This is a genomic window from Shewanella litorisediminis, assembly GCF_016834455.1.
GTDB lineage: Bacteria > Pseudomonadota > Gammaproteobacteria > Enterobacterales > Shewanellaceae > Shewanella > Shewanella litorisediminis.
On record NZ_CP069213.1, the window covers coordinates 2908034 to 2965420 of the forward strand.

Here is a 57387-nt window from a genome sequence, read left to right on the forward strand (position 1 = left end):
TACCAGCATCACAGTGGTGCCTATGGTCGATATGAGCGCCCAGGCGAGATCAAAGGGCATGATAAAGAAACACAGCAAGGTGCCAAGATGAACCAGCCCCCCCAGCAGCAACAGCTGACCTGTGCTTATTTCAATCAGATTTTTCTGCCAGCGCAGGCGCCAGAGCAGCCCCATCACCGCGCTGAAAGCGATACCGGCGATACCGGCCAGCATGGCAGGGCCACCCATGCCGTAGCGATAGACGGCCATCATGGCTGAGGCAATCAGCGTTGGAATAGCACCGAAATAGAGACCGCAAACGCTGAGCAGCACGGCGCGGGTATCAAAGTAGATACCCTCGGCAAACTCATAGCGAGCCGACATAATGGTCATGCCGATGGCGCCAATCACCACCCCCAGCATGACGTGCCAAAACCACCGGATCCGCTGCTGTTTCAGCCAGGGGATGGCGTCATACAGGTACACCAGCGCCAAGAGCAGCGCGGCATTTTGGACCAGTGGAAAGAAAATGCCCTGGGTCATTGTCTGCGTGAATTCTCCCGGGTTTGAATACCTGAGACTTTCTCCATCATGCTCTTGTTACACAAAGGATAAAAGCCCCAGCGATGAGAGAATTGTAGCAGAGGGAATCAGTATGTCCCGAGCAATGGCCGGTAGAGTTTATTCAGGTAGGACGCTGCGGCCTCTTCCCAGGAAAAACGCGTATCCAATGCCGCTTTTGCGACCCGCTGCCAGTCTGACGTACCAGTGGTTTCAAGCAGGAAATCCAGCTTACTCAGCAAGGCCCGAGCCTGAGAATCTGTGTCATCTCCTTCGAAGCGCCAGCCATTTTCGCCGTCCTTCACCGTGTCCACCAGCCCACCCACGCTGGACACCAGACAGGGCTGACCGCTGCGCATGGCAAGCATCTGACTGATGCCGCAGGGTTCAAAGCTGCTGGGCATCAAAAAAAGATCCCCGCGCCGATAAACAAGTTCCGACAGTTTCACATCAAAATGATTGATAAAAATGAAATTATCGTGCCTTGCCGCCAGTTGCTGAAAGACTCTCGCTATCTGTTCATCACCATTACCGAGCATAAAAAAGCGTGCGGCGGGACTGAATAACGCGAGTCGCGCCAGTATGTGCTCCAGCACGCTTTTACCATTGAGACTGCGACAGAGCAGCGCGACCTTTTGCGAGGTCAGGCGCCCCACAAAGGTCAGTAAAAAGGCCTTTTCTTCCATTGGCTGCCACAATCGCTGCGCCGCGATAAAGTCTATCGCCCGCACGGTATCGCGATTGGCCTGGGCTGCCGTGAGGGTTCGGTGACACCCCAGCACCAGTTCCTGTATCGAGGGTCTCCTGTCCTCCTGATCATCGGGATAATCACAGCCATTGAGGATCCCCACCAGTTGCTGTTTCCCATCGCAGTGCTGCAAGTCCGCTTCCAGCCCCTCACCGCCCACAAAACCCGTGATGGGGTCTGATGGCCGGAGCACCTCACGGCAATAGTTGGGCGACACCAGATGCACCCTGTCACTCAGGCAAATGGCCGCCCGCAAAGGGTTAACGCAATTGGGATAACGGCGGTCGAGGATCGCTGCAGGATACTTTTCAAGCCAGGGATACCAGGCCGCGAGGGACGATGCCTCCTGAGCCAGGGGCCGGGTGCCCTGCAGCGCCAGATTATGGATACTGAGCACTGAAGGTATGGCCTTAAGCTGCCCGTAGCGCGGGTCGATACTGCGCAGCAGCGCAAAAAAGCCCTGATGCCAGTCGTGAAGATGCAGGACATGTGGCTTTGGAATTAACCCCTGCAAGAGCGCCTCGGCCACCGCTACACCAAAAAGCGCGAAGCGATCGGCGTCATCGGCGAAAGGACGGCCATCACCGCTGGCAACATAGATCTGACCCGGCGCCGTGTGCCACGCCGGATTGTCCAGCAGATAAATGCTTAAGCCATCATCCCGTGGGTCGGTTATCCGCTGCAGACTAATTTGCTCCATGCGATGACGAAAAGGCACGCTGAAGACGAGACGCTGCTCACCATCACCGGCATGGGCCTGCTGTCCAAGAAAGCCGTATCCCGGCATCACCACACTGGCCTGCACGCCGCAGGCCTTGAGCGCCGGCGGCAAACCCGCCAGCACGTCGGCCATGCCGCCAACTTTGGCTCCAGCGAGGGCGCCGTGTTCGGCGCACAGCATCAGTACCTGCAGGGGAGTTGCTGTCTGTACCGGGATAACTTCATCGGGTTTTTGCAACACGTCTACCACCTTATTCAAAGCCCACGGGCAAACCGAGCATCTCACGGGTGATAAGCACCGCCCCCTTGTCTGTCACCCTGAAACCTCTGGCCCTGTCGTGGTCGTGGTTATGGCCAATCACCATGCCTTCCGGGATAACGCAGCCGCGATCGATAATCACATTCCTGAGGCGGCAATTACGCAGCACCACCACATCGGGCAATATCACCGCCCCTTCCACCTCGGAATAAGAGCAAATCCGCACCTCATTGAAGAGCACACTGCGTTTGACCCTGGCGCCCGAGATGATACAGCCGCCGGAAACAATGGAGTCGGTTGCACAGCCCCGCCTGTCTTCATCGTCAAACACAAACTTGGCCGGCGGCAACTGCTCCTGATAAGTCCAGATGGGCCACTTGGCATCATAGAGATTCAGGTGTGGCTCAGGGGACAAGAGCTCCATATTGGCCTGCCAGAAGGCATCCAGGGTGCCCACATCCCGCCAGTAATCCTGACCGGCGCCAAGACCGCTCTTGAAGGCATAGGCAAACACCTTGTGCTCGCGGATGATGGACGGAATGATGTCTTTGCCGAAGTCGCGCTCAGAGGACGCGTTTTCGGCGTCTTTTCTCAGTTGGTCGAACAAAAACTCGGTGTTGAACACATAGTTACCCATGGATGCCAGACAGCGCTCAGGGTCGTGTGGCAGACAGGAAGGATTGGCGGGTTTTTCTTCAAATCCCACCACGCGCATATCTTCGGCCACTTCCATCACCCCAAAACTCCCAGCCGCTTCGGCAACCGGCACTTCCTGACAGCACACCGTCATATCGGCGCCCGACTGGGCGTGGGCCGCGAGCATGCCCGCATAATCCATGCGGTACACATGGTCACCGGAGAGGATCATCACATACCTTGGCAGCTCGTGGCGGATGATATCGATGTTTTGAAACACGGCATCTGCCGTGCCCTGATACCAGCTTTCCGAATAACGCTGTGATGCAGGCAGAATCTCCACCGACTCCCCCAGTTCACGTTTGAAATGGCCCCAGCCACGCATTACATGGCGAATAAGCGAGTGGGACTGATACTGGGTGACCACCCCTATCCGGCGGATGCCTGAATTGATGCAATTGGACAGGGGAAAGTCGATGACCCGGAACTTACCGCCGAAATAGAGCGCCGGTTTGGCGCGCCAGTCGGTCAGTTCAAACAGGCGCGAGCCACGACCTCCTGCGAGGATCAGGGCATAGGTTTCACGGGTCAGGTTACTGATGAAGCGAGGGCTGTGATTGGGCATTAAAGGCTCCTTGGCTGCGTCAAATTCAGGCACCGGTCCAAATCTCATCCCGGTAACGGGCTATGGTGGCGTCGGATGAAAAACGGCCACTGGCCGCGGTGTTACGGATACTGCAAAGGGCCCAGGCGTCCTTGTTGGCATAAAGTGCTGCCGCCTGATATTGGGCACTGAGGTAAGACTCAAAGTCGGCCGCGGTCATCCACTGATCCCATGGGCTTTCAATGGCTGCGATAATCGGGTCGAAGATGCCCTGCTCCTGCAAACTGAAATGCCCGCTGCGGATGAGCTCGAGTACCCCCTCCAAAGCAACCGAATGACGGATGTAGTCCTGTGGGCGATAGTGGGGCTTCAGGGCCGCCACCTCGTCGGCATTAAGGCCAAAGAGGAAGAAGTTATCCGCCCCAACGGCTTCAAGAATTTCAATATTGGCCCCATCCAGGGTGCCTATGGTGAGGGCGCCGTTCATCATGAACTTCATGTTGCCGGTGCCCGAGGCCTCCTTGCCCGCGGTGGAGATTTGCTCAGACAGGTCGGTGCCCGGTGCTATCACTTCCATGGCGCTGACGTTGTAGTTGGGCAAAAAGGCAAACCTCAGCCAGGGCGTTACATGGGGGTCACTGTTGACCATGTGAGCCACATTGCCCGCCAGCTTGATAATGAGTTTGGCCATGGCATAACCGGGCGCCGCCTTGCCGCCAATCAGCACGCAGCGGGGCACCATGCCGTGGGTGTCGCCACTTAAAATGCGCTGGTAGAGGTGAATCACATGCAGAATGTTCAGCAGCTGGCGCTTGTATTCGTGGATGCGTTTCACCTGCACATCGAACATCATGGCGGTGTCAAACTGCACATGGCATTCACGCTCAACCAGGGCCGCAAGCGCCTCTTTGTTGACCGACTTCACCTCCCGCCAGGCATGGATAAAGTCAGAATCTGAGGTAAAGGCATTGAGGCTTTCGAGGCGACTTAAGTCTTCGCGCCAGGCACTGCCAAGACGCCGGTCAATCAGGGCCGATAATCTGGGGTTGGCATTCATCAGCCAGCGTCTTGGGGTGACGCCATTGGTCTTGTTGTTGAACTTGTGTGGCCACAGGGCGTGGAAGTCTTTAAAGAGTCCACGGCGCAAAAGCTCGGTGTGCAGCGCCGCCACCCCGTTAACGGAGAAGCTCGCCACTATGGCCAGATACGCCATACGCACCCGAGGCTCGGCGCCTTCCTCGATGATGGACATACGCGCCAGCATTTCGCCGTCCCCGGGCCAGTGGTGGGCCACTTCATCCAGATAACGGGCGTTGATTTCATAAATAATTTCCAGCACCCGCGGCAGCATGTGCCCCAGCATGCGCACACTCCAGCACTCCAGGGCTTCGGGCAGCAGCGTGTGGTTGGTGTACGCCATGGTGTGGCAGGTGATGTGCCAGGCCTCGTCCCACTCCAGGCAATACACATCTATCAGGAGGCGCATCAGCTCGGGCACAGCAATGGCCGGATGGGTGTCGTTCAGCTGAATAACATTGTGGCGATGGAAATCGGCAACGTTATCGCCGAAGCTGGCACAGTGACGGCGCAGCAAGTCCTGCAGGCTGGCGGATGACAAAAAGTACTGCTGACGCAGCCTCAGCTCCTTGCCGTTTTCGCTGGCGTCGTTGGGATAGAGCACCATGGTGATCTGCTCCGCCAGATTTTTCCGGGCCACTGCCTCGGCATAGTCACCCTGATTGAATTCTTCCAAATCGAAGTCATCTGTGGCCTCGGCTTTCCACAGTCTCAGGGTATTGATGCGGCCATTGCGATAACCGGGCACCGGCATATCGTGGGGCACGGCCACCACGTCCTGGGTGCCGAGCCACTGCATATGGCGGCGGCCGTCCCTGTCCACATAGGACTGGGTATGGCCAAAGAAAGGCACCATCACCGCCTGTCCGTGCAGACGCACCTCCCAGGGGTTGCCCTCTTTCAGCCAGCGATCCGGCCGTTCTATTTGATAACCATCGACAATTTTCTGGGCAAACATGCCGTACTCGTAGCGGATGCCATATCCGGTGGCGGCAATGTCCATACTGGCGCAGGAGTCGAGAAAGCAGGCAGCAAGGCGCCCAAGGCCACCGTTACCCAGCCCGGCGTCGTGCTCTTCTGACTCGAGTTCCTCCAGGGTCACGCTGTAGGGCAGCAGCGCCTTGCGGGCATCGTCGCTTATCCCCAGACTCAAAAGCGCATTCCCCAGGGTTCTGCCCATCAGGAATTCCAGCGACAGATATGCCACCTGACGCTGCGGACCACTGGCGTCCCGTTTTCGGGTTTCACGCCAGCTGTCCAGCAGCTGCTCCTTAACACCGTGTGCCAGGGCATGAAACAAATCCTGATGGCGGGATTCTTCCCGGCACAGGTTGTATCTGAGCTGACGCTCCAGACAGGCCGGCAGCGCATCGCAGGGTTCACAGGGCTGGGGTCTGCAGCTATCCGTTTCGGTATCCGCCGCTTTCAGTCGTTTGGTCGCCATGGTGAGGTCTCCGTTATTGAGTGCCGGATTCGGCATCCCTGTGTCCGTGAAAAATCCAGATACTGACGCCGGGCAGCGTCAGGGTGCCGCCCGCCTCAATCCGCGCCGGCAAGTCGCTGTTTCCGCACAGGCTGTGCAACTGCTCCCACACGGCAAACCGGGGCAGGCTTATGTCCACCGCCGACTGGCTGGGGTTTATCAATATCAGTAAGAGTTCTGAGCCACGCAGCGGATGATGCTCGCCCAGCGCCGCGATAAGCGGGCCACAGCGATGCCAGTCGGTGCCAGCCATGGGCAGGCCGGACTCGTTGAACCAGGCCAGAAAAGGCCCCTTGCGGCCATCATCCGGGTTATTGCCATGGATATAGCGGGTGGCCGCAAGCAGCGGCAGTTGCCGCCGGATGCGAATAAGCCCCGCCACAAAGTCGATGAGTTCCCTGTCGGCACTTTCCCAGTCAATCCAGGTGAGGGCATTGTCCTGACAGTAGGCATTGTTATTGCCCTGCTGGGTCTGCCACAGCTCATCCCCGGCCCTCAGCATGGGTACCCCAAAGGAGAAAAACAGGGTAACGAGCATCGCCCTGGCCTTGTGCTTGCGGGCCGCCACCAGCTCACTCGCCTCGCCTTCCACGCCGAAGTTGTGGCTCAGGTTTTCCTGATGGCCATCCCGATTGTCTTCACCGTTGGCAAGGTTGTGGCGCTGCTGGTAACTCAGCAGGTCCCTCAGGGTAAAGCCGTCGTGGCTGGCAATAAAATTCAGGCTGGCCCAGGGGCCACGGTGGGAGGGCTCAAAGAGATCCGCCGAGCCATGAAAACGGCGGGCAAATTCACCGAGAATTTGCTCGTCGCCACGCCAGAGCCTGCGCATGGCATCACGGTACTTGTCATTCCACTCGGCAAAGGCGGCGGGGAATTCACCGAGACGATAACCGCCGGGGCCCACATCCCAGGGCTCGGCAATAAGCTTGAGCGCTTTGAGCACAGGGTCTTGCCCGAGCGCGGCAAAAAAACCGCAGTGGATATCAAAGCCATGGGGCATACGGCCAAGGCAGGCGGCCAAATCAAAGCGAAAGCCGTCGACTCCGCCCACCTCGGCCCAGTACCTCAGGGAGTCCATCACCAGCTCCAGCACCCTGGGCTGCCCCAAATCCAGGGTGTTTCCACAACCGGTATCATTGATGTAATGCCCGCTGTCGGTGAGGCGGTAATAGCAGGCGTTGTCCAGCCCCTTGAAGCTGTATACCGGCCCCATGGCATTGCCTTCGGCGCTGTGGTTGTAGACCACATCCAGAATGACCTCGATACCGGCGCCATGCAGGGCATCCACCATGGCCCTGAACTCGCGGATGTCGCCATAGGCATTGTGGGGCGCGAAAAAGCCGATGCTGTTGTAGCCCCAATAATTGGACAGGCCCTTGGCATGCAAAAAAGGCTCATCAAAAAACTGCTGGCAGGGCATCAGCTCCACCGCCGTTACCCCCAGCCGCTTGAGATAATGGATGACTTCAGGCGCAGCCAGCGCGGCAAAGCGCCCTTTGTGCTCAGGCGGCACACCGGGAAAGCCCATGGAAAAGCCCTTCACATGGAGCTCGTAAATCACGCTCTCTTCCATGGCATAGCCGGGCTTGGGATGCACAAAGGGCGGTAATGCAGCCAGGTCCACCACCCGGCACCTCGGCATCAGGGCGGCATTGTCTTCCCCATCGGACGAGGGGGCAAAATGCGGGTCCTGTGGACCGGCCGAGCCCTGCGCCGCCTGGGCGACCGCAAGCTTTGGCAACCCATCAATGGCCAGGGCGTAGGGATCCAGCAGCAGTTTAGCCGGGTCGAATCTGTGACCTGCCGCGGGGGCCCAGGGACCATCGGCGCGGAAGCCGTAGGTCTGCCCCTCGCCAATGCCATCCAGGGTCAGTGACCAAAAATCACCACGTCGCTTCATGGGATAGGAAAACTCCCGTCCCTCTTCATCGAAAAGGCACAGGAACACTGCGCTGGCATGGCGACTGAACACCCCGAAGTGCGCCTTGCTGACGCCATCTTCGCTAAATAGCCATACCCCGCATCGCCGGTGCAAATCGCTCATAGGCCGGGATCCTCAGCTTTGGTTTTTGCCGCCGCTTTGGACGGAGCTTTGGACACAGATCTGGCACCGGACTTGGTGCTGGCCCTGGATGTAGCGGGCGTTTTGTCAGTGGCAGAAGACTGTGTCTTGGCAGTGGACTTGGCCTTGGTGGCGGGCTTGGCCTTGGTGGCTGACTTGGCCTTGGTTGAGGCAGGGGCTTTTTTTACGGGCAGCGCGTTGTCGGCTGAAGGCGCAGACGAAGTCGCGGGCAATTTATCCCGGCTGAGCCCCAGCACCAGACAGCCCAGGGGCGGGATGGTGATCAGGGCGCTTTGTGGCTGGCCACCGGCGGGCTCGGGGGTGCACACAATCACACCGCCATTGCCCTGGTTACAGCCGCCGTAGCAGCTGGCATCGCTGTTGAGCAGCTCTCGCCAGTCGCCTTCACAGGGCAGCCCCAGGCGATAGCCAGACAGGGGCTGGGGTGTCATGTTCACCACAAATACCAAGGCTTCATCCCCCTCGCCCCGCACAAAGGCATAAATGCCCTGCTCGGCATTGTCGCAATCAAGCCAGCAAAAACGGGACAGGTCGTGATCCGTTTGCCCAAGCACAGTGTGACTCTGATAGAGGCGATTGAGATCGGACAGCCACAGACTCAGCCCCTGATGGGGCGCGTACTGCAACAGGTGCCAGTCGAGACTCTGGTCGTGATTCCACTCGGCCCGCTGGCCGAACTCAGCGCCCATAAACAGCAGTTTCTTACCGGGGAAACCCCACATGTATCCGTAATAGGCTCGCAGGGTGGCGAACTTCTGCCAGTCATCACCGGGGATTTTCGACAGCAGCGATGCCTTGCCATGGACCACCTCATCGTGGCTTAAGGACAGGATAAACTGCTCGCTGTGGGCATACATGATGCCGAAGGTCAGTTGATGATGGTGCCAGCGGCGATGAACCGGATCCTTGCCAAGGTAAGCCAGGGTGTCGTTCATCCAGCCCATGTTCCACTTAAAGCCAAACCCCAGGCCGCCCTCACTGACCGGGCGACATACGCCGTCCCAGGCGGTGGACTCTTCGGCAATCATGACGATACCGGGAAACTCGCCATACAGACGGCTGTTTATCAGCTTGATGCACTCGATGGCCTCATGGTTTTCACGGCCGCCGTCGGCATTGGGCAGCCACTCTCCCTCGGCGCGGCTGTAATCGAGATACAGCATGGAAGAAACCGCATCCAAACGCAGCCCATCGATATGGAAATCCCGCAGCCAAACGGTGGCAGCCGATAACAGGAAACTCTGCACCTCGGCGCGACCATAATTGAAAATCAGGGTGTCCCAGTCGGGATGGCGGCCACGGCGTGGATCCTGATGTTCAAAGAGGCAGGTGCCATCAAAGCGGGCAAGGCCGTGGGCATCGGCCGGAAAGTGGGCTATCACCCAATCCATCAAAACCCCGATACCGGCGCGGTGGCAGGTATCAATCAGGTATTTCAAATCGTCGCTGCTGCCAAATCGCTGTGTGGGCGCGAAGAGGCCCACCGGCTGATATCCCCAGGAGCCGTCGAAGGGAAACTCCGACAAGGGCATCAACTCTATGTGGGTAAAGCCCAGTGACTTCACATAGGGCACCAATTCATCGGCAAGCTCGCGGTACGTCAGCCAGGTGTCACCGCTCTCGCCTTTACGGCGCCATGAGCCCAGATGAAGCTCGTAAATGGATATGGCCTGGCGATGCCAGTCTTTGTCCCGTGCCTGCATCCAGTCCTGATCCTGCCAGACAAAGGATGACCGGGGAGCGACTCTGGATGCATTATTGGGCGCGGCCTCCATGGTTTTGGCGAAGGGATCTGACTTAATCAGCAGCTCGCCATCGGCGGTCAAAATTTCGAATTTATAGTGGGCATAGTCATGCACGCCGGGGATAAAGATGTCCCACACCCCGTTGGCAGGGTGAAAGCGCATCACATGAATACGGCCGTCCCAATGGTTGAAATCCCCCACCACAGACACCCGGGCAGCATTGGGCGCCCATACGCCAAAGAGCACCCCGGCCACACCCTCAACCTCTTTCGGATTGGCGCCCAAAAAGTCCTGGGCATACAGCTGACGCCCCTCACCGAACAGGTAGAGGTCGTAGTCGCTCAGCAGGCTCTCAAAGCCGTAGGGGTCGTACACATCTTCCACATGGCTTGGGTAGGCAACCCGCAGCAGGTAAGGAAAGGGCTTGACCCTGCGGCCCATCACCCCGGCAAACATGCCTTCCCGGGCTTCGGCGCTGAGACTGGCGACTTTTTTGCCATCTTTGGCACTGAGCACATCCACCGCCAGTGCCCCCGGCAGAAAACAGCGCACCACCAACTGGTTGTTGTCGGTGTGCATACCCAGCAGGGAGAAGGCATCCACATACTGACCACGCGCCAGTGCGCGGGCGGCATCTTCACTGATGAGAGTTGAGTCCTGGCTCTGGATGCTGGTCATGGGGTTCTCCAATTCTGGTTTGTTTTCATTTCAGTGAGTTGTTTTCACGTCAACGAGTTGTTTTAATTTCAAGGTGTTGGGTCAATGTTGACGCTCGCTGTCTTCTGCGTACGCCATGGCGTCACCTCGGGCAGGCTCGTTATGGCGCCCCGCGTGGGAGTGACTTCGGGCCACACGAATCGACTCCAGCCGCGCTCTGAACTCACGGTTTTGCCACAGGGTTTCCAGCGACTTGCTCATGCGGGCACGCCAGTTGGGATAGTCGAAACTGGTGCCGGGAATATTGATGGGTAAAGACTCAAGCGCCAGATCCCAAAGGCTGACGGAAAACAATCTGGCGCGGCTGCAAGGCAGCCAGCTAAGCAGGGCATCAAAAACGGCTTTGGCCTCGTGAAAACCTGCAGCGACAGTGCCTGTGGGGACTTGAGCCTCAGCCTCCTCTGGCCCGGAAAACAGCCCATCACAGGCTCCCCATCCAAGGGCCTCTGTCGGCAGACATCCGGCTTGCACCAGGTTTTGCAGCAATCCCCGGCACAGTGCGATTCGCTCCTCCCGCGCCCCGGTCAGGGAGGGGATAAGCCCAAGCTGCTTAAGCAAGCCAAGGTCAATGCCGCGCCACCACGCCATAAAGGGAGGCACATCCTGATTGCCAAGCTGCAACAGGGCGCCGACTCTGTGCTCACGTGGCGGCGAAAATCCCCCGCCCTCCCGGCAAAAGTAAAAGACGTCATTCCCCAGAATGCCCCGTTCCCGCAGTAAGCCCTTGAGCAGCGGTGGCACGGTGCCCAAATCTTCCCCTATCAGGACACATCGGTTCTTGTGGCTCTCAAGGCACAATACCGCCAGCATCAGCTCCTGGGGGTAGTAGAGATAGCAGCCGTTTTCATCGTCCTTGGGCCAGCACCACAATCGGGTCAAAGCCATCACATGGTCGATTCTCAGCGCGCCACAGCTTTGCATGTTGCTGCGATAAAGGGCCTTGAGGTGGCTTAGGGCCGAGTCCTTAAGCGCCACGGGGTCCATGGGGGGCATACCCCAATTTTGCCCCTGCCGGGCAAAAGGGTCAGGCGGCGCCCCGATATCGGCCCCCTGACAAAACACGCCGGAGCGGCTTACTTCACTGCCGATGGCAAGCGCCCCCACTGCCAAATCCCGCACCAAACCAAGGGACATACCCACCTGACGGCAGCGAAGCTGACACAGTGACAACTGCTCATCGGCAACAAACTGCAGCCAGGCGTGAAACTCGGCGCGTTGCAGCGCATCGGCAAGCAGGGGGTCGCTGTGCCATTCACTCTCAAGGGCGGATGCCCTTTGGCTGACGTCACGGCAAAAGTCCATCAGCGCCGCACCGCCCCCGGCCACAAAGCGCTCAAAGCGTACGCGTCGCCCGGTGAGTTCATCCAGCTGCCAAAAAGCCGCAAACAACTTTGCCAGCGCCCGATACTTCAGCAGGGCCAGCTTGGGGTAATCAATCAGGGTTGCCTGATTGAGAATAAGGCGTTCACGCAGCCAGTCACCGCCGTTGAATTCCTGCGCAAATTGACTGTATTCGGTCACCAAGTCGATGGCGATATAGAGCGGGTTGAGAAAGCGCCTGTCCCAGGGACTGTATGGGCTGGCAAGCTCCGGGTTGGCGATATCGGGGGCATGCAAGGGCGTCAGGGTAATAAAATCGCAACCGGCTTCTGCCGCAAGCTCAATCAGAGTCTGCAGGTCGCCCAAGTCGCCCATGCCCCACTGGCGCGGGCTTCTTAAGGTAAACAGGCTGATACCAAGCCCCCAGGGACGCTTGCCAGGGCTTTGAGTGCCGCCATAGGCCTGCTCGGGGATCATCAGCAAGGTTCCCTTGCCCTGCCCCAAAACAGGATGGGACAGCAGCAGTTGATACTCCCCCATACCCAGGGGCGGCAGGGTGTAACGGCAGCGAAGGTATCGGCCATCGGGCCTTTGATAATCACCGCTCGTTTCGGCATCTTTAGCCAAAAGCGTCAGCGTTCGGCGTTCCCCCTGCTCTGAAATCAGGGTTAACACCATGTCCAGCATCCGATTTTCAGGCAGCTGACACTCAAATGACGGTCGGGAGTCAAAACACCATTGCAGCGGCAACAGCAGCTGCGTCCATGGCGTGCTGTCGAGGGTCTCCACCCGGGCGGCTATGTCGGCCTCATCGGGTGATTGTTCAAGCCCCATCAGGGCACGCAACATTGCCAGCCGAGCGGATTCAGGTATGGCCTGTTCACGGCCATCGCAGTCGATAAACCTGTCTCCCACACCTTGCAGATAAAAGAGCTTTTCCAATCCCATCTGCCACTCTCCGTCCCGACCATACAGGTCACTGAGCAGACAGCATGCCAGTCGATTGCTTCACTTTGGTTTCAGCAAAATGAACTTATAAATTATCCACTTGGCGTCGATTTCAAAAACGCTCCGATGCATCGCAGCCCATTGATGTGCAACAAAAAGCACCAACAAGGTGCAACTTGCACAAAAGTTGTTCAGTCAGCTTGCTGGTAAAAGATACCCGGCAACGACATTTTCGCCGCAGACTGTTATCCGGTTACAACTTTTGAACTCATTTACCACTATGGGGATATGAAGGTGGAGAGAGATCACAATTTAGCCTCAAGCTGACTGATATCGTTAATGGCAGAAGAAATTCAATTTCAGCTCAACGAGGTAGATATTATGGCTGCTAAATTTTTTATCCCGTCTGTAAACGTACTCGGCCAGGGAGCCGTAGACGATGCGATAGGTGACATCGTCACCCTGGGTTTTAAAAAGGCCTTGATTGTCACAGATAAACCATTGGTACAAATAGGTATTGCCGGTGAACTGGTGGAAAAACTGGGTGAACGCGGTATTACCGCTGTCGTGTTCGATGGCGTACAGCCCAATCCCACCACAGGCAATGTGGACGCCGGACTTGCGCTGCTCAAAACCCACGCCTGTGACTTTGTAATTTCCCTCGGCGGCGGCTCGCCCCACGACTGCGCCAAGGGCATCGCCCTGGTCGCCACCAATGGCGGCAACATCAAGGACTACGAAGGTGTCGACAAGTCGGCCAAGCCGCAGCTGTCCCTGGTGGCCATCAACACCACCGCAGGTACCGCCAGTGAAATGACCCGCTTTTGCATCATCACCGATGAAGCCCGCCATATCAAAATGGCCATAGTCGACAAGCACACCACGCCTATTCTGTCGGTGAATGACCCTGAGCTGATGGTGAAAAAGCCTGCGGCTTTGACTGCTGCCACCGGGATGGATGCCCTGACCCACGCCGTTGAGGCCTATGTGTCTGTTGCAGCCAACCCCATCACAGATGCCTGCGCCATCAAGGCGATTGAGCTTATCCAGCAATATTTGGAGCGGGCGGTGAAACAGGGACAGGACATTCAGGCCCGCGAACAGATGGCCTATGCCCAGTTCCTTGCCGGTATGGCCTTTAACAACGCCAGTCTGGGGTATGTACATGCCATGGCCCACCAGCTCGGTGGCTTCTACGACCTGCCCCACGGGGTATGTAACGCTCTGCTGCTGCCCTACGTGCAGGAATACAACGCGACGGTGGCAGCAGCACGTTTGAAAGACGTCGCCAAAGCCATGGGCGTTGCCGTAGATACGCTTGACGACCAACAGGGTGCCAAGGCCGCCATTGATGCCATCAAGGCACTGTCCAGGGCGGTAAGCATCCCCGAGAATCTGACGGTACTTGGCGTAAAAGAAGCAGACATTCCCGTGCTCGCCGACAACGCCCTTAAAGATGCCTGCGGCTTTACCAACCCCAAACAGGCCACCCATGAGGAAATCTGTCAGATCTTCCGTAATGCGCTTTAAACTTCCCTGAAGGAAGACAAAGCCAGGCCCCCGGTGCTCCCCCGGGGGCCTTTTTGTTGGCATCCTGGCATTAACGCCGGCAGTATGTGTCAGAAATGGGGCTCGCCCTGTGAACCCTTTTGCTCAGCTTCTCGGCCTTCATCCGGCCATGTCAGAAGAACGCTATTTAAGGGGTAAGGGGCACCCTTATCGCATGAGTGAGCCTAAGCGAGGGATCTGACTCTCAAAATCAGACAAATCCCCTTATCAGAGACTGGTAGAGCACAATTCTTTAACAGGTTTCAGGTTACAGCCTGATACAAATGTCTTACAATCCGCTTGTTCGCTTATTCCCTGCAAAGAACAGGCAAACACAGGCCCGGCAATATGTCGGGCCATTTTTTATGTCGTGTTTTTGCCTTCTGGTCGGCGATAAAAGCAGCAAGTGGCCACAAACTGAGATCCCGCACCCTTTCTTAGCCGCTAATGCCGTGCTACAAAAAAGGAAAGTTACATTGTCGCTGCAGCTTCAAAGTGCGCCGAACAAGTAACCCCTCTTCAAGCGCAAATAAGGCAGGAAAGCTATGACAGCCATTACTCATGTTTACAACTACACAGTCCGCTGCCCCCACTATCAGGATCCCCAGCATGAAGTGAGCTGGAAGAACCACATCGAGCTGAATCACTCCAGTGAAATCGCGTTAAAACGCATCACCAAATGGCACAGCGAGTCCGGTGAGCTGGCGTTTGAAGACCAAGGGTTTGTGGTGCGTAAAGCCAGTGATGAAATGGCGTACTTTGCCGTGCAAAGCTCGAGGCTGAAAAACGATGGTCATGCCCTGGTGACCTTCAAGCTGTTTTTGGACGAATGCTGCGATCAAGCAGACCCCAAAGACATAGTCGAGCACCTGATAGGCGACTATCAGCAACGTTTGGAAAAACTCTGATTATCACGGGGCGCCGACCTGGGTTCGGCGCCCACCACCTTTCCCCCTCGCTGTTGCTATCCATATTCCCCAGCTTTCCCAGCCCACAGCTTCTGATTTCCTCATCCGCCACCAGGCAGGCGCCACCGTGCCTTGAGCCAGGCAAGACGGGCTGTTTTACCGACTCTGCAACTGAAAAATACCGGTAAAAAGGTAATGGATTTGTTATCGACTTTTGTCATTAAAGTGTGTCAGGATTGGCTTCAGCCGGTCTCCGCCGGATTTTACTCCCGGGCTGAAACCGGCCAAGCACAAGCACAAACTAAGCAAAAATAAAGTCCATAACGGACATCCGGCTCCCCGCCGGAAATAACAATTATAAAGTTCAGGATGTAAAAATATGACCTCTCAGAAACAGCCCAGCCTGGTGGATGCGCTTATCCCCGTGGCGGCACTGGTCACTATGCTCGCCGCCGCCGTCTACTTGTTCTCCTCCGACAGCTCCTCTGGGGCCAACCAAATCGCACTCATTCTCGCCGCCTGTATCGCCATGGTCGTGGGCATTAAAAACGGCTATTGCTGGAAAGATATCGAAGAGGGCATGGTCCGCAGTATCGGTGTTGCCACACCGGCACTGCTTATCCTGTTCAGCGTCGGCTCACTCATCGGTGCCTGGATCCTCTCAGGCACTGTGCCCGCCATGATTTATTACGGTATGCAGGTACTGAGCCCGGATTATTTTTACGCTGCCAGCTGCCTGCTGTGCGCCTTCGTGGCCTTGTCCATCGGCAGCTCCTGGACGGTAGCAGGTACCCTGGGTATCGCCCTTATCGGCATTGCACAGGCCGTGGGGCTCAGCGTTGAAATCACCGCCGGCGCCATCATCAGCGGCGCCTATTTCGGTGACAAGATGTCCCCCATGTCGGACACCACCAATCTGGCGCCCGCCGTGGCCGGCACGGATATTTTCAGCCATATCCGCCACATGACCTGGACCACGGTGCCCAGCATAGTGATTGCGCTGCTGATTTTTCTGTTTATCGGATTATCCGCCGACAGCAGTGGCATAGACACCAATCTGGACACCACCCTGACCTTGTTGTCAGATGAATTTCATATTGGCCCGCATCTGCTGCTGCCACTGGTGGTGGTGATTTATCTTGCTTACCGTAAGATGCCCGCCTTCCCCACGGTGATTTTGGGCACCCTCGCCGGGGTGCTGTGCGCCGCATTGTTTCAGTTTGATGGTGTGGTGAAGCTTGCCGATGACGCCAATCTCGGCGCCGCCATGGCACTGGTCAAGGGCTTGTGGATTGCCATGTTCAACGGTTACAGCGCCAGTACCGGCAATGAAATGCTCGATGGCCTCTTAAGCCGCGGTGGTATGTCAGGTATGGTCAATACCGTTTGGCTTATTCTTTCTGCCATGGCCTTTGGCGGCGTGATGGAGGCAACCGGCCTGCTCAACCGCCTGCTGCAAAGCATGTTATCCATGGTGAAAACCTCCTCCAGCCTGGTCATCACCACCCTGGGCTGTGCCATAGGGGCCAACGTCATCACCGCCGATCAGTTTATCGCCATCATCCTGCCCGGCCGTATGCTGAAACTGGAATACACCCGCCACAAGCTGGCTCCGGTAAACCTGTCCAGGGCGCTCGAAGACTCAGCCACAGTGACCAGTCCTCTGGTTCCCTGGAACACCTGCGGCGCCTTTATGGCAAGCACCCTGGGTGTGGCCACCATTGCCTATCTGCCCTTTGCCTTCTTTAATCTCATCTGCCCTGTGATGAGCGCAGGTTATGCCTACTTCCAGATAAAGCTGCTGCCCCTGGAAGAATTTGACCTGCCGGAAAGCGCTGACGAACTTAAAAGCGCGGAAGCCTGAAGCTTTGCAGGTATAAATCGACAGCATCAAAAAACGCCCTCTTGAGGGCGTTTTTATTTGGTTGTGTGAAGGGATAAGCGGCGCTTCAGGTCAGCTCAGAGAATCCATAAGACGGCCGTAATGATAAAAGGCCCACTGCCCCACGCGCCTGAGTGGCGCCAGGGGGAAACCCGGTAATGGCGTGCCATAAAGCGGCAGTGACGGCGCCGCCCTGCCACTTAACATGCCCGCAAGACGCCAGGCTGCCTGACTGCTGAAAGAGACCCCGGCACCGCAATAGCCCAGGCTGTAGCCTTCACCACGTCGGGTATACACATGGGGCATATCATCGAGGGATGCCGCCAGCCAGCCGTGCCAAGTGTGGCTCACGCCCACTGTCGCAAGGGATGGAAACGCCTTGTCCATGGCTTCCTTCAAACGTGCCGGGTACACAGGATTGTCCGCGTCACGGCCCCACACGGCGCCGCGCCCGCCAAAGAGCAAGCGGTTTTCCGGCAACAAGCGGTAATAGTATTTGAGGATGCGGGTGTCCATGGCCACTTGCCTGCTGTGTAGCCCCGCCTGAGACAGCGCCGCTTCAGACAGGGGCTTTGTCACTATCACGTTGCTCAAAATGGGCAAAAATCGCCCCTTGAGGGTCTCGGTCAAACCGGGCTGGGTATAGGCGTTACCGGCAAATACCAGGGCATTGGCATCTATCTGCCCCAGTGCAGTTTCCACCGTGAACCCCTTGGCGGTGCGCACGCTGCCAAGGACGGTACTTTGCTCAAAGATTTGCACGCCGGCATCCCCTGCCAGCCTGGCATAGCCCAGCAGCAACTTGAGCGGATTGAGGCCGAATCCGTCGGCAAGACGCAGCGCCCCATAAGACTGATGATGGTTAAGGTAGTCGCTTCTAAGCCTTGCCGGACTGATAAACTCGGCCCCCTGCCCCATATGGCGGGCAATAAAATCGGCGCCGGCCTGCAGGGTTTGCATGGCCTTGGGGCTGTGGGCAATTTTAAGATACCCCTTTTCCTGGGGATTGCAGTCAATCCTGCCATCCTGGATAAGCCCTTCAACCCGGGCCACCGCCTCTGAGAACTCCTGATAAATCCCCTTTGCCGTGTCCAAATCCCACCGTTTGGCCATTTGCCCATAGCTTAAGCGGCCCGAGCCCTTGAGTACAAAACCGCCGTTACGGGCGCTGGCCCCAAAACCGATGCGGTTGGCTTCGAGTAAGGTCACCTGCCTGCCGTATTCGGTGGCAAGATAGTAGGCGGTGAGAAGTCCGGTAAAACCGCCACCTATCACCACCACATCGGTCTGCTGATGCCCCCTGAGTGAAGGCGCCTCGGGTAACTGCTCAGTAGTATCCGACCAAAATGTAGGCGGCAAAGCTTGCTGCGCCGGATTGGCGCTGATTAATGGGTCGTACAATTAGGACTCCTGAAACACCAATAACATTTCACACGCCGTGCAGTGGCAATCGTTGCCACAGAGAGTGCAAAGGTAATCCGGGTTGTCGTGGGATTGATTCCAGCGGTCGGGGTGGGCCTTGATGAGCTTGCCACCGGCCTTGGTGAAATAACGCACCGCTGCGTTGTGGGGGCTTTCCTGCCACAGGTGGGCAATGCCGCCAAGCGCGCCCTGAGCCCTGACAGCATCGACGGCATATCGCAGCAAAACGCCGCCAAGCCCTTTGCCTCTGGCCTCGGGTGCCAGGGTGTTGGATTTGAAATAGCACACCCTGTCTGCGTCTAACCCCCAGAGTGCTGGCGAGCACCAGCGGTCGGGTTGCCATTGCCCGGCGGCAAGGGTAAGGCGAAAACCGAGCAGGCCGTTTTGGTCAAGCGCCACAAAGCTTGCGTTGATGCCGGCCTTCACCCCTGCGTGCCACAGGGATTGCAAATGGGGTAAATCGAGATAGCCGTCGCCGTGAACGGCTTCGCCCAAAGCCAATACAGCATCGAAATCCTCGGGCTGCATCTGGCGGATAACACATTGGGAGTGAAGGTTTGTCATGATCGGTTCGCTGCCGGGGCATCTTGTTATTGTTTTGTGAACGATAACACAGGAGCTTCCCGATGGGCACCGGTGACTTTTCAAGGAAAGCCGCCTGCTGCTATAGTGGGCGCCATCAACCAAGGAGCTACCATGAAAGCCTTACTCGTATTGACGGCAATTACCCTGCTGGGCGGCTGCGCAGAACTGAAAGACGCTGGCCGGACCGTTGGCCACACCACCAAAGAAGTGACCCGCGAAATAGGTCACGCCACCCGCGATGCCACCAAGGCCGTCGGCCATGCCTCCCGCGATGCAGTCAACTCAGTTAAAGAAGAGTTGAGCGAAGAAAAGAACTGATCAGGCCGCTGCTGCCCGCATCCCATGGGGTGCGGGGAGTCCCTTCTCATTCACGTGCACAAACACCAGCTTTTCCACCGTCACCACAGGCAACTGGGACACCTTGTTGCGCACCATGGCTCTCACCGCAATGGAGCTGTGGCCCACACTGATTAGTTCAAAGCCAAACTCCAACACATCACCGGCTCTTGCCGGGGTAATGAAATTGATTTCAGCGATGATTTTGGTCACATGTCTGTCGCTCTTCATCTGACAGGCAGCAAAGATTGCCGCCTCTTCATCGAGCCAGCTGAGCAGTTGGCCACCAAAGAGGGTGTTGGCGGGATTGAGGTGATCGGGTTTAACCAAACGACGGCTTAAGAATTTCATGGGGCGTCCTCCGTGATAGTGGGCCCCATGACTAAAGCAACCTCTAAGCCAAAATTTTAAACCTTATATTTCAACTAATTAAAAACATTAACTGATTTAAATCGCTGATTTCTGCACCAGGAACGCGCGTCATGCACATAAAAAGCGCAATCAGAGCGCGCTTTTCAGCGCCGCCACAAAGGCCAGGACAGCATCGCGACTGATGTCATTGTGGGTGACCAGACGCAAGTTTTTAGAAGGGCTGATAATAAAGCCCTGACTCGCCAACTCAGCGGCAATACGCTTGATGTCGATATGCTCGGCAACCCTGGCAAACACCATATTGGTCTGGATTGAGGCCGTGTTGACCTCAAAACCCTCTATCATCGACAGCTCACGGCCAAGGAGCGCGGCATTGTCGTGATCTTCGGTGAGCCGTTGCCACTGAGACTCCAGCGCTATGATGCCCGCAGCGGCCAAAATCCCGGCCTGGCGCATACCGCCCCCCAGCATCTTGCGCCAGCGGCGCGCCTTATGGATCAGTCTGTCATCCCCAAGCAACAAAGAGCCCACGGGCGCACACAACCCCTTGGACAGACACAGAGAGACAGAATCGAAATGCCCGGCAATCTCAGCCATTGGCTTATTCAGCGCCACCGCGGCATTGACCAGGCGGGCGCCATCCAGATGAATTTTAAGACCCCGGTTAAAGGCCAGTGCCTGAGCTTCGGCCAAATAGTCCATCGGCAGCACCTTGCCACCTATGGTGTTCTCAAGGCTAAGCAAGCGGGTACGGGCGTAATGCACATCATCGGGTTTGATGGCCGCTTCTATGTCGCCAAGGGCGATGGTGCCATCGGCCTGATTGAGCAGCGGCTGGGGCTGAATGCTGCCAAGCACGGCGGCGCCGCCGCCCTCAAACCGGTAGTTGTGGGCGTCCTGACCACAGATGTATTCATCACCGCGCTCACAGTGGCTCATCAGTGCCAGCAGGTTGGCCTGGGTACCTGAAGAGGTAAAAAGTGCGGCATCAAAACCCAGCATTTCCGCCGCCATGGCCTCGAGACGATTAACTGTGGGGTCGTCACCATACACATCGTCCCCCACCGGGGCCTGTGACATGGCCTGGCGCATTGCTGCGGTTGGCTGAGTGACTGTATCGCTTCTGAAATCTGCCTTCATGCTAATTCCCCGGGGTAGTAATACAACTGACTGGCCGATTATCCAGACCTTACCCCGTGAAGGCCAGCATCTTTGTGCCATTGCACGCTGACAGAGGCTTGAACAAGTCTTTTACACATAATTAAAACTAATGGATGTGGAAAGTTAATCTTGATTGAAAAGCCCTGTGGTTAGGGCAGAATGCGGCTTTTACCCAAGAGACGTCTTCCTTTGGAACAAACAGAATTTATTATGCTGCTGTGGCTTATCGGCGTATTGGCCGAGGCCATGACAGGCGCACTCGCCGCCGGACGCAAACAGATGGATCTCTTTGGGGTGGTGATAATTGGTCTGGTCACTGCCATTGGCGGCGGCACCCTGAGGGACATGCTCCTTGGCAACTATCCGCTTATCTGGATTGCCAACTGGCACTATCTGATTGCCATTGCCGCTGCGTCGCTGCTGACTGTGCTTATCGCCCCGCTGATGCGCTATCTTGGCCGTTTATTCCTCGCCATCGATGCACTGGGGCTGGCGGTGTTTTCCATTACCGGCGCCCAAAAAACCCTGATGCTGGGCTACAGCCCTGTGGTGGCGGTTGCCATGGGGGTGGTCACAGGCGTCTTTGGTGGTGTGCTCAGAGATATTCTGTGCAATGAAATCCCACTGATTTTCAGAAAAGAATTTTATGCGCTGGCATCCCTGCTCACCGCCAGCCTTTACGTGCTGCTGGCCCTGAGTGGTTTTGGCGGCTGGCCAAGCCTGCTGGGGTGTTTGCTGCTGGGATTTGGTCTGCGTATGTGCGCTATCCGTTACCACTGGTCGATGCCAACCTTTAACTACCAAAGCGATGCTCGCCACTGAATACGCCATAAAAAACGCCGGCATTGCCGGCGTTTTTTATTATTGCTGACTGATGTCTCTCAAGGCCGCAAGGGCCGCATCATAATCCGGATGCTGACTGACTTCGCCAACCAGCTCTTTGTATCTTAAGGTGCCCTCGGCATCCACGATAAAGATGCTGCGGGCGAGCAAGCCTCTGTCTTCTATCAGCAGGCCATACTCCTCGGCAAAATTACGCCAAACTGAGTCTGATAATACCTGAATATTTTCAACACCCTCTGTTTTGCAAAAACGCTTCTGTGCAAAAGGTAAATCTGTGCTCAGGGTCAGCATCACCACAGATTTGCCATCAAACTTACCCACTTCGTCATTGAAGCGCTTGGTCTGCAAGGCGCACACGCCTGTATCCAGGCTGGGAACGGCGCTGATGAGTACCGTTTTGCCCTTAAAGTCACTTAATGCTACCGGCTTGAATGACCCATCAACCACACGAAACCCCGGTGCAGTTTCACCCACCTGAGGTAAATTTCCGGACAGCATCACCTGCTTTCCCCCCATGGTGACGCTGTCTCTTTCCTGGGCTATCCCCTGAGCAGCAAACAGAACCAAGCCTATGCATAACGCCTTTTTAAACATTGTTTTTCTCCCTGTCATCAACCGATAGCTGAGTGTTGCAAAGTGTGGCCAATACCGCTAGCCCTGGCATAAAAAAAGCCGGCGATTGCCGGCTCTTTTCATTGCTGTGGCTTATTTGGCCGCAGGCAGTTCCTTCACATGGATATCCATCTGAGGATAAGGGATACCAATGTTATTGGCATCGAGGGCATTTTTGATTTGCTCGGTCAGCTCAAACTTGGCGGCCCAGAAATCAGCGCCTTTAACCCATGGACGCACAACAAAGTTGATGGAGGACGCGCCCAGTTCACTCAGGGCAACGGTGTAAGCCGGGTCCTTCAGTACGTATTGGTTGTTGTCCAGAATGTCGGTCAGGACTTTCTTGGTCAGCTTGATATCGGCGTCATAGGCCACACCAATCACCATGTCTACACGGCGCGTGTCCATGGCTGAGTAGTTGGTAATGGTGCCATTCATGATGGCAGAGTTAGGCGCAACGATAACCTTGTTGTCAGGCGTACGCAGCTTGGTGGAGAAAATGGTGATTTCATCCACGGTACCGGCAATGCCGGCCGCTTCGATGTAGTCACCCACACGGCATGGGCGGAACAGCACCATAAGTACGCCGGCGGCGAAGTTGGACAAAGAGCCCTGCAGCGCCAAACCGACTGCCAGACCGGCGGCACCGATAACGGCAACCAGAGAGGCCGTCTGTACGCCGATTTGCCCCAGGGTGGCAATAACGGTGAACACAAACACCACCGCCCACGCCAGGTTGGCCACAAAAGAGGTTACTGTAGGATCAACCTTGCGGTTACTCAGCATCTTGGTGGTTAACTTCTTGACTACATTCGAGAAGTATTTACCGATCAAGAAAATGAGAATGGCGAAAATGACTTTGAGACCGTAGGTCATGATCAGCTCGGGTGCCTGATCGACGAGTCCTTGGATATTATCCATGAAATTACTCCCTTAACTTAAAAACACTGTGCTATTCAACGAGTATCAAAATATCGACACGGCGGTTTTGCTGTCGGCCTATCTCGGTGTTATTGGGGGCAACAGGCATTGACTCCCCAAAGGATGCTGTCGTTATTCTCGCTTTAGGGATAGCAAAATCCATGGCGAGGCTAGCTGCAACATTGTCAGCGCGTTCGGCTGACAAGCGATAATTGGCCGCTTCTGAACCTATGTCGTCTGTGTGCCCCTGAAGCAGCAACGAGACAGTGTCTGACTCGATACTCTTTGCCAACCACGCCAGCTTGGCGGCAGCTTCAAAAGGCACGAAGGCCGATCCAAAATCAAAATAGATCGACAGGATTTCGCCTTGGTGACAACTGGATGGGTATGGATTCATCTGTGACGTCATCAGACACACAGGAGCAGGCGCACTGACCGGAATAATACACCCGTTGGCCCCCACTCTGCTGCCCGCCGGCGTACCGGGACAGGCATCCTTGAAATCAGGTACTCCATCTCCATCTTTGTCGCTTATCGCATGCAGCGGCAAACTTATCAGTCCAACCAGCACACCAACGCAAAGCCAAGGGTTCATAGTGAAATCCCGGGATGTGTTAATCATCGCCGGAGATTCCGGCATTCGGGGTTATGAACCCCAATCAACAACGAGAGATATTTTACTGCTTAATTTGCAAAGAAAAAGGATTTTGTTCGACGTCAACGAAAAGCCTAGCAGCGCCATCCAGGATTTCAATCAATTGACTGAGAATCTGTGGCAGCCAAAATCGGCATGGCCTGTGTATGCCACTGCTGCCAGAGTGCCAGACGGCAACGGGCAGGATCCTCATCGGCGGCGATGGCTCTCATACCGGCAAGCAAACGCGCCAGCAGCGCCTTGTCCTCATCGAGCCAGGAGTGATAAAGCGGGGTATAAAAACCGTGGCGGCCGCCAAGGTCGAGTTGGGTATCAAAGCCACGACGAATGCCGTTAAGACACAGGGCTCTGGCCTTGAAGTGACGACGCTCCTGATAGGGTAACCCCAGCTTTGCAGGTACCGCCGAGTACAGGAGAATAAGAGCCAGAGTGCCGGGAGGCGTTGCCTGCCAATGCTCCAACTCCCCCTGATTTGCCTGCTCGAGCAACATGGACCACTGTGCTTTGTAGCTCGCCGGAGCCTCGCCGGGTTGGTGAGGGTCGAGTTCGCCAGCATCGAGCGCCTGCTGTTCGGCTGTAAACCAAGAGGTCAGAAATGACTGCATATTCTTGTTATTCCCTGTGTAAAAGCCGCTGGCCGCGCAAACGTTTTGGCAAAGCCAAAGCTTATCAGCAGCACGCCTCGCAGGCTTCTCTACTTTGGTCGTAAGGACGACAGCCGGTTGTTGGTCATCTCCTGCTCAAACGAGCGCCGCCTGACTTCATCGTACACCCAGTAAAATACCAGGCCATAAAGCAGGAAGAACACCAAAAATCCCGTTTCAAGCAGCAACGCCTGCCATAGACTGATGTGCAGATACCAGGCTACTGCGGGTAAGGTGGCCAACATCAGGCCCAGTTCAAAGCCCAATATATGGCAGACTCTCACCACAGCGTTTTTTTGCAGCGCAAATCGTTGGCAAAGCCACTCGAAACGCTGATTGTAAACATAGCTCCAGCAAACGGCATAGAGGCTCAGAGCCGCCGTAACAATTGCCATGTCACCCGGATGCTGCCCGGCAATCAGGGTCGAGAGCGGCACCAACAAAAGCAGTGCCACACTCTCAAACAACAGCGCCTGAAACAGCCTTTCCCGGCGACTTTTTTTGATTGTTCTTCCCATGGCAAACCTCGTGACGAATAGAAACATTCACGGGATTATCCATCTGCTATTATGTGCAATAAAGTTAGCTGCCATCTCAGAATTCGATATGTTATCCAATGAACAACTATTGTGCTTTGTTAACACAGTGGAAGCCGGGTCCTTTTCCGCGGCCGCGAGAAAACTGGGCAAGGTGCAGTCTGCGGTGAGCCAGCAGGTAATCAATATGGAGATTGACTGCGGACACAGTCTGTTTGAGCGCAGCGGGCGCTACCCCACACTGACTGAAGCAGGACAGCGACTGCTACCTTATGCCCGCGCTGTGCTGGGTCAACAGCAGCGGCTTGAAAGACAACTGGCAATGCTCGACAACACCCTGCCCAGTCGACTGACGCTGGCGCACGACGAAGGCATTGAGATAGACAAGACCCTGTCGATATTGAAGTTACTGGCAGAGGAACTTCCCGGGCTCAGCATTGAGGTGCTTTCAGCTTCCAGCAGCGACATCATCAAGATGGTACAACAGGGGCGCGCCAGTGCCGGGCTGGTATTCAGCGAAACCCTCTACCCCGAGGGTGTGGATTTCGAATCCGTAGGCAGCGTGCATTTTGAGCCCGTGGTGGCAAGCCATCATCCGCTCGCAACAATGCGGCTGTCCCATGTGGATGAGCTCAAACTGCATCGGCAACTGGTGATAGGCTCAAGGACTGTGGGGCATTCTGTTTTCAGCGATCCCCATTCACCGGACGTATGGCATGCCGATAATTACCATGTGCTTCTGACCATGGTGCTGAATGGTTTTGGCTGGGCGCTGCTGCCAGGTCATCTGGTACGGGAAGGCATAGAGGCAGGCAACCTTGTACCTTTGCCACTGGACTTTGAGGCCCTTGGCTGGCACGGTAACGTCGATATCATCCAGCATCAGAGTTTATCGATGCAGCCCATAGGGCAAGAGATCCGTGCCCTGGTGCGGGATAAGCGTACGCAAATAGCGCGATGAAAAAACAACTCATAAAGAAGTAAAAAAGCGACCCTGGGTCGCTTTTTTACTGTGCTGAGCCTTACTTGGTGTCAGACTTTGGCGGGTAATTCATCATCACACCTGCCACGGCCTCACGCACCTTGGCTTCGCGCTCCTGGGGTGTATTGCTATCGCGGATAGTGTCGGCCACAGAGCCGCGCCACACCAGTTTACCGGTTTTAGTATCAATCAAATCAATGATAAGGGTACCCACTTCATACTCGCGAACTGTGGTTTGAGTCTGCACATTGCCACCCCATCCCCAACCGGGTCCCCAGTATGGGTTGTAGCCATAACTGGTATTGAAGGTATCTACGTTGATTTTCTTGTCGACCTTGGTGAGATAGTTCACCAGAAGATCGGCACCGGCCGCTTCTGATTTGCTGAATCCCTTTTGACCGAGCTCAGTCTCAATGGCGTCACGCACCCGCTGATCCATCAGGCCATCGAGGTGATAACCTGCTTCATCGCTTTTCTTTTCTACCCAGGCATAGGTTTTGTACTGGTTAAAGGTGACTCCGGGGTCAAAGTCCCAGCTGGTTTTCATACTGGAACAGGCACTGAGGGCCAACAAGGCCGCCGCAACAACAATCTTTTTCATAAAGGGTCTCTCCGAAGCAAAGTCTTCTGCCCTTTCAGACAGATATCAGGCAATTAGGTTCAGCTTAACCGTGCTTTTTGTGACTAACAACTGAAATTACCACAAATACAAATTCCAATCTTGACCCATCACCGTCATTTATTGATAATAATTATCAATTAGATTTATTTCCATTCAGGCAGGGAGTCCCTATGTATTGGTTTATCGCCGCCGCCATCATCGCATCAGGAATCATGCTGTTTGCTCCCCGCTCGGTGCCAGCAACAAACACAGCAAAAACCGAGTCAACATCGGCCACTGTTTCCGGGAGCCAGTACTGCTTGCTGATTCTGGCTGTATTGGTGTCTTTATGGCTGCTCTTTACTCAATCATCTGCGGATAAGTTGCTGCCTGTCGTCCTTACACTTGGGCTGACCGGCACCTGTGCCACCTTGCTGATTGCCAGATTGCAGTCTTTATTACTCCCCAGCGCCCTCATTACAACCATTCTGCTGGTCCTCAATTTTCTGAATATGCTTTAACCTCTTAGCCAGACAAAACACCACCTTGAAGGTGGTGTTTTGTTTTTTTGCGTCGCAACAAATATTTGCCGACTCTGGTAAACTGACAAAAAGAAACTGTGACAGAGTGAACTATGAGAATCGATCCGAACGTATTACTGGTGTACAGCACAGATAAGGGCAGAATCGATGAGCCCACACCTGAGGTTGAGGTGCCCAAAGGCGACGGCGTGGTACGCATTCACAGAGACAGCAAGGGCCGTAAGGGCAAGGGGGTCAGTGTGATAAGCGGGCTTGGGCTCGGCACTGATGCGCTCAAAGAGCTGGCTCAAAAACTGAAGAAACAGTGTGGCTGCGGCGGCACTGTGAAAGATTTTGACATTGAAATCCAGACAGATAATCGAGAATTGCTAAAAGGGCTACTGGAAAAACAAGGGTTTACCGTAAAGCTTGCCGGAGGATAACCATGTCGATGGAAAGCCTGAAAAATCATTTCCTGATTGCCATGCCAAGCCTTAACGACGGCTTCTTTGACAAGAGCGTTGTGTACCTGTGTGAGCATGATGCCAAGGGCGCCATGGGCCTTATCATTAACCGCCCCGTTGGCATGAGCGTGCGCGATCTCCTGTCACAACTGGATTTACTCCCTGACGAAGGCATACTCCTTGAAGAAAGTGCCGATCAGGTACTGGTGGGTGGTCCGGTCAATCCGGAGCGTGGCTTCGTTCTGCACACCACCCAGGAAGGCTGGGCAAACTCAAGCAGGCTGACGGATGAGCTGATGCTTACCACGTCCCGTGACATACTCTCGGCCATAGGCACCAGTAAGGCCCCAAGTCACTTTATGGTGGCACTGGGATACGCCGGCTGGAGCGCAGGACAACTTGAAGAAGAACTGGCACAAAACAGCTGGTTAACCATTCCCGCAAGCGATGAAATCCTGTTTGCCATTCCACACGAAGACCGCTGGAATCAGGCCAGCAAGTCCCTTGGTTTTGAGCTTTGGCAAGTATCCAATCAGGCAGGGCACGCCTGATGAGCACAGTGATGGGATTTGATTTTGGCACCAAGAGTATAGGTGTTGCCGTTGGCCAGTCGATTACCGGCAGCGCCAACCCGCTTACCTCCATCAAGGCGGTGGACGGCATTCCCAACTGGGAAGATATAGGTAAGTTGATTAACGAGTGGAAACCCGATCTGCTGGTGATAGGCCTGCCGCTGAACATGGATGGCACTGAGCAGGAGATGACACAGAGGGCGCGCAAGTTTGCCAACCGCTTGAATGGCCGTTTCGGGGTAAAGATAGCCACCCAGGATGAGAGGCTGACCACAGCCGATGCCAAGGCCAGATTGTTTGAACTTGGCGGTTTTAAAGCGCTGACCAAGGGCCAGGTGGATGCGGTATCGGCAGTATTGATTGTCGAAAGCTACTTTGAAAATCAATATGGCGCCTGATGTTGCCATGATAAAAAACGCCGCAAAATGCGGCGTTTTTTATTTCTTATGCCCTTGCCTGAAACACTCAGAGTGCTTTGGGCAGGGCAGCCTCGATGGCGGCCTTGAGCTCAAGGCTGTCTGGCTTCACGCGGGAGTTAAAGGCTTGTACCTCACTGCCATCGGCCGACACCAGATACTTGTAGAAATTCCACTTGGGCGAACCGGCTTTCTCGCCCAAATACTCAAACACCGGATTGGCATCACCGCCACGCACCGCCGAGGTGGCCAGCATGGTAAAGGTCACGCCATAGTTGAGGTAACACACCTTGGCAGTATCCTTCTCATCGTTTTCTTCCTGAAAGAAGTCATCGGATGGAAAACCCACCAGTACCAGCCCTTTGGGGCCATATTCCTTGTTGAGCTCTTCAAGTGCTTTGAACTGTGGAGTAAAGCCGCAGTTACTGGCGGTATTGATAAAGAGCACAGGTTTGCCGGCGGCAATATCGCAAAGGTTCACCGACTCACTTGAGTGCAGCTTGCGAAACTCATGGTTGAGATACGAAGGACAAGCGGCTTGAGTGCCCGCAGTGTGCTCCGCGGCGTTTTGTGCCTCAACAGTTTCTGCCATTGCCGGATGAACACCTGCAACCAGCAGTAATGAAAACAAAAAGCTACGCATCCTGACTCCTGAATATCTCTGTCTTCAATGACCTTTCCCGGCCGAAATTGGCCATTTTCGGAAAGCACTTGTACAAATGAAATTACGTCACAAGTTGCCGTTACGATCAAAAAACCAGGCATACGCCTGGTTTTTCTTCATGACTGAGCGTCAATCCATATCCAGGGTAACGCCCTCAAGGAAGCCTGAACCCGTGCTTTCGGTGCCTGCCAGCTTGATCATCAAACGCAGATCGTTTGGCGAGTCGGCATGGTGCAAGGCGTCGGCATAGGTGATCTCACCTTCCTGATAAAGCTTGAACAGCGCCTGGTCAAAGGTCTGCATCCCCTGCTCATTGGACTTGGCCATGGTGTCTTTGAGTAAATGCAGCTCGTTTTTCTGAATAATGCTCGACACACGAGGCGTGTTAATCAGAATTTCAATGGCCGCACGGCGCCCAGTGCCATCGGCCTTGGGTACCAGTTGCTGCGCCACAATGCCTCGCAGGTTGAGTGACAGGTCAAACAACAGCTGTTGGTGCTTACTCTCAGGCACCAGGTGCATGATACGGTCCAGCGCCTGGTTGGCGTTGTTGGCGTGCAAGGTGGCCATACACAGGTGACCGGTTTCGGCGAATGACAGAGCAAACTCCATGGTTTCCTGGCTTCGTATTTCACCGATAAGGATCACGTCCGGTGCCTGACGCAGCGAGCTTTTCAGCGCCGCATCGAAGGACTCGGTATCAATACCCACTTCCCGCTGGGTGATAATGCTCTTACGGTGGTCATGCACAAATTCCACCGGGTCTTCGATAGTCAGGATATGGCCACGTTCATGGCCATTACGATACCCAACCATGGCCGCAAGCGACGTCGACTTACCTGTACCTGTACCACCCACCATGATGATAAGACCACGCTTACTCATCACAAGATCTTTAAGTACCGGCGGCAGTTTGAGATCTTCCATCTCAGGAATTTTGGTCTCAATACGGCGCATCACGCAGCCGGGAGACTCCCGCTGCCAGAAGGCGCTGACCCGGAAACGTCCCAGGTCCTTGGCGGCAAAGGCGAAGTTACACTCACGACTCTCGTGAAACTCTTTCTTCTGCGCATCAGACATCAGGGACTCGACGAAGTCCAGTGACTGAGCGGGGCTGAAGGCATTTTCCGCCAGCGGACGCAGCTCACCGTCGATTTTGGCGCTGGGAGGAAAACCCGCGGTGATGAACAAATCCGAGGCTTTACGCTCGACCATCACCTTCAGAAAGGGACGTACATCCATCATCAATCCTTAAAAGTTTGCCTGCTTGTTGGAACTCTTGGCCATGGCGTCTTCACGGGTGATGAGGCCACGGTTTACCAGATTCTGCAAACACTGCTCGAGGGTTTGCATGCCATGGGCCATACCGGTTTGAATGGCCGAATACATCTGCGCCACCTTGTCCTCACGGATAAGGTTACGAATTGCGGGCGTACCCATCATGATTTCGTGAGCCGCGACCCGGCCGCCGCCAATCTTCTTGATCAGCGTCTGGGAGATTACTGCCTGCAGGGATTCTGACAACATGGTACGCACCATGTCTTTTTCACCGGCGGGGAATACGTCGACCACACGGTCGATGGTCTTGGCCGCCGAGGTGGTGTGCAGGGTGCCGAAAACCAGGTGACCGGTTTCTGCCGCTGTCATCGCCAGACGAATGGTTTCGAGGTCACGCATCTCGCCCACCAGAATAACGTCGGGGTCTTCACGCAGTGCGCTGCGAAGGGCCGCGTTAAAGCTGTGGGTATGACGATGCACTTCCCGCTGGTTGATAAGACACTGCTTATTCTGGTGCACGAATTCGATGGGGTCTTCGATGGTCAGAATATGGTCATGGCGGTTTTCATTCACATAGTCAATCATGGCCGCCAGGGTGGTACTCTTACCGGAACCGGTAGGGCCGGTTACCAGCACCAGACCACGGGGGAAACTGGCGATTTTTTTGAAGATGTCCGGGGCACCCAGTTGCTCAAGTGACAGAATTTCGCTGGGAATGGTACGAAATACCGCAGCCGCACCGCGGGATTGGTTAAAGGCGTTTACACGGAAACGGGCAAGATTGGGCACTTCAAAGGAAAAGTCGATTTCCAGGTGCTCTTCGTAGTCTTTGCGCTGCTTGTCATTCATAATGTCGTACACCAAGGAGTGTACGCCGGCATGATCGAGTGCAGGCAGATTGATTTTACGCACTTCACCGTCCACCCGGATCATGGGGGGAACACCGGCAGAGAGGTGTAGATCCGAAGCCTTGTGCTTTACACTAAACGCCAGTAACTCTGTGATTTCCATGGTATGGGATATCCATTCAACCGATTGATTACATGATGACAACAATAGCAGACAGACTCTCGCTCGCCCAGCAGCGAATCGTCCAAGCGGCGCAAATTTCTTCAAGAAACCCATCTGAAATCAAATTACTTGCGGTGAGCAAAACCAAGCCCGCCAGCGACATCCTGTCAGCCTACAGTGCAGGTCAGCGTTTGTTTGGCGAAAACTATGTCCAGGAAGGGGTGCAAAAAATTGCGGAGCTCAAAAGTCAGTGCCCTGACATAGAGTGGCATTTTATCGGCCCTTTGCAGTCCAATAAGAGTCGCCCCGTCGCCGAGCATTTTGACTGGCTGCACACCCTCGACAGAGAAAAGCTCGCCATCAGACTCAGTGAGCAGCGCCCCGCAGAGCTTTCGCCACTCAACGTACTGATACAGGTCAATATCAGTGATGAAGAGAGTAAATCCGGTGTGAAACCCAGCGATATTGCAGCGCTAGCCGATGCCGTTTGTCGCCTACCCAGGTTGCGCCTGCGTGGACTGATGGCCATTCCCGCGCCAACCGATGACCAGGAAAGGGCCAAAAGCGAGCTTGCCAGCATGCAAAGCCTTTTTAAGAGCCTGCAACAGAGCCACGGTACACTCGGGCAAATAGATACGCTGTCCATGGGCATGAGTGGTGATTTGGAGCTTGCCATCGATAATGGCAGTACCCTGGTACGGGTCGGCAGCGCAATTTTTGGCGAGCGGGATTACAGCCGCTGAGCCCCAAGCGATGTGGCAGCCATTGTATTAACGCTGCATAGCCCCAATATTATCGGTATCGCCAAGTCGTTAAGTTAAAACAGGAAAAAAGATGCAAAATACAAAAATCTGTTTCATCGGCGCCGGAAACATGAGCCGCGCCATCATTGGCGGCCTGATAAAGAGCGGCTACAGCGCCAGCCTTATCACGGCAACCAACCCGAGCACGCCAAAACTCGACGCTTTGGCCACAGACTATGGCATCAACACCTCTCAGGACAATGTGAAAAGCGCAGCAGCAGCCGATGTCATAGTGCTGTCAGTTAAGCCTCAACTGATGCAGGCAGTCTGTGAATCACTCACCGATGTCGTAGATGGCAAGCTGCTGATTACCATCGCCGCCGGTATCCCGGAAAGCCGCTACCACGATTACTTTGGCAGGCAGGTCAAACTTATCCGCACCATGCCCAACACCCCCATGCAGCTGGGGCTGGGTATGACAGGCCTATATGCACCGGCTGGCATGCCACAGGAAGATAAGGCCTTTGCCGAGTCGCTGATGCGCGCCTGCGGTGATATCGTCTGGGTGGATAAAGAGTCTGGTATTGATAAAGTGATTGCGCTGGCAGGCAGCTCACCGGCCTACTTTTTCCTCTTTATCGAGGCCATGATTGAAGCGGGTGTCGAAATGGGGCTGCCAGAAGCCGATGCCCGCACCCTGGCGCAGCAAGCTGCCGTTGGTGCCGCCGCCATGGTAAAACAAAACCCGGAACTCACCCCTGCTGAGCTCAGGGCCAATGTCACATCCAAGGGCGGCACCACGGCTGAAGCCATCGCCACCTTTGAAGCGGGCGGGCTCAGGAGCCTGGTGAAGGATGCCATGGGCAACTGCATCAAGCGGGCCGAAGAGATGGCCCGGAATTTTTAAGCCACCAAGTGGCAGTACTTCGTTGACTATTTAAGGGCAAACCTCATGAATGCGATGGTTTTTTTAGTAAACACCCTGTTTGATCTCTATCTGATGGTGGTGATTTTAAGGATTTGGCTGCAGCTGGTCAGAGCCGATTTTTACAACCCTTTCAGCCAGTTTATCGTTAAAGCGACCCACCCTATCGTGGCGCCACTGCGCCGTATTTTGCCCCCCATCGGTAAGCTGGACACTGCCTCGCTGGTGCTGGCCTTTGCCGTGGTGGTGATAAAAATGTTGGTACTGACCCTGATAGCCGGTGCGGCCATAAACTTGCCCACCATACTCGCCTACTCAGTGGTGGCCGTGATTAAAAATGCCGGGGTGCTCTTCTTCTGGATGTTGCTTATCCGCGCCATCCTGAGCTGGTTCAATCAGGGTTACAACCCCTTTATCATGGTGATTTCCCAGCTTACAGAGCCAGTGCTGGCGCCGGTTCGCCGTGTTATCCCACCCATTGGCGGTCTGGATCTGTCTGTACTGGTGGTCTTTATCGCCCTTAACTTCATCAATATGCTGCTGGCCCAATACGTGCCTTTCTGGGCCTTTATCTGATGAGTGCCATCACTCGCCAGGAGCAGGATTTACTGCTGGCGCTGTATGTGCAGCCCAAGGCCAGCCGGGATGAACTGGTTGGCCTTCACGGCGAGGAGCTTAAACTTGCCATCACGGCACCGCCTGTCGATGGCAAGGCCAACGCCCATATCTGCAAGCTGCTGGCAAAGGCATTCAGGGTGCCCAAGGGCAAGGTATCCATCGAACGTGGCGAACTTGGACGGCATAAACTGGTGCGTATTCAGGCGCCGGAAATAATCCCTGACGATTTTGCCCGTTATCTCTAACCCCGCTGCGTCTTTGATAAAATGCCTAATGTGGCCATGGGGGTTATACTTATAACCTGATTCCCTTAAGGAGGATAAGGACATGTTTCGTCAACTCTTTGCTGCGCTGCTGCTGACAGCAAGCCTGTGTGGCATCGCCAGCGCTGAGCAAAAAGAACAGGTAGGCCAGTTCGACATCCATTATATGGCGCTGCCCAGTACCTTTCTGACACCCGCCATTGCCAAAAGCTATGGCATAGAGCGCTCCAACTATACAGGCATAGTCAACATTGCCGTGCTGGACACCGCTGAAGAAGGTAATCCGGCTGTGGCAGTGGAAATTTCAGGGTTCGCCAATAACCTGCTCGATGCCAAAGTGGAACTGAAGTTCCGTGAGATCCGTGAAGGCGCTGCCATCTATTACATAGCCGAAGTGCCCTATCGCAGCGATGAGGAAATCAACTTCCAAATCGCCTTAAGAAGCGGCAGCAAGCTTAATACAACATTGAAATTCAAACAAAAATTCTACACCGACTAATTTGAACACCTGATTTAAAGCCTGCATCTGCGGGCTTTGTTTTTTCTGTCTTTCCAAGGCTGCCTTGGGTATCATGACGCCGATTTTCAAAGGGCGCAGTGCGCCGACAGTACCGGGTGTGGGGGTAATGATGAAAAAAGTGGTTCTCGCCAGTGGCAACAAAGGAAAGCTAAAAGAATTCAACGAAATGTTTGCTGAGTACTCACTTTCGGTGGTGGCCCAGAGTGAGTTCCAGGTGCCGGACGTGGAAGAAACAGGCACCACCTTCGTGGAAAATGCCATCATCAAAGCCCGCCATGCCTCTGCCATCACAGGCTTACCCGCCATTGCAGACGACTCTGGCCTGGAAGTGGATGCCCTTGATGGTGCTCCCGGTATCTACTCAGCCCGCTATGCCGGCGTTGGCGCCAAAGATACCAACAATTGGCAAAAACTCCTTGGCGCCCTCGACGGCAAAACCGAGCGCAGCGCCCGCTTCCAGTGTGTACTCGTATATATGCGACATGCCAAAGACCCCACCCCCATTATCTGTCAGGCGGCTTGGGAAGGGCGTATTGGCCTCGAAGCCAGGGGCGATAATGGCCACGGCTATGACCCTGTCTTTATCGCCGAGGGCGGCGAACTGACCGCTGCAGAAATGTCATCGGATGCGAAAAACGCCGTGAGCCATCGCGGCAAGGCGCTTAAAGCACTGCTGACTGAGTTCAGAGCCAAAGGCGTTATCTGAGGAAAGACCGTGAAGCTTCAACTGCCTCCCTTAAGCCTTTATGTTCACATTCCCTGGTGTGTACAGAAATGCCCCTATTGCGACTTTAACTCCCATGGCAAACAGGGCGACTTACCCCAGGAGGCTTATGTGGATGCACTGCTCGCCGACCTGGATGCCGACTTGGATTATGTGCAGGGGCGCAAGCTTCACAGCATTTTTATTGGCGGCGGTACCCCATCGCTGTTTGATGCCAGTGCCATCGGCAGATTGCTCGAAGGCGTTAAGGCACGCATCCCTTTTTGTGATGACATAGAAATCACCATGGAGGCCAATCCAGGAACCCTGGAGCACGATGATTTCAGCGCTTATCGGGAAGCAGGTGTCACCCGCCTGTCGGTGGGGGTGCAGAGCTTCAGCAAAGACAAGCTTAACCTGCTTGGCCGCATTCACGGCCGCGATGAGGCAACCCGTGCGGCACAGCTTGCCACGGCCGCAGGTTATCAAAGCTTTAACCTGGATTTGATGCACGGACTGCCCAATCAGTCGTTTGAAGAGGCCATGGCCGACATAGACACGGCGGCCAGTCTCAACCCGCCACACCTCTCCTGGTATCAGCTCACCATCGAGCCAAATACCCTGTTCCACTCCCGCCCGCCGCAACTGCCGGATGACGAAGCGCTCTGGCATATCTATGAACAGGGCCAGAAAAAGCTCGCAGCTCTGGGTTATGAGCAGTATGAGATCTCGGCCTACGCCAAACCGGGCTATCAATGCCGCCACAATCTCAACTACTGGCAGTTCGGTGATTACCTCGGCATTGGCTGTGGGGCACACGGCAAGGTTACTCTTCCGGCGGAAAATCGCATCCTGAGAACGGTTAAAATAAAACATCCCAAGGGCTATCTCGCTGCCAGCGATTATTTGTTTGAACTGACAGATGTGCCGGAAGAAGACCGCTCCCTTGAATTTTTGATGAACCGCCTGAGGCTGATGACTCCCATCGCCAAACGCGAATTTGAATCCCGTACCGGCCTGGATGCCAGCTTGCTCGATGAGGGTATGACGCAGGCGAGCGAAAAAGGCCTTATTGAGCTAAGCGAAGAGAGTTGGACCCTGACCCCAAAGGGCCACATGTTCGTTAACGACTTACTGTCCCGCTTCCTCTAGTCCGCACAATCTTCTGGATTGTACCCAGCGCAGGCAAAGAAATGCCTGCCTCTGGGTTCAGGGAAACATTTACTAACACTAAACTCTGAAATTTAGTCATGGCTTCTTTAGGATGTTTCCATCAACACGAGGAAGCCAAGTCATGCCAAACCCACATAAAAAGAAAAACAAACAATCTCTCCTGGCAGCCAGCCTGCTGCTCGCACTGGGCATTACCCCCGGTTTTAACGCGCTGGCAGTGCCACAAGGCACGATGCAGCAAGGCACGGCGCAGCAAGAGATGAGCGAATCAGCCAAAGCCAATGCCCTGTTCGAGACCCAATTTTTAGAAAACGTCATGGCAAGCCCCATCAGTCAAACCATGATGGGCATCAAGGGCGAAGACTATGGCAAGTGGGATGAAATAAGTGAAGCGGCCGATGCCGAGGATCTGGCCCGTGCCAAGCGTCATCTGGCACAGCTTAAGGCCCTCGATGCCAGCGCCCTGGATTCTCAAACGGCGCTCAGCCTGACACTGGCGCTGCAACGGCTGGAAAACAAGATTGCCGACCACAAGTGGCGCCTGCACAACTACCCTGTCAACCAGATGTATGGCGTCCACTCGATGACAGCCTCCATCCTTATCAACCAACACACGGTTGATGGCCTGGATGACGCCAAGGCCTATATCAGCCGTCTCAATGCCGTGCCCAAGCGATTCAGCGAGCTTAAGGAGGCACTGGAGCTCAGGGCTGCCAAGGGCATCATAGCGCCCAAGTTTGTGTTTCCCCACGTGATTAACGACAGCCGCAATATCATCAAGGGCGCCCCCTTTGAAGCCGGTGAAGACAGCACCCTGTGGGCTGACTTCAAGCGCAAGGTCGAGGCCCTGAATTTGGACTCAGCCACCAAAGAAAGCCTCTTCGACGAGGCCAAACTGGCCCTGAACAATGCAGTAAAACCTGCCTACGACGACCTCATTGTTTACCTTAATACCCTGGAGCAAAAGGCGGATACCCGTGATGGCGTGTGGAAACTGCCCGATGGCAACCACTTCTATAACAATGCCCTCAAGCGCACCACCACCACCGACATGGATGCCATCGCCATCCATGAACTGGGCTTGAAGGAAGTTGCCCGCATTCACAACGAAATGCGCGACATCATGAAAGAAGTCGGCTTCAAGGGCAGCCTGAACGACTTCTTTATCTTTATGCGTAACGACGAGCAGTTTTACTACCCCGACACCGACGAAGGCAAAGCCGCTTACATCAACGATGCCAAGGCCTTGATTGACAATATGTCTGCCCGCCTGGATGAGGTGTTTGCCATCAAGCCCAAGGCCGGGTTAATCGTTAAACCTGTTGAGTCATTCCGGGAAAAAAGTGCCGGCAAGGCCTTCTACAATCAGCCCTCTCCGGATGGCAGTCGTCCGGGCACTTACTACGCCAACCTGTACAGTATGAAGGCCATGCCCAAGTACCAGATGGAAGCCCTGGCATACCACGAAGGTTTACCCGGCCACCATATGCAAATCGCTATTGCCCAGGAACTGGAAGGGATCCCTAAGTTCCGCCGCTTTGGAAGTTACACCGCCTACAGTGAGGGCTGGGGCCTCTATACCGAGTATTTCCCACGTGAGATGGGCCTGTACCGAGACCCTTACTCCAACTTTGGCCGCCTTGCCATGGAACTGTGGCGCGCCTGCCGTCTGGTGGTGGACACGGGTATCCACGCCAAGAAGTGGACCCGGGAACAGGGTATTGCCTACTACAAGGAAAATACCCCCAACGCCGAGTCAGATGCCGTGAAAATGGTTGAGCGCCATATCGTAATGCCATCGCAGGCAACCGCCTACAAGGTAGGAATGAATCGCATTCTGGACCTGCGTGCCTATGCCCAGAAATCCCTGGGAGAGGCGTTTGATATCCGTGAGTTCCATACTCTGCTGCTGAAAAATGGCCCGCTGCCATTGGATGTGCTGGAGTCAAAGGTGCAGGAATGGGTTAACGACAGCAAGCAGCAAGCTGCCAGGCTGTAAATAGCTCAAAACGAAAAAAAGCCACAACTTCAGGGTTGTGGCTTTTTTTCTTGGGGCAAGCCCCAACTTGGTTGCCTGTAGACCGCACTTGTTAATTTAATGGCGGTTTATGTAGGGTACAGGGCATCCGAAATACTGTTTCATCCAAAAAAATCACCCCGGTACTGAGTCCGGGGTAAACCAAAAAACTAGGATGATGGTTTCAAGGCCGGACCGGTTTTAATAATAAACTCTGCCGGCATTGTCTTGAGACTTGCTCTTCGCGGACCTGCGCATCAACAGCGGAAGGGGTCATTTCCCCTGTCAACACGGACTCAGATCATCTCAATCCAATTGCTGACCATTGTATGAATTTACGAACAGACTTCAAGCAGCCTTAGAAAAAGTGCTTAAGCAAGCACTAAAAAACCGGCCAACTATGCCGGTTTTCAATTAACATCAACTGGTTGAATTATATATAAAAAGCCTAAAATTCAATACCGAGATCACACGATTATTCATTATCACAAACAATGAATTTTAAAATCATCGCCGCTCGTCATAAAGAGACTGATAGGGCGCATCCCAATACGGAGGCGTACCTATGTGATTTTTTATGAAGTCGATGAAGGAACTTACCTTGGGAGCCAGGTGTTTACGGCGGGGGTAAACCGCCTGCAGCGGCAGATGATGAGTCAACTGCCAATCACGCAGCAGAGGCACCAGGGTGCCCTTATTGATTTCGTCTTCCATCAGATAACTGGCGAGATACACTACGCCCAATCCGCTGACTGCGGCCGACTTGAGTGCAGGTGCATTGTCTACCCGGAAATTACCCGAGACCCCGATTTCACAGTAATCGTCGCCACGCTTGAATTGCCACACGCTGTGTTCATGCCACTCACCGTGATACACCAGACAGTTATGATCAACCAGTTGCTCTGGCCGGGTTGGCTCGCCATGGCGGGCAATGTACTCGGGAGAAGCCACCAGCAGGAACTGACACTTCATCAGGGGTCTGGCAACCATGCCAAGGGGCAGTTGCTCAGACATGGTCAGCAGCAAGTCCAAACCTTCACTGACAACATCCACTTTATGGTCCAGCAGGCTCACCTGCAGCTCAAGCTCCGGGTGTCTTGCCATAAACTCAGGCAATGCCGGAATAATGTGCATGGTTCCAAAGGATTGAGAGATACCGACTTTCAACACCCCGCGGGTGGCATCATTAAGGTTATGAACGCTGGCCACAGCCTGATCGGCATCGCGCAGCAGCTCTTCACCCTGCACATACAGCAGGTGTCCGGCCTCGGTAAGGCTCAAACTGCGGGTGGTGCGCTGAATAAGCTGAACCCCCAGTTTATGTTCCAAATCGGCCACCTGAGTACTCACCTTGGATTTGGAAATCCCGAGTTTTCTTGCCGCGGCACTGAAACTGCCGGCTCTGGCTACATGGGTAAAAATAGCAATGGGTTCTAACAGTTCTAACATGAAGGTGGCCTTAAGCTATGTTCAGCCTGTCCTCGCCAAGGGAGGAAAACGGGACAAACCAATGATAATCAATCAGATATACCAAAAAAGCACGTTAAGGTAGAGTCAGGAAGCCAGAATGAATCTGGTTTTTTGTTATTTTTTAGCAGTATAACAAAATTCGCCGCCGAGTCTCCAGTTTAGCCTTACCAAGACAGGTCATTAAACGGCAAATAAAAAAAGGCCCCGGGGATGGGGCCAAACGTTCAAGGAAGAACCAAAGGGATGTTACGTCGGGTGTTGCGTTCGGAATGTCAAAGTAATGCCAGGGTATTGCTTACTCACGAAGCTGGGCTTCTTTGCGGTCAGAAATCTCAAGCTCAGACAACTCAGGCACCTTGGTGCGAAGTTCAGACTCCAGTACCAGCAAGGTTTCAAACTGGTCGCATACTTTTGTGGCACGCGCTTCGAGAGACTTGGACTGACTCTCCATTTCCAGCTCAATCTGTTCGCCCATGGCTTCCATTTTCTTGCCAAAGGCCTCCATCTTGGCTTCAAAGCTGTCACCTTCAGAAGACAGGATCTCGGTGCCGAGCTTAATCATCAGAGTGCCAACCGACTCCTGCACCAGGTTTTCAATTTCACGTTCAAACTCCTTGTCGAACACTTCATCGATAGAACCATCGGTTACGCCTACGTAATAGCTGTCGCCATCCTTGTGCATGACTTCGCCGAGTCGCTCGTTCACATTATCCATCAGCTCTGCCACGCGGGCACCGGTCTCATCGCCCAGCAGCGGTGTAAGGGCTGTATTTACCGCGGTGCTGGCAAGGGTGATGGCATCGGTTACCAGGGCAACAAATTCGGGCACCTGGTTTGCCAGTGAATCGGCATAGTTGTCCACCAGCGCACGCTGCTCGGCATTGAGTTTCACTTCCTTGCCTTCCACAAAGAGTTTGCCGGGCTCGAAACGATAGAACTCATCACCTTTCTGGCTCAACACCAGCTTTTTAGGCTCAACCGAAATGTCGTAGTTGAGGTTAACGTCGCAGTTGTCGGTGCTGATGCCCTGCGCTTTTGCAGGTACAGCGACAGTGACGCCAATCAGGGTGGCCAGGGCTACGCCGGTGATAAGGGTTTTCGTTTTCATCGCATTTATCCTTGCGTCGTGATTTATATGTTTTGATATTGCGAAGGATGTGCCAACTTTTTTAACTTATTAATTTAAAATGAAATCTTACTGAAATGTGTAAATTCAGCTGCTTTTGCATGGAGAGCATCGGGGCTCAAAGTAGGAGATATCACCAAAAAGTGAAGCTTTTCACCAATAGGCGTGAAAAAGGAGTGGGGATGTTACAGAAGAATGACTGAAATAAGGAAATGGCCTTCCTCAAATAAGAAAGGCCATACTCATTAAGCACATCAAAAGGTAAAAAAATCAGAAGATTGAACGCCCCAGCTCCTGAGCCAACAGCTCAAGCAAGCGGGTACCCGCCAAGCTGTTTCCACTGGCATCGAGGGCCGGCGACCACACACATACCGACATATCACCGGGGATCACCGCAATAATGCCACCGCCCACGCCACTTTTACCCGGCATTCCCACACGGTAAGCAAACTCCCCTGCCCCATCGTAAAGCCCGGAGGTCGCCAGCAGCGCATTCAGGCGCCGGGTTTGGGTGGGCGATACCACCTCATTGCCATCAAGGCTTATTCCCTGATTGGCAAGATAAATCATGGCGCGGGAGAGATCGGCACAGCTCATGGAGAGCGAGCAGTAATGGAAATAGCTTCGCAGCACCTTGTCCACATCGTTATGGAAGTTACCGAAGGACTTCATCAAAAAGGCGATGGCCGCATTACGGGCGCTGTGCTGGTATTCAGAGTCGGCCACCACCTTGTCATAACAGACCTTGTGGTTTTGGCTCAGCATACGCACTATTTCGAGCATCCGCTGTTTGGGCGCGCCCAGGCGGCTTTGCAACAAATCGGCTATCACCAGAGCGCCGGCGTTGATAAAGGGGTTGCGTGGGATGCCCCGCTCAAGTTCGACCTGAACCAGCGAGTTAAAGGAGTGGCCCGAGGGCTCTTTACCCACCCGCGACCAAATCTCACGCTCTTCATAGAGCATCATGGCGCCGGTGAGGCTGAATACTTTGGAAATACTTTGAATGGAAAAGGCTTCTTGCCAGTCGCCCGCTCCCAGGGTGGTACCATCGATGGTGGTTACCGCGATGCCCAACTTATGGGGGGAGACCCGGGCAAGGGCCGGAATGTAATCCGCCACCTTGCCCTGTCCAAGCAAGGGTCTAACTTTGGCGACCAGGTCGTCAAGCAGAGCCTGCTCCAGCATGGATTAATCCCACCACAGATCGTACAGGTCGGATACTTCCACTTTGGCCACTTTCTGGCCTTCAAGAAATGCCTTTACAGCGGCACGGTCTTCATCGGTGCACTTACCCAGTGATTGGGTGGCAATAATACCTTCCCAATCCTTGTGTCCGCCGCCGTGGAAGCCCAGCTTACGTGGCTCAATCACTTCGTCGATAAACTTATCCACCAGGGCATCAATTTCTGCCTCAGCAACACTGTCATCAAACACCCAGCGTACATCGAAACCCAGTTCCTGAAACTCGTCCACACGCAGCTTTTTACGAAGACGACGGCTACGGTTTTTGGCCATGGTTATTTCCTCTTTCATGGATGGATAAAATTATTCAACACGCTCAAACATCAGATCCCACACCCCGTGACCGAGGCGCTGACCGCGGTTTTCAAACTTGGTCAGTGGGCGATGATCAGGGCGTGGCACATAGGTTTGGGTATCAGATTGATTCTTATAACCCGGTGCAGCACTCATCACCTCAAGCATATGCTCGGCGTAGTTTTCCCAGTCGGTGGCCATATGGAACACACCACCAATCTTGAGCTTGCGGCGCAAAAGCTCAACAAACTCCGGCTGTACTATGCGGCGCTTGTGGTGACGCTTCTTGTGCCATGGGTCCGGGAAAAACAGCTGCACCCGCGCCAATGAGCCATCGGGAATGGCGTTTTCCAGCACTTCAACCGCATCGTGGTGGTAAACCCTCAGGTTGGAGATCCCGGCATTGCCGGCCTCACCCAAACAGGCGCCCACACCCGGCTTGTGTACCTCAACCCCAATAAAGTTGAGCTCAGGGGCATTGGCGGCCATTTCCACCAGAGAGGCGCCCATACCGAAGCCAATTTCAAGCACTGTATCAGCTTCTCGGCCAAATACTTCAGTAAAATTAATCGCCTGTGGGCTGTAGTCGAGACCCATGGTTGGCCAGAAGCTTTCCAGCGCCTTGGCCTGCCCGGTAGTAAGACGTCCTTCACGCAGAACAAAGCTGCGTACCTTGCGAAGATAAACGCCATCCTCGTTAAATTCTGCGGTGGTTACTTCACTCATTCTCGCCTCGCATGGCCCGCCACTGTGCTGCGCGCAGGCGCAAAAAGCAGGCTTGTAAAAACAGACAAATCAAAAAGAAGGGGCATTATCCAAAGTTATTCTTTGAGCGCAAGCCCCGAAGCTGAAAAAGTATACCAGTCGCAGCCCAAGCTGCCAGCGTCATGGCGCAACTTGGCGCCAACCCTTGTGACTGCCATCACTCACCGTTACACTGCCGAGCCATCAGCTTCAGATTGGTTCACACTCTCCATGCCCGAGCAAACAGCCCGCATTCCTTTTGGTCAGCGTATCGTCCTGTGGTACGACAAACACGGCCGCAAGAGCCTGCCATGGCAGCAAAACAAGACGCCCTATAAGGTGTGGGTATCTGAAATCATGCTGCAGCAAACCCAGGTAGCTACCGTTATCCCCTACTTCGAGCGCTTTATGGCAAGCTTCCCCACGGTGAACGACCTTGCCAACGCCCATGAAGATGAAGTGCTGCACCACTGGACCGGCCTTGGCTACTATGCCCGCGCCCGTAACCTGCACAAGGCCGCGCAAATTATCCGCGACAGCCACGGCGGCGAATTCCCGACCGACTTCGACGCCGTGCTGGCACTGCCCGGCATCGGCCGCTCCACCGCGGGTGCCGTGCTGTCATTATCTCTGGGGCAACATCATCCCATTCTCGATGGCAATTTAAAAAGGGTGCTGGCGCGCCACGGCGCCATCGAAGGCTGGCCCGGTGAGAAACGGGTCGATACCGCCCTGTGGCAGCTCACCGAAGCGCTTACGCCCAGGGAAGACATACAAAAGTACAATCAGGCCATGATGGATATGGGGGCCAATATCTGCACCCGCAGCCGCCCCAAGTGTGGCGAGTGCCCGGTTGCCATCGACTGCAAGGCTCAGCTTGCAGGCCGTCAGGGCGAGTTCCCCGGTAAAAAGCCCAAAAAGACCATTCCCGCCCGGGAAGGCTGGATGCTTATTTTGCAGCAAGCTGACACGGTCAAGCTTATCAAGCGCCCACCCAGTGGCATTTGGGGCGGGCTCTGGTGCTTCCCCCAGTTTGACAGCCGGCAGGCGCTTCATGCCTTTGTCGAAGCCAATGGTTTGGATTCAGAAAATCTCACCCTGCTCGATGGCTTTCGCCACACCTTTAGCCACTTCCATCTTGACATTCAGCCGGTCAAACTGCGCCTTGGCAGCACACAGACAGAGGCGCTTATCATGGAAGATAACCTGAGTCTCTGGTATAACCTCCTCCAAGGCGAAAATCTTGGGCTTGCCGCCGCCACCGAGCGCATTCTGGCAAGCCTTGTAAGCGAACTTAAGCAAGAATCCGGCGGCAGCGCTGCCGCCCACAAGGAGTAAAACATGGCCCGTACCGTTCAGTGTGTGTATCTGGGTAAAGAAGCCGAAGGTCTGGATTTCCAGCTCTACCCCGGCGAACTCGGCAAGCGCATTTTCGACACCATCAGCAAAGAAGCCTGGGGCGAGTGGCAGAAAAAGCAGACCATGCTTATCAACGAGAAAAAATTGAACATGATGAACATGGACCATCGCAAGCTGCTCGAAGAGCAAATGCAGCTGTTCCTGTTCGAAGGCAAGGATGTTGAAATCGAAGGCTTTGTCCCTCCCAAGCCGGAATGATTCAGGGATGAATCGGTAACATCCTTTTTAATGCTGTCCTCGGCATGGCATGACTCTAAAGGCCCTCGCGGGCCTTTTTGCTATCTGCGAACTTGGATGCAGGTGAAATCCTGCGGAATTTTTCAGTGTAAACCCTGCGGGTTTTATTGAGAGTGTCGCTTTGCCAGCGACTTAAGGTCGTGGGTTTCCTACCCACACCCGGGGAAAGGGGGCCGTATTGACTGCCCCCTTATCCAATCCCCCAGCGACCCCAGACAAAGCCGGACACTTTGGCCTTATGGGCTGAAAACGGCCACCGCGACCGACTCGCTCCCAGCTCGACGGTCTCTGTCTCGGCTTCCATGCCTCGACTTGCCCGTTTCACTCCGCCCAACGCCCAAAGCGGCTTCGATGGGGGGTTGGATGCGTGCAATCTACAAGTGACGTTTTATGCCAGTACGATATTTTTTAACGCATCAATCAGCCGACGTGTCAGTGGTCGGCTGAATTGACTTGATATGAGTTTCGTTGATTTGATCTATGATTGCTTGAGCTTGCTGAATTCCTTGCTGAGATACATTGAAGAATTTCCAAGTGTCCCTCAAGCATAGCGCCAGCAAATTCACAGCCTGCTCAAAAAACATTATGGTTTTATCGTCTTCTGAGATTGTCCCAAGATAAGCATTATTATCTTTAGAATGAAACTCAATTAAGGACGATAAATTACCGTGGCTATGCAGCGATAATGCCTTGTAGTACCCATTAAATAAATCAGATAGGCCGGCTTTGCTAAAACGTTTGTTGACAGGTAAGAACTTACCAATTGATTTGTAATAGTCAGACCTTTCTTTGTCGACACCCTTACTAATCTCATGCAACTGCCAATAAAGCGATTGGGTCATATCTTCACAATGGGCGGAGTCTTCAATGCATGAAATCATGTCTGCGTAGGACTCCAGTGCTGTTCTTAAAATCACAGGTGCGCTAGAAATTCGATTCTGATTTAGCAGTAAAACAGCATCGAGGCAAAGCTCACTTATACGAGTGGTAAGTAGCAAAATATATTTTTCTTGGAGCGTATTGTATTCGAGTCCATCAAGTTCAGACTCTCTAAGCTTTAGCAATGACACCCAATTTTCAACAGTGCTCATACTTTCTAGAACTCATAACATTTTATTCATACGATCATACAAAGTTACCCTAGCTTGCAAGCTTGCCTCACCTTGTAAGGTATATTTTTCAATCCGCTATCACCGTCTGCCGAGGGTTACACCAATCCCGCTCGAAGCGGCCGCGGGGAGTTTGAGCGTATGGCGTTGCCGAGACAGGGATGTCGAGGCGCGAGAGTCGAGCAGGATGCGAGTCTCTCGTGTAGCCAAATGCGCTCACACTACCAAGGGGCCTTCCGCTTCGTTGCGGGTCGCAGGGGGATTGGACAAGGGGGCCAGTCGATACGGCCCCCTTTCCCCGGGTGTGGGTCGGAGACCCACGACTTTTGGTCACTTGCAAAGTGACTATCCAAACCAACGCCCTCGCGGGCAAACCAAACCCGGTTCAAGGCAACGCCTTGGATAAACTCTGCAGAGGAAGAAAGGATGGGAGAAAAGCCCGCAATCCCTTGCTGCCGCGCATCAAATCCACTGACGCCACAGTGGGAAAAGCATTACACAAGCAACACCTTAACCATTGTTTTAATTTGCAATATAGAGCTAAAGACACACTACAGCATGGCGAAATAACCGGCAAGCTCTGGCAGCAATGCGATTGAAAAGGTAGGGCATATACAGAAAACAAGAAAGAATGGAAAACAGATGAAATGAAACGTGAATGAATGCAGGTAGGGCAGAGAAGAAACCGTAAACAAAGCCGCCCTGCCGTCGGCGATACGGCCCCATACGTCGGGGCACGCCTGCTTGAATGCTAATCCGTGTAGCCTTTACGAACCAAAGAGAAACCAACCACACACTTGGTAAATTCTCCCTGGCCAGGCTGATACCTGAATGCCACCTTCACATTCGGGTTATCCAAGGCTCTTTGCAGCACAGCAACCTGATCATCATTCAATATCCGACTGCCGCAAGAAACACCTCCCCAGCGGTACTCCTCGTAAACACCCGAGGATATCTTGGTGAGAGCCTTACCGTGGTACTGCAAGTACTTATCTGCACTGGTGGTGTTTATCTCAAGAAATACCAGCGGGAATTCCTCGGTATCAAAATCTTCGGCCAGCACAGCGGTGGCGGATAATCCGTAAATCATCGCCGCCGACAAGCCCATCAGTTTTACTGTTTTCATCTTTGACCTCCATTTATATCAGCTCCTGTTAAAGCAGATTAAAGGTAGGTCTGATGCAGTGGATTCGCCAGTTTGCAAGGGACTCAGCGCCGCTTGCAAAGCAAAGGCCCCGGGCGTTTTTGCGGATGAACTGCCTGACCCAACAACTCTTTTTCCGGGCAGGGCAGCGACAATGTTTGACGGAAATTTATTCCGCAGGACATCAAAAAGGTGTCGCGGGTGTGGCACACAGACGCACACTAGTTATTTGCAGCATCCTTACCCTTTGGTGTATCAAGCGTGATGCGAACCCTGTCATTGAGACGGTACCGGTCAAAAACGTCAGCGTAATGCTTGCGGATAAGCCGCTCAATCAAGCCTGAATCCCGGGCTTGGGTTAAAGCCTTTGTCATAGGGGCCTGCAGCGCAGATTGAGGGCTTAAGTAAAACACAAAGTCGCTATCGTAAATCAGCACAAGCCCCCTCTCCACTTCCAGATCAGGGTAGATGGGCGCTTCTGTCACTATTTCATTTACGCCCCTGCTGAAGTAGTCAACGCCACGGTTACCTTTCGCCACCTGCTTGTAAAGCACTCGCCAGTCACCTTTAAGCTCAGTCACTGGCAACAGGTTATGGTGCCACACGGACGCATCAAACCACCCTATACCAAAGCCCGCGACTTTATTGAGCGCACGGAAATCCTCAAGGTTTTTCACCCTGTCGTAAACCCACTGCTGCCCCTGGGGAATAAACAAAATTCGATTGCCAATCAATCCATTGGTCAGGCCCACTGGAACCCGATGAAGACGGCTGTCTCGCGCCTCACCCGGCAAAAACCAGTGCACATCCAGCTTGCCAGACTCCAGCATCAGATTGATGCGGGTCTGGGGCACATCGACTGCACTGATAATCTGCAGCTCATGGCCCTGCAATCTGAAGGCTTCTATCAGCAATTCATGAAAAAACGCGTGGGTATTGTCGGAAAAGCTCGCCATTCGCACTGTGATTTGCGCCGAAGAGACCTGACTGGCATAGCTCCACAGGCTCAAGACCAGCATCCATCCGAGCAACCTGCGAAACGCGATGGAAAACCTTTGCATGTCTTTGACTCTGTATTCTTGTTGGCTGCCTACAAGCTAGTCCATAGGTATACCCGGGTCAAAAACTGACAGGCCAAAACCATCCATGGATCACCTTCTTTACCGGGTAGCCCGGTTCAGTCTTACTCATCCTTGTAGCCGGTGATCATAGCCTTGACCAAATTTTCGCCGTGGGCACGGGATGAAAAATACACGCCAGCCACATGCGCCAACACCAGCAAAAGGGTGAAATTGACAAAGAACTCGTGAAGTTCTTCCCAGAACTCTTCATCCGGGTGTTCTTTACCGCCCTGTTTGTCGTGGTCTTTATCATGGTCGTAGCCATCATCGACAACAGTGGCTGGCTGATACACCTCTTGCCCCCGGGAATCCACGGCAAGCGGCCCCTTGCCTTCAAAGCCGTAGGTTTTAAGCCCGGTAAATCCAGTCATGGCAATGCTTAACAGCAGGGCTATCACCATGAGTCCACCGGCGGGATTATGACCACGGTAGTGCGTCACATTCCCCGCCATCAATCCCTTGAGGTATGTGATGGCAGCTGCCGGTGAGCGCACAAAGTCGCTGAACCTGGCATGCTTGCTGCCTATAACGCCCCACAGGATGCGAGCCAGCAACAGCCCCATTATCAGGTAACCGCTGTATACATGCAGGCTTTCCCATTCATCTCCACTGAGGTAGCTGGTAAGAAAGGCGGCAACCAAAAGCCAGTGAAAGCACCGTACCACCCAGTCCCAAACATACACTTTGCCATTCATCTCTTTCGCCCCCATCGATTGGCCTGATGCCGAATAAGCCCTATTATGAGGCGTGCAAGGCTACGCAGAAGTGGGCAAAGGCCTGATACTTATGGTGTTGGGACATATGCCCCATAGCCGTTTTCTGATTAAATCCGGAGGCCCCTTGAACCGGGACACTATTACCTTAGTCGTGCTGCTGCTCGTGATTGTTGCCAGTGGCAGCGATATCTATATGGACCTGAAGCAGGGTGTATCCATGATGCACCTGATTGAGGAAACCATAGTGCTTACGCTCGCAGGCCTGCTGCTGAGCTGGTTTTCACTGAGCTACAAGCGCCAGAAACGGCAAATACAGGAGTTGTCGCAGGAATTGCTTGAAGCCCGCAATCAGGCCCTGCCCACAAATGCGGCACTGCTGGAAGCCCGCCACCGCCTCGCGGACTTGATGGCCGTTCAGTTTGAAGCCTGGGAGCTGTCACCCAGCGAAAAAGAAGTGGGCATGTTGCTGCTGAAAGGATTGTCGTTAAAAGAGATTGCCCTGCTGAGGGGCACCGCCGAAAAGACCATTCGCCAGCAGGCCTCTGCCATTTATAAAAAAGCCGGCGTCGTAGGCAGACATGGCTTTGCCGCCTGGTTTATTGAAGACTTTCTCTAGTCTTTAAATAGCCTATAACGTACAGAAAGAAGGCCGTTTACCGGGGCAACGCTTTACCAAGGGATAGCTGTACCATCATAAGCAAGGAAGCTGCCACTGTCGCAAACCTCAGCCCTCGCAATAATATCAATCAAATCAGCCGCTACCCGCTCAGGTAAAAACAGTTTTCCCTCGGGCACATTGGCTTGAAACGGCTCTGATAAGCGGGTCTTGGTGGTGCCGGGATGCAGCGCCAGTACCACGCCCTGTTTGAGGCAGCGTTGCCACTCCACCGCTAAGGTTTTAATCAGCATATTCAGCGCCGCCTTGGATGCCCGGTAACTGTACCAGCCCCCCAGGCGGTTATCACTGATACTGCCAACCCTGGCTGAAACCACCGCCATTTTCGGAGCCGAACTGAACTTCAATTTTGCGCTGAAGTGTTTGGCGAGCAGCAAGGTGGGCAAGGCATTCACTTTCACATTGTGCAGGAAAAACTCCCCATCAAACTGCGAAAGGGATTTTTCCGGCCCTTTGCTGCCTGTGTGCAACATGCCCACGCAGTTGATAAGCCAGTCCAGAGTCCCGAAGCTTTCGCTTAACGCCTTTATCCCGCCCTCATCGGTTGCATCGAGTCGATGCCAGTTGACTCTGGCAATGTCACCATCGGGTGACAGGGTGGCATAGAGCGACTCTGTGTTTGGGGGAGTATGGTAAGTGGCATGTACTTCGGCATCGGGAAACCTTGCCAGGGCTTGTTTAACCATGGCGTACCCTATGCCGCCGCTGCCACCCACAATCAAAATCTTCATCAAAGACACTCCAAATCCGCAATATACTGCTCGGCGGTGGTGAGAATCGCGTCGCGCTGCGCCTCTTCCATCTTGTACCAGCTGCTGAAAATCATCCCGATACGGTGGTTTGCACTGAGGCGCTCAGCGTGTTTATTCATAAAGCGCCAGTACAGGCTGTTGAAGGGGCACGAACCCGGGCCACTTTTGGCCTTGATGTCGTAATGGCAGCTCTGGCAATAGTCACTCATCTTATTGATATAGGCGCCGCTGGCGGCGTAGGGTTTGGTGCCCACGATACCGCCGTCGGCAAACAGTGCCATGCCGCGGGTGTTGGGCATCTCCACCCATTCGATGGCATCCACATAGATGCCAAGGTACCAGTCGTCCACCTGTTTGGGGGCGATGTCGGTGAGCAGACAAAAATTACCTGTGATCATCAGCCGTTGAATATGGTGGGCATAGGCGTAATCCAGCGATTGCCCAATGGCATGGCGCATACAGTTCATGCGGGTATTGCCATGCCAGAAATAGCCCGGCAACCTGTTTTGAGCGCCAAGGGCGTTAAGGCCGGCATAATCCGGCATATTGGCCCAATACACGCCGCGCACATATTCCCGCCAACCAAGAATTTGCCGGATAAAGCCTTCTACCTGCGCCATATCGACAGCGCCGCTTGCTCCATGAACGCAACTGGCCTCGTAGGTGCTGATAGCGGCATCTATCACCTCGGCCGGGTGCAGCAGTTTGCTGTTTATCGAAAAGGATAAGCGGCTGTGATACAGGCTCCAGGCAGATGGGTGCTTTGCCGTCATCGCATCCTGGAAGCGGCCAAACAGCGGCAGACAGTAACGGCAAAAATGGTCGAGCAGTGCCAGACTCTGCTCGCGATTGATGGGCCACAGAAGTGTGTTTTTTGTGGTCTGCGATGCACTGTCAATATCAGACTCAAGTTCAGGATCTGGTTGAGTTAATGGGGCAAAGAGGTCGCCGCTGGCGCTAGCCTCGCCTGCGTTCTTGAGGGTTTGCTTCTCTCCGGGCTCAAGATGACCGATAGTAACAATGCCATGACGCTGCAGGCGCGAGACTATCTCACTGATATCATTAGCAAACAACAAGGGCTGCGGCAGGCCTGCCATATCACCCGCTTTTAACTTATTGCGGTTACTGGCATCAAAATTCCACTGGCCACCCATTGGTTTGGCGCCATCCATCAGAATGTTAAAGCGCTTTCGCATCCGCCGATAAAAGCTTTCCATCAGAATGTGTTTGCCTTTGGGGAAGTGCGTATCTATCTCATCGAATGGCAGCAAAAAGTGCTCGCTATCCACCAGTGCAATCTGCACCCCGGGCACATCAAAGGCACCAAGCTGTGAAAGCAGCCGATATTCATCCGGACGCTGATACTCAAAGCGGCTTGCACCTGTAAGTTGCAGCACATGGGTGAGCAGCCCGGGCAAATCGGCAAACTCGGCGGTGTCGTCCAGGGTAAGGTGCAGCACCTCATGACCAGCGGCCTTGAGACACTTTGCAAAATCTGCCATGGCCGCGAAAAAGGCGCACACCTTTTGGATATGGTGGGTGACGTAGCTGTTTTCCTGCTTAAGCTCGGCGATGAGATAGAGCACGCCGTCATCACGCTGGCTGAACCAGGAATGCAGGCTGCTTAGCTGATCGCCAAGGATCAATCGCAGAGTGTGGTACTGAAAATGCCCCTTGGGGCTTTGGGGTAACATCAGTTTCTGGCTCGTTCCGGCTGAGTGGGAGAGGCCACGGCGACATACGCTTTGAATGCGTCGCTGCGAACGAGGGTTACAAGCAGCAGTTGCCGTGGCAGTCAGCTCAGATTACGCAACAGCGGCACAAAGCGATCATAAAAGCGCTACAGGGCCTGAAATCCTGAAACCCAAGACACTGTTATCAGAGAAACTTAAACCCGAGACACTTAAACCCGAGACACTTAAACCAGAGATGCTTCGGCCAATCCTACATCTTCCATTGGCCAACGGACGGGCTGTACCAATGGGTTGCGTCGACGTGATTGCAGATATCACAGTACAAAAATGAACGCCGGGGTGCACCCGGCGTTAAAGACAAGGCTACTTCGCGCTGCAGCTATTTACCTTGCGCGCCCTGGAGCTCGTTGTCGGGGGTTTTACGATAATGCTCAGGGCTCAAACCCAAGAGCTCCGGCAGTACTGTCCCCACGGATACAGAGGAGAAGGTGCCGGTGACTATGCCGACAAACATGGCCAGCGCAAAGCCTTCCAGCGGCGCGCCGCCAAGGAGCCACAAAGCACCTACGGTAATAAGGGTGGTGCCCGAGGTTACCATGGTGCGGGAGAAGGTTTGTACTATGGCCGCATCGTTAACCTCGGTGAGTCTGGACTTGGGCCTGGCTATCAAAAGCTCCCTTATCCGGTCGGCGATAATGATGGAGTCATTGAGGGAGTAACCCAGCACCGCCAGCACTGCCGCCAGCACAGTGAGATTGAACTCCATCCCCGTCAGCGCAAATACCCCAAGCACCAGAACCACATCATGCACCAGTGCAAAGAGCGCCCCCGCTGCGAGACGCCATTCAAAACGCAGCGACAAATAGCCCAGAATACAGAGCATGGCGATGAGGAGCGCAAGGCCACCCTGCTCGAAGAGCTCCTGCCCTACCTGGGGTGACACAGAGTCCCGGTCCAGCACCTGCATGGTGGGGTCTAGCTGCAACAAAGATTGATTAAAGTCGGCAAGGGTCTGGGTATCCAGGGTGGCCCCCATGCGAATCAAAAAGTGCCCCGGCTCAGTGGCAACCACCGAAATGCTGCCGTCACCAAGATGCGCCAGGGCGGTTTCGACCTGGTCAATCCGGGTATCGGTTGCCATGGCGACCTCAGCAAAGGCGCCGCCGGTAAAATCCAATCCGAGGTTAAAGCCCTGGGTGGTGATCGCCAGCACAGACAGCAGCAGGGCCACGATGGAAATCAGGCTCATCAGGTGTCTGAGCCGGGTGAGATTGAATGCTTTCATGGTTATATCCTCACTGCCTTACGCTCGTCGCGGCCATAAACCCAATTGATGATGAGCCGTGACATAAAAATACCTGTGATCATCGAAGTGATAAGGCCCAGCCCCAACGTCAGGGCAAACCCCTGAATGGGGCCATTGCCGATGGCGTAAAGCACCAGCGCTGTGATCATGGTGGTGAGGTTGGCATCCACTATGGTGCCAAAGGCACTGGTAAAACCCTTGTCTATGGCCAGAGCAAGGCTTCTGCCCTCCTTCATCTTGTCGCGGATACGCTCAAAAATCAGGACGTTGGTATCAACTGCCATACCAACGGTCAGCACCAAACCCGCGATTCCCGGCAGGGTGAGCACTGCGCCGGGAATAAGCGCCAGCAGCCCAAGCAGCATCACCAGATTGGCCAGCAGCGCCACATTGGCCACCCAGCCGAGGCGGCGATACCACAGCGCCATAAACAGCAGGGTTGCCCCCATACCCAGCGCCAGCGCAGCAAACCCGTTATGAATATTCTCGGCGCCCAGGCTTGGACCTATGGAGCGCTCCTTCTGAATGGTCACCGGGGCCGTCATCGAACCTGCCCGCAGCAGCATGGCAAGCTCCTGCGCCTCCCCATGGCTGCCAAGCCCTGTGATGGAGAAACGGTTACCCAACTGGCTGTTAATGGTGGCAACCGAAATCACCCGGCTGTCTTTTACCGTGCCCTCGGCGCTGGCTCGGTACTCACTGTAACGGGTGGCCATTGGCTCACCGATATGGCCGCGGGAAAAGTCAGAGATGCGTTTGCCACCCTCGGTATCCAGCACAATATTCACTGCCGGTCGCCCCATTTCATCGCTGCCGGCACGGGCATCGACTATGTGTTCACCGCCAAGAACCGGCGCAGGATTAAGCCCGATGCGGCCATCGCCAAAGGTTGTTTGCAGCGCATTGCCGCCTTCACTGAGTTCGTGAAAAGACAAGCTCGCCGTAGCGCCTATGACCCGCTTGGCGGCAACCGGGTCCTGTACCCCGGGCAACTCCACCAGAATGCGGTATTCTCCATGGCGCTGCACTATGGCCTCAGTTATCCCAAGCTCCTGAATGCGACCGCGCATGATGTTGATGTTTTCCTTAAGGGTTTGCGACACCAGGGCAGCACGCTCTGTGTCTTTGAGGCGCACAAAAAGCGCGCCATCAACGGACTCTGTCTGCCACTGGGGATAATTGAGCACCAACCAGCTTTTAAGCTCAGCAATACTCTTTTCGGCGCCGGATAATTTCAGCGCGTCGGGATTTGCCGGAAGCCCGCTTTCATCTTTCAGCACAGCAACCGATCTCAGCCCCTTGTCTCTGATGGCTTCACGAATGGCCCCGCTCAGGGCATCGCCCTGCGCCTTGAATACAGGCGCCGTATCGACCTGCATCAGAAATTGCACTCCACCGCGCAAGTCCAGCCCGAGCTTGATGGGGGACAAACCCAGCCTGCTGAGCCACTGCGGCGCCGCAGGTACCATGGAAAGCGTAATAGCCGCCGGGTCATGGGCCTGCCTGGCCAATAACTGGCGTGCTGCCATCTGCTGATTTTCATCGCTGAGGGTGATCTGGATGCCCTTGTCTTTGTCGCTGATGGCGGCTACGCCGATGTGGGCATCTGTGAGGATTTGCTCCGCCTGCTGCGGGCTAATCCAGGCGTCTTTACCCAGGGTCAGGGCGGCTCTTTCACCGTAAAAACTCGGCAGTGCCGAAAACGCCAGGAGTATCAGCGCCACCAGAAAGGTCAGCGCCAGCCAGGGGGTGGTTCGATTTAACGGTTTGCGGGCAACAGCGCGCCGCCCGCTGTTAAGCAGTTGATCGGTCAGCATAACATTCTCTTCTAATTTAGGTCAGGCAAAGTCCGCTGCGATTGAGCGGACCACTGATGGCGCTCAGGCCATGCCGGGAAGAGAAAGGTCGCGACTTTGGAGAAAGCGAAAACGCAGGTTGGACTCTTTCCAGCCACCGGGACGCAGACTTGCGCCGCTGTGGTAGGTCAAAGGCCAATCCAGTTGAGGGGGGAACTCTGTATCGGTTCGGGGTAAGAGTGCGGGCACCTCGGGCAAAGGTAGCTCAAGCGCCAGCACATATTCGGGGGTAAAGTCCCTGAGCCACTGCGCCGAGAGTAACTGCCATCGGTAGCCCCGGGGGATATTAACTACATGATTATCGAGCGGTGATGGTTGCATGCCTGATGACAAAGCCGATGAGAGCCGCTCACTGCCATCCCCATTGACCTGCAACCAGGCGTGCAAAGAGGCTGGTTTACCCAGGTTCAGGTGCATGGGCACCTGTGAAAGGCTCGTTGCAGTCTGATAGCCCATTGGCGCACTGTCAGTTGACTGGTGCAGAGCCATACTGGTGAGCGGATGCTCTGCATTAGCCCCTGCAGTAAGCATCCCTGAATTCACGCCCACAGATACCGACTCTGAGGCACAGCCAGCCGCTGCCCAGCTGCCAATCGACAGAAGCAGGCACACAAACATCCATTTAAACGCGGCGTGAAGGGCTCTCATGGTTAGTGATATGGGGGCGAAGCTGAATTAATCAAGCCCACTTGCCAAAGAGTTTCAGATACAGGCCTGGACAACTCTGCCGCTAGATTAGCCCCTGCTCCAGCGCGGCAAAAAAGAGGTCTTCATCATCGGCAAGGCGCGCCTTCAGAGGCTCACGCAGTTCCCTCACCGCTACGGTTTCATCATCTGCTCCCTGGCAAAGCACTTGAAAGCGTTTCAAGTTGCCAAGGGTCATGGGCTGCTCAAGCAGATGTTTGGCTTCGGCAAGTTTACTCAGACTCATGGCGATTCCTCTTCTTGGGTATCCCAGCCAGTGGGACACCATCAATAGGGGCCGACGCTCTTCCAGAAACTGCTTTGGTCCAAGCAAAACCTGCGGCCAGTGAATAATCAATAAGGTTTGTGAATAACAGTGCTTTGATAACACGCCAAATGCGGCGCGCCAATAACAAAAGCCCCGACATTGCAAAGGCCAGACCAGCCATGCAACGCCGGGGCTTGGGAGATCAGAGCCTGAATCGCCCGACTATGCCACTGAGCTTACTGGATATTCCGCTGATGCCGTTGGCCGAATTTTGCACCTGCTCACTGCCTTGGGCATTCTTGCGGGCCAATGCACTGATTTCCTCCACGCTCAGGTTAATGGTGTTGACCACAGTGGTCTGCTCCTCGGCGGCAACTGCAATCTGGTGGTTCATATCGCGAATGGCCATCACCGAATCAGCAATCGCCCCCAGGGCAGCAATGGCCTTATTCGCCTTGTCTGACGTTTGGGTGGCCTCGGTGACACTCAGCCTCATGGATTCAACCGAACGGCGGGATTCAGCCTGCAATCGACCAATTAAAGCCTGAATTTCAGCTGTGCTGTTCTGGGTGCGGCTGGCAAGATTCCTCACCTCATCGGCCACCACAGCAAAGCCGCGGCCCTGCTCACCGGCGCGGGCCGCTTCTATGGCGGCATTGAGCGCAAGCAAGTTGGTTTGCTCGGCAATGCCCCGAATAACGCCAAGAATGGCGCCAACGTTTTCGGTTTCTTTCTCTAGATTCTCAATAATGC

General features: G+C 54.5%; 57 protein-coding genes (2 of these 57 only partly in view). 21 read left to right on the plus strand and 36 right to left on the minus strand.

The features are described 5' to 3' along the window. The 7 genes from JQC75_RS12700 to malQ form a co-directional block, all read right to left on the minus strand. A protein-coding gene (locus JQC75_RS12700; RefSeq protein ID WP_239002008.1) for an EAL domain-containing protein crosses the window boundary here: on the minus strand, window positions 1–522 show its 5' end (the start). Its footprint begins 2586 nt before the window's first position; only the first 522 of its 3108 coding nucleotides appear in the window; its start codon is at window positions 520–522; the stop codon falls past the left edge of the window. A 107-nt stretch (window positions 523–629) separates the two neighbouring features. Then, the gene (locus JQC75_RS12705) at window positions 630–2249 is read right to left on the minus strand and encodes a glycogen synthase (protein WP_239002009.1); all 1620 of its coding nucleotides are present in this window, start codon (window positions 2247–2249) and stop codon (window positions 630–632) included. Between the two features lie 10 nt (window positions 2250–2259). After that, window positions 2260–3528 carry a glucose-1-phosphate adenylyltransferase gene (glgC, locus tag JQC75_RS12710; protein ID WP_203324447.1) on the minus strand — a complete coding sequence of 423 codons (1269 nt, stop codon included), beginning with the start codon at window positions 3526–3528 and terminating at the stop codon, window positions 2260–2262. Between the two features lie 25 nt (window positions 3529–3553). Next, entirely contained in the window at window positions 3554–6028 is a 2475-nt protein-coding gene (locus tag JQC75_RS12715; protein WP_203324448.1) for a glycogen/starch/alpha-glucan phosphorylase, read from the minus strand. Between the two features lie 13 nt (window positions 6029–6041). Further along, entirely contained in the window at window positions 6042–8111 is a 2070-nt protein-coding gene (glgX, locus tag JQC75_RS12720) for a glycogen debranching protein GlgX (RefSeq protein WP_203324449.1), read from the minus strand. Next, window positions 8108–10564: a 1,4-alpha-glucan branching protein GlgB gene (glgB, locus tag JQC75_RS12725; protein WP_380796536.1), complete on the minus strand. Its 2457-nt coding sequence runs from the start codon at window positions 10562–10564 to the stop codon at window positions 8108–8110. The genes glgX and glgB overlap by 4 nt, the downstream gene beginning before the upstream one ends. Before the next feature lie 90 nt (window positions 10565–10654). Beyond that, window positions 10655–12880, minus strand: a complete 2226-nt coding sequence (gene malQ / locus JQC75_RS12730) for a 4-alpha-glucanotransferase (protein WP_203324451.1) — start codon at window positions 12878–12880, stop codon at window positions 10655–10657. Between the two features lie 381 nt (window positions 12881–13261). Here malQ and yiaY point away from each other — a divergent pair, with 381 nt between their 5' ends. The 3 genes from yiaY to nhaC all read left to right on the plus strand — a co-directional run bounded on the left by yiaY (window position 13262) and on the right by nhaC (window position 17200). Then, on the plus strand, window positions 13262–14410 hold the full coding sequence (gene yiaY / locus JQC75_RS12735) for an L-threonine dehydrogenase (protein WP_203324452.1): 1149 nt from the start codon (window positions 13262–13264) through the stop codon (window positions 14408–14410). 563 nt (window positions 14411–14973) lie between these two features. Beyond that, complete coding sequence (locus JQC75_RS12740; protein ID WP_203324453.1) at window positions 14974–15336, plus strand: cytoplasmic protein; 363 nt, start codon at window positions 14974–14976, stop codon at window positions 15334–15336. A gap of 379 nt (window positions 15337–15715) precedes the next feature. Further along, window positions 15716–17200 (plus strand): Na+/H+ antiporter NhaC, encoded by a 1485-nt coding sequence (gene nhaC / locus JQC75_RS12745; RefSeq protein ID WP_203324454.1) that lies wholly within the window; start codon window positions 15716–15718, stop codon window positions 17198–17200. Between the two features lie 90 nt (window positions 17201–17290). On the opposite strand, the gene JQC75_RS12750 is transcribed toward nhaC, so the two are convergent. Together JQC75_RS12750 and JQC75_RS12755 are read right to left on the minus strand one after the other, a co-directional pair. After that, window positions 17291–18619 (minus strand): NAD(P)/FAD-dependent oxidoreductase, encoded by a 1329-nt coding sequence (locus tag JQC75_RS12750; RefSeq protein ID WP_203324455.1) that lies wholly within the window; start codon window positions 18617–18619, stop codon window positions 17291–17293. Next, window positions 18620–19204: a GNAT family N-acetyltransferase gene (locus tag JQC75_RS12755; protein WP_203324456.1), complete on the minus strand. Its 585-nt coding sequence runs from the start codon at window positions 19202–19204 to the stop codon at window positions 18620–18622. It abuts the gene before it with no gap. A 132-nt stretch (window positions 19205–19336) separates the two neighbouring features. On the opposite strand from JQC75_RS12755, the gene JQC75_RS12760 reads away from it, so the two are divergent. Continuing rightward, complete coding sequence (locus tag JQC75_RS12760) at window positions 19337–19543, plus strand: hypothetical protein (protein WP_203324457.1); 207 nt, start codon at window positions 19337–19339, stop codon at window positions 19541–19543. Here the strand turns inward: JQC75_RS12760 and JQC75_RS12765 are convergent, their stop codons facing one another. Both JQC75_RS12765 and ltaE read right to left on the minus strand, forming a co-directional pair. Next, window positions 19544–19912, minus strand: a complete 369-nt coding sequence (locus JQC75_RS12765; protein ID WP_011760572.1) for an acyl-CoA thioesterase — start codon at window positions 19910–19912, stop codon at window positions 19544–19546. It abuts the gene before it with no gap. Between the two features lie 150 nt (window positions 19913–20062). Then, on the minus strand, window positions 20063–21073 hold the full coding sequence (gene ltaE / locus JQC75_RS12770; protein WP_203324458.1) for a low-specificity L-threonine aldolase: 1011 nt from the start codon (window positions 21071–21073) through the stop codon (window positions 20063–20065). Window positions 21074–21304: 231 nt separating this feature from the next. On the opposite strand from ltaE, the gene JQC75_RS12775 reads away from it, so the two are divergent. Then, on the plus strand, window positions 21305–21916 hold the full coding sequence (locus JQC75_RS12775) for a trimeric intracellular cation channel family protein (RefSeq protein WP_380796533.1): 612 nt from the start codon (window positions 21305–21307) through the stop codon (window positions 21914–21916). A gap of 39 nt (window positions 21917–21955) precedes the next feature. Here JQC75_RS12775 and tpx read toward each other — a convergent pair whose 3' ends face one another. The 5 genes from tpx to JQC75_RS12800 all read right to left on the minus strand — a co-directional run bounded on the left by tpx (window position 21956) and on the right by JQC75_RS12800 (window position 25287). Beyond that, on the minus strand, window positions 21956–22531 hold the full coding sequence (tpx, locus tag JQC75_RS12780) for a thiol peroxidase (RefSeq protein WP_203324460.1): 576 nt from the start codon (window positions 22529–22531) through the stop codon (window positions 21956–21958). Window positions 22532–22642: 111 nt separating this feature from the next. Continuing rightward, complete coding sequence (locus JQC75_RS12785) at window positions 22643–23470, minus strand: mechanosensitive ion channel family protein (RefSeq protein WP_203324461.1); 828 nt, start codon at window positions 23468–23470, stop codon at window positions 22643–22645. Between the two features lie 31 nt (window positions 23471–23501). After that, window positions 23502–24065, minus strand: coding sequence for an OmpA family protein (locus JQC75_RS12790; protein ID WP_203324462.1), 564 nt, complete (start codon window positions 24063–24065; stop codon window positions 23502–23504). Between the two features lie 155 nt (window positions 24066–24220). Beyond that, window positions 24221–24730: a DUF924 family protein gene (locus JQC75_RS12795; RefSeq protein WP_203324463.1), complete on the minus strand. Its 510-nt coding sequence runs from the start codon at window positions 24728–24730 to the stop codon at window positions 24221–24223. A gap of 89 nt (window positions 24731–24819) precedes the next feature. Continuing rightward, window positions 24820–25287 carry a PACE efflux transporter gene (locus tag JQC75_RS12800; protein ID WP_203324464.1) on the minus strand — a complete coding sequence of 156 codons (468 nt, stop codon included), beginning with the start codon at window positions 25285–25287 and terminating at the stop codon, window positions 24820–24822. Between the two features lie 88 nt (window positions 25288–25375). Here JQC75_RS12800 and JQC75_RS12805 point away from each other — a divergent pair, with 88 nt between their 5' ends. Continuing rightward, a complete protein-coding gene (locus JQC75_RS12805; RefSeq protein WP_203324465.1) occupies window positions 25376–26266 on the plus strand; it encodes a LysR family transcriptional regulator in 891 nt (296 codons plus the stop codon). 61 nt (window positions 26267–26327) lie between these two features. On the opposite strand, the gene JQC75_RS12810 is transcribed toward JQC75_RS12805, so the two are convergent. Then, on the minus strand, window positions 26328–26888 hold the full coding sequence (locus tag JQC75_RS12810) for a DUF4136 domain-containing protein (protein WP_203324466.1): 561 nt from the start codon (window positions 26886–26888) through the stop codon (window positions 26328–26330). 191 nt (window positions 26889–27079) lie between these two features. Between JQC75_RS12810 and JQC75_RS12815 the strand changes: the two genes are divergently transcribed. The 4 genes from JQC75_RS12815 to ruvX all read left to right on the plus strand — a co-directional run bounded on the left by JQC75_RS12815 (window position 27080) and on the right by ruvX (window position 28843). Beyond that, complete coding sequence (locus JQC75_RS12815) at window positions 27080–27409, plus strand: hypothetical protein (RefSeq protein ID WP_203324467.1); 330 nt, start codon at window positions 27080–27082, stop codon at window positions 27407–27409. Between the two features lie 113 nt (window positions 27410–27522). After that, window positions 27523–27852: a stress response translation initiation inhibitor YciH gene (yciH, locus tag JQC75_RS12820; protein ID WP_203324468.1), complete on the plus strand. Its 330-nt coding sequence runs from the start codon at window positions 27523–27525 to the stop codon at window positions 27850–27852. Between the two features lie 8 nt (window positions 27853–27860). Next, a complete protein-coding gene (locus JQC75_RS12825; protein ID WP_203327220.1) occupies window positions 27861–28424 on the plus strand; it encodes a YqgE/AlgH family protein in 564 nt (187 codons plus the stop codon). Further along, window positions 28424–28843, plus strand: a complete 420-nt coding sequence (gene ruvX, locus JQC75_RS12830; protein WP_203324469.1) for a Holliday junction resolvase RuvX — start codon at window positions 28424–28426, stop codon at window positions 28841–28843. Before JQC75_RS12825 ends, ruvX begins: the two co-directional genes overlap by 1 nt. Before the next feature lie 67 nt (window positions 28844–28910). Here the strand turns inward: ruvX and JQC75_RS12835 are convergent, their stop codons facing one another. From JQC75_RS12835 to JQC75_RS12845, 3 genes are all read right to left on the minus strand, one after another. After that, window positions 28911–29453 carry a glutathione peroxidase gene (locus JQC75_RS12835; RefSeq protein ID WP_203327221.1) on the minus strand — a complete coding sequence of 181 codons (543 nt, stop codon included), beginning with the start codon at window positions 29451–29453 and terminating at the stop codon, window positions 28911–28913. Window positions 29454–29654: 201 nt separating this feature from the next. Then, window positions 29655–30767, minus strand: a complete 1113-nt coding sequence (locus JQC75_RS12840) for a PilT/PilU family type 4a pilus ATPase (protein WP_203324470.1) — start codon at window positions 30765–30767, stop codon at window positions 29655–29657. A gap of 9 nt (window positions 30768–30776) precedes the next feature. Beyond that, entirely contained in the window at window positions 30777–31814 is a 1038-nt protein-coding gene (locus tag JQC75_RS12845) for a type IV pilus twitching motility protein PilT (protein WP_011760586.1), read from the minus strand. 35 nt (window positions 31815–31849) lie between these two features. On the opposite strand from JQC75_RS12845, the gene JQC75_RS12850 reads away from it, so the two are divergent. The 8 genes from JQC75_RS12850 (at window position 31850) to JQC75_RS12885 (ending at window position 38758) form a co-directional block, all read left to right on the plus strand. Further along, the gene (locus JQC75_RS12850; protein ID WP_203324471.1) at window positions 31850–32557 is read left to right on the plus strand and encodes a YggS family pyridoxal phosphate-dependent enzyme; all 708 of its coding nucleotides are present in this window, start codon (window positions 31850–31852) and stop codon (window positions 32555–32557) included. 91 nt (window positions 32558–32648) lie between these two features. Further along, window positions 32649–33464, plus strand: coding sequence for a pyrroline-5-carboxylate reductase (proC, locus tag JQC75_RS12855; protein WP_203324472.1), 816 nt, complete (start codon window positions 32649–32651; stop codon window positions 33462–33464). Between the two features lie 45 nt (window positions 33465–33509). Continuing rightward, window positions 33510–34058 (plus strand): YggT family protein, encoded by a 549-nt coding sequence (locus tag JQC75_RS12860; RefSeq protein ID WP_203324473.1) that lies wholly within the window; start codon window positions 33510–33512, stop codon window positions 34056–34058. Continuing rightward, entirely contained in the window at window positions 34058–34345 is a 288-nt protein-coding gene (gene yggU / locus JQC75_RS12865) for a DUF167 family protein YggU (protein ID WP_203324474.1), read from the plus strand. The genes JQC75_RS12860 and yggU overlap by 1 nt, the downstream gene beginning before the upstream one ends. A gap of 82 nt (window positions 34346–34427) precedes the next feature. After that, window positions 34428–34862: a DUF4426 domain-containing protein gene (locus JQC75_RS12870; RefSeq protein WP_203324475.1), complete on the plus strand. Its 435-nt coding sequence runs from the start codon at window positions 34428–34430 to the stop codon at window positions 34860–34862. 130 nt (window positions 34863–34992) lie between these two features. Further along, the gene (gene rdgB, locus JQC75_RS12875) at window positions 34993–35589 is read left to right on the plus strand and encodes an RdgB/HAM1 family non-canonical purine NTP pyrophosphatase (protein ID WP_203324476.1); all 597 of its coding nucleotides are present in this window, start codon (window positions 34993–34995) and stop codon (window positions 35587–35589) included. 9 nt (window positions 35590–35598) lie between these two features. Next, on the plus strand, window positions 35599–36738 hold the full coding sequence (gene hemW, locus JQC75_RS12880; protein ID WP_203324477.1) for a radical SAM family heme chaperone HemW: 1140 nt from the start codon (window positions 35599–35601) through the stop codon (window positions 36736–36738). A gap of 142 nt (window positions 36739–36880) precedes the next feature. Next, entirely contained in the window at window positions 36881–38758 is a 1878-nt protein-coding gene (locus JQC75_RS12885) for a DUF885 domain-containing protein (protein ID WP_203324478.1), read from the plus strand. Window positions 38759–39283: 525 nt separating this feature from the next. Here JQC75_RS12885 and JQC75_RS12890 read toward each other — a convergent pair. The 5 genes from JQC75_RS12890 to trmB form a co-directional block, all read right to left on the minus strand. Beyond that, window positions 39284–40225: a LysR family transcriptional regulator gene (locus tag JQC75_RS12890; RefSeq protein ID WP_203324479.1), complete on the minus strand. Its 942-nt coding sequence runs from the start codon at window positions 40223–40225 to the stop codon at window positions 39284–39286. Window positions 40226–40541: 316 nt separating this feature from the next. Further along, a complete protein-coding gene (locus JQC75_RS12895) occupies window positions 40542–41354 on the minus strand; it encodes a YggN family protein (RefSeq protein ID WP_203324480.1) in 813 nt (270 codons plus the stop codon). Window positions 41355–41642: 288 nt separating this feature from the next. Then, complete coding sequence (glsB, locus tag JQC75_RS12900; protein WP_203324481.1) at window positions 41643–42557, minus strand: glutaminase B; 915 nt, start codon at window positions 42555–42557, stop codon at window positions 41643–41645. A gap of 3 nt (window positions 42558–42560) precedes the next feature. Then, window positions 42561–42887 carry a YggL family protein gene (locus JQC75_RS12905; protein WP_011760598.1) on the minus strand — a complete coding sequence of 109 codons (327 nt, stop codon included), beginning with the start codon at window positions 42885–42887 and terminating at the stop codon, window positions 42561–42563. A gap of 30 nt (window positions 42888–42917) precedes the next feature. Beyond that, window positions 42918–43634 (minus strand): tRNA (guanosine(46)-N7)-methyltransferase TrmB, encoded by a 717-nt coding sequence (gene trmB / locus JQC75_RS12910; protein WP_203324482.1) that lies wholly within the window; start codon window positions 43632–43634, stop codon window positions 42918–42920. Between the two features lie 249 nt (window positions 43635–43883). Between trmB and mutY the strand changes: the two genes are divergently transcribed. Next, the gene (mutY, locus tag JQC75_RS12915) at window positions 43884–44990 is read left to right on the plus strand and encodes an A/G-specific adenine glycosylase (RefSeq protein ID WP_203327222.1); all 1107 of its coding nucleotides are present in this window, start codon (window positions 43884–43886) and stop codon (window positions 44988–44990) included. A gap of 3 nt (window positions 44991–44993) precedes the next feature. After that, on the plus strand, window positions 44994–45269 hold the full coding sequence (locus JQC75_RS12920; protein WP_203324483.1) for an oxidative damage protection protein: 276 nt from the start codon (window positions 44994–44996) through the stop codon (window positions 45267–45269). Window positions 45270–45724: 455 nt separating this feature from the next. On the opposite strand, the gene JQC75_RS12925 is transcribed toward JQC75_RS12920, so the two are convergent. The 4 genes from JQC75_RS12925 to JQC75_RS12940 all read right to left on the minus strand — a co-directional run bounded on the left by JQC75_RS12925 (window position 45725) and on the right by JQC75_RS12940 (window position 49377). Then, window positions 45725–46399 (minus strand): DUF5677 domain-containing protein, encoded by a 675-nt coding sequence (locus JQC75_RS12925; RefSeq protein WP_203324484.1) that lies wholly within the window; start codon window positions 46397–46399, stop codon window positions 45725–45727. Between the two features lie 769 nt (window positions 46400–47168). Beyond that, window positions 47169–47543, minus strand: coding sequence for a hypothetical protein (locus JQC75_RS12930; RefSeq protein ID WP_203324485.1), 375 nt, complete (start codon window positions 47541–47543; stop codon window positions 47169–47171). Between the two features lie 239 nt (window positions 47544–47782). After that, on the minus strand, window positions 47783–48622 hold the full coding sequence (locus tag JQC75_RS12935; RefSeq protein ID WP_203324486.1) for a hypothetical protein: 840 nt from the start codon (window positions 48620–48622) through the stop codon (window positions 47783–47785). A gap of 122 nt (window positions 48623–48744) precedes the next feature. Continuing rightward, entirely contained in the window at window positions 48745–49377 is a 633-nt protein-coding gene (locus tag JQC75_RS12940; protein ID WP_203324487.1) for a cytochrome b/b6 domain-containing protein, read from the minus strand. 145 nt (window positions 49378–49522) lie between these two features. On the opposite strand from JQC75_RS12940, the gene JQC75_RS12945 reads away from it, so the two are divergent. After that, window positions 49523–50014 (plus strand): helix-turn-helix transcriptional regulator, encoded by a 492-nt coding sequence (locus JQC75_RS12945; protein ID WP_203324488.1) that lies wholly within the window; start codon window positions 49523–49525, stop codon window positions 50012–50014. Between the two features lie 53 nt (window positions 50015–50067). On the opposite strand, the gene JQC75_RS12950 is transcribed toward JQC75_RS12945, so the two are convergent. The 7 genes from JQC75_RS12950 to JQC75_RS12980 form a co-directional block, all read right to left on the minus strand. Beyond that, window positions 50068–50805, minus strand: coding sequence for an SDR family oxidoreductase (locus JQC75_RS12950; protein WP_203324489.1), 738 nt, complete (start codon window positions 50803–50805; stop codon window positions 50068–50070). Further along, the gene (locus JQC75_RS12955) at window positions 50805–52520 is read right to left on the minus strand and encodes a cryptochrome/photolyase family protein (protein WP_203324490.1); all 1716 of its coding nucleotides are present in this window, start codon (window positions 52518–52520) and stop codon (window positions 50805–50807) included. Before JQC75_RS12955 ends, JQC75_RS12950 begins: the two co-directional genes overlap by 1 nt. Window positions 52521–52899: 379 nt before the next feature. Further along, window positions 52900–53805 (minus strand): protein translocase subunit SecF, encoded by a 906-nt coding sequence (secF, locus tag JQC75_RS12960; RefSeq protein WP_203324491.1) that lies wholly within the window; start codon window positions 53803–53805, stop codon window positions 52900–52902. 2 nt (window positions 53806–53807) lie between these two features. Next, on the minus strand, window positions 53808–55643 hold the full coding sequence (gene secD, locus JQC75_RS12965) for a protein translocase subunit SecD (RefSeq protein ID WP_203324492.1): 1836 nt from the start codon (window positions 55641–55643) through the stop codon (window positions 53808–53810). A gap of 63 nt (window positions 55644–55706) precedes the next feature. After that, window positions 55707–56330 carry a hypothetical protein gene (locus JQC75_RS12970; protein ID WP_203324493.1) on the minus strand — a complete coding sequence of 208 codons (624 nt, stop codon included), beginning with the start codon at window positions 56328–56330 and terminating at the stop codon, window positions 55707–55709. Window positions 56331–56412: 82 nt separating this feature from the next. Then, window positions 56413–56613, minus strand: coding sequence for a hypothetical protein (locus tag JQC75_RS12975; protein WP_203324494.1), 201 nt, complete (start codon window positions 56611–56613; stop codon window positions 56413–56415). A 223-nt stretch (window positions 56614–56836) separates the two neighbouring features. After that, window positions 56837–57387, minus strand: partial view of a methyl-accepting chemotaxis protein gene (locus tag JQC75_RS12980; RefSeq protein ID WP_203324495.1) — the end only. Its footprint extends 1399 nt past the window's final position; the window shows 551 of its 1950 coding nt (coding positions 1400–1950); its start codon lies beyond the right edge, outside the window; it ends in the stop codon at window positions 56837–56839.

Bases quoted from the DNA above. Each gene is read 5' to 3' on its own strand.
- trmB (WP_203324482.1), bottom strand. From the start codon at position 43,634: ATGAGTGAAGTAACCACCGCAGAATTTAACGAGGATGGCGTTTATCTT.
- JQC75_RS12755 (WP_203324456.1), bottom strand. From the start codon at position 19,204: ATGACAAACCTTCACTCCCAATGTGTTATCCGCCAGATGCAGCCCGAG.
- JQC75_RS12925 (WP_203324484.1), bottom strand. From the start codon at position 46,399: ATGAGCACTGTTGAAAATTGGGTGTCATTGCTAAAGCTTAGAGAGTCT.
- JQC75_RS12845 (WP_011760586.1), bottom strand. From the start codon at position 31,814: ATGGAAATCACAGAGTTACTGGCGTTTAGTGTAAAGCACAAGGCTTCG.
- JQC75_RS12930 (WP_203324485.1), bottom strand. From the start codon at position 47,543: ATGAAAACAGTAAAACTGATGGGCTTGTCGGCGGCGATGATTTACGGA.
- JQC75_RS12825 (WP_203327220.1), top strand. From the start codon at position 27,861: ATGGAAAGCCTGAAAAATCATTTCCTGATTGCCATGCCAAGCCTTAAC.
- JQC75_RS12840 (WP_203324470.1), bottom strand. From the start codon at position 30,767: ATGGATGTACGTCCCTTTCTGAAGGTGATGGTCGAGCGTAAAGCCTCG.
- ruvX (WP_203324469.1), top strand. From the start codon at position 28,424: ATGAGCACAGTGATGGGATTTGATTTTGGCACCAAGAGTATAGGTGTT.
- JQC75_RS12885 (WP_203324478.1), top strand. From the start codon at position 36,881: ATGCCAAACCCACATAAAAAGAAAAACAAACAATCTCTCCTGGCAGCC.
- JQC75_RS12765 (WP_011760572.1), bottom strand. From the start codon at position 19,912: ATGAAATTCTTAAGCCGTCGTTTGGTTAAACCCGATCACCTCAATCCC.
- mutY (WP_203327222.1), top strand. From the start codon at position 43,884: ATGCCCGAGCAAACAGCCCGCATTCCTTTTGGTCAGCGTATCGTCCTG.
- JQC75_RS12740 (WP_203324453.1), top strand. From the start codon at position 14,974: ATGACAGCCATTACTCATGTTTACAACTACACAGTCCGCTGCCCCCAC.
- malQ (WP_203324451.1), bottom strand. From the start codon at position 12,880: ATGGGATTGGAAAAGCTCTTTTATCTGCAAGGTGTGGGAGACAGGTTT.
- JQC75_RS12970 (WP_203324493.1), bottom strand. From the start codon at position 56,330: ATGAGAGCCCTTCACGCCGCGTTTAAATGGATGTTTGTGTGCCTGCTT.
- JQC75_RS12805 (WP_203324465.1), top strand. From the start codon at position 25,376: ATGTTATCCAATGAACAACTATTGTGCTTTGTTAACACAGTGGAAGCC.
- yciH (WP_203324468.1), top strand. From the start codon at position 27,523: ATGAGAATCGATCCGAACGTATTACTGGTGTACAGCACAGATAAGGGC.
- JQC75_RS12795 (WP_203324463.1), bottom strand. From the start codon at position 24,730: ATGCAGTCATTTCTGACCTCTTGGTTTACAGCCGAACAGCAGGCGCTC.
- JQC75_RS12715 (WP_203324448.1), bottom strand. From the start codon at position 6,028: ATGGCGACCAAACGACTGAAAGCGGCGGATACCGAAACGGATAGCTGC.
- glsB (WP_203324481.1), bottom strand. From the start codon at position 42,557: ATGCTGGAGCAGGCTCTGCTTGACGACCTGGTCGCCAAAGTTAGACCC.
- secF (WP_203324491.1), bottom strand. From the start codon at position 53,805: ATGAAAGCATTCAATCTCACCCGGCTCAGACACCTGATGAGCCTGATT.
- JQC75_RS12860 (WP_203324473.1), top strand. From the start codon at position 33,510: ATGAATGCGATGGTTTTTTTAGTAAACACCCTGTTTGATCTCTATCTG.
- JQC75_RS12935 (WP_203324486.1), bottom strand. From the start codon at position 48,622: ATGCAAAGGTTTTCCATCGCGTTTCGCAGGTTGCTCGGATGGATGCTG.
- JQC75_RS12895 (WP_203324480.1), bottom strand. From the start codon at position 41,354: ATGAAAACGAAAACCCTTATCACCGGCGTAGCCCTGGCCACCCTGATT.
- JQC75_RS12905 (WP_011760598.1), bottom strand. From the start codon at position 42,887: ATGGCCAAAAACCGTAGCCGTCGTCTTCGTAAAAAGCTGCGTGTGGAC.
- yiaY (WP_203324452.1), top strand. From the start codon at position 13,262: ATGGCTGCTAAATTTTTTATCCCGTCTGTAAACGTACTCGGCCAGGGA.
- rdgB (WP_203324476.1), top strand. From the start codon at position 34,993: ATGAAAAAAGTGGTTCTCGCCAGTGGCAACAAAGGAAAGCTAAAAGAA.
- ltaE (WP_203324458.1), bottom strand. From the start codon at position 21,073: ATGAAGGCAGATTTCAGAAGCGATACAGTCACTCAGCCAACCGCAGCA.
- tpx (WP_203324460.1), bottom strand. From the start codon at position 22,531: ATGTTTAAAAAGGCGTTATGCATAGGCTTGGTTCTGTTTGCTGCTCAG.
- proC (WP_203324472.1), top strand. From the start codon at position 32,649: ATGCAAAATACAAAAATCTGTTTCATCGGCGCCGGAAACATGAGCCGC.
- glgX (WP_203324449.1), bottom strand. From the start codon at position 8,111: ATGAGCGATTTGCACCGGCGATGCGGGGTATGGCTATTTAGCGAAGAT.
- JQC75_RS12800 (WP_203324464.1), bottom strand. From the start codon at position 25,287: ATGGGAAGAACAATCAAAAAAAGTCGCCGGGAAAGGCTGTTTCAGGCG.
- JQC75_RS12785 (WP_203324461.1), bottom strand. From the start codon at position 23,470: ATGGATAATATCCAAGGACTCGTCGATCAGGCACCCGAGCTGATCATG.
- secD (WP_203324492.1), bottom strand. From the start codon at position 55,643: ATGCTGACCGATCAACTGCTTAACAGCGGGCGGCGCGCTGTTGCCCGC.
- glgC (WP_203324447.1), bottom strand. From the start codon at position 3,528: ATGCCCAATCACAGCCCTCGCTTCATCAGTAACCTGACCCGTGAAACC.
- nhaC (WP_203324454.1), top strand. From the start codon at position 15,716: ATGACCTCTCAGAAACAGCCCAGCCTGGTGGATGCGCTTATCCCCGTG.
- JQC75_RS12810 (WP_203324466.1), bottom strand. From the start codon at position 26,888: ATGAAAAAGATTGTTGTTGCGGCGGCCTTGTTGGCCCTCAGTGCCTGT.
- yggU (WP_203324474.1), top strand. From the start codon at position 34,058: ATGAGTGCCATCACTCGCCAGGAGCAGGATTTACTGCTGGCGCTGTAT.
- JQC75_RS12870 (WP_203324475.1), top strand. From the start codon at position 34,428: ATGTTTCGTCAACTCTTTGCTGCGCTGCTGCTGACAGCAAGCCTGTGT.
- JQC75_RS12890 (WP_203324479.1), bottom strand. From the start codon at position 40,225: ATGTTAGAACTGTTAGAACCCATTGCTATTTTTACCCATGTAGCCAGA.
- JQC75_RS12940 (WP_203324487.1), bottom strand. From the start codon at position 49,377: ATGAATGGCAAAGTGTATGTTTGGGACTGGGTGGTACGGTGCTTTCAC.
- JQC75_RS12815 (WP_203324467.1), top strand. From the start codon at position 27,080: ATGTATTGGTTTATCGCCGCCGCCATCATCGCATCAGGAATCATGCTG.
- JQC75_RS12775 (WP_380796533.1), top strand. From the start codon at position 21,305: ATGCTGCTGTGGCTTATCGGCGTATTGGCCGAGGCCATGACAGGCGCA.
- JQC75_RS12790 (WP_203324462.1), bottom strand. From the start codon at position 24,065: ATGAACCCTTGGCTTTGCGTTGGTGTGCTGGTTGGACTGATAAGTTTG.
- JQC75_RS12920 (WP_203324483.1), top strand. From the start codon at position 44,994: ATGGCCCGTACCGTTCAGTGTGTGTATCTGGGTAAAGAAGCCGAAGGT.
- JQC75_RS12955 (WP_203324490.1), bottom strand. From the start codon at position 52,520: ATGTTACCCCAAAGCCCCAAGGGGCATTTTCAGTACCACACTCTGCGA.
- JQC75_RS12850 (WP_203324471.1), top strand. From the start codon at position 31,850: ATGACAACAATAGCAGACAGACTCTCGCTCGCCCAGCAGCGAATCGTC.
- JQC75_RS12835 (WP_203327221.1), bottom strand. From the start codon at position 29,453: ATGGCAGAAACTGTTGAGGCACAAAACGCCGCGGAGCACACTGCGGGC.
- JQC75_RS12950 (WP_203324489.1), bottom strand. From the start codon at position 50,805: ATGAAGATTTTGATTGTGGGTGGCAGCGGCGGCATAGGGTACGCCATG.
- JQC75_RS12975 (WP_203324494.1), bottom strand. From the start codon at position 56,613: ATGAGTCTGAGTAAACTTGCCGAAGCCAAACATCTGCTTGAGCAGCCC.
- JQC75_RS12760 (WP_203324457.1), top strand. From the start codon at position 19,337: ATGAAAGCCTTACTCGTATTGACGGCAATTACCCTGCTGGGCGGCTGC.